The sequence below is a fragment of the Candidatus Karelsulcia muelleri genome (assembly GCF_028673255.1).
Taxonomy (GTDB): Bacteria; Bacteroidota; Bacteroidia; order Flavobacteriales; family Blattabacteriaceae; genus Karelsulcia; species Karelsulcia muelleri_D.
In genome coordinates this window covers 1-55,348 of record NZ_CP110504.1, presented here as the reverse complement: position 1 = coordinate 55,348, position 55,348 = coordinate 1, and the positions used below count along the sequence as shown (strand labels likewise).

General features: G+C 25.5%; 68 protein-coding genes and 6 tRNA genes (1 of these 74 cut by a window edge). 23 read left to right on the top strand and 51 right to left on the bottom strand.

The annotated features are described in order from the left end of the window. The 30 genes in view from rsmH to rpsL are tightly spaced (at most 37 nt apart) and all read right to left on the bottom strand, a layout consistent with a single transcriptional unit that may run on beyond the window. Positions 1-118, bottom strand: partial view of a 16S rRNA (cytosine(1402)-N(4))-methyltransferase RsmH gene (rsmH, locus tag ONB78_RS00370; RefSeq protein WP_274096052.1) — the beginning only. It extends 773 nt beyond the left edge of the window; only the first 118 of its 891 coding nucleotides appear in the window; it begins with the start codon at positions 116-118; the stop codon falls past the left edge of the window. A gap of 1 nt (position 119) precedes the next feature. Beyond that, positions 120-500 (bottom strand): 50S ribosomal protein L17, encoded by a 381-nt coding sequence (rplQ, locus tag ONB78_RS00365; RefSeq protein WP_337992636.1) that lies wholly within the window; start codon positions 498-500, stop codon positions 120-122. Next, positions 484-1,596: a DNA-directed RNA polymerase subunit alpha gene (locus tag ONB78_RS00360; protein ID WP_274096050.1), complete on the bottom strand. Its 1,113-nt coding sequence runs from the start codon at positions 1,594-1,596 to the stop codon at positions 484-486. The genes rplQ and ONB78_RS00360 overlap by 17 nt, the downstream gene beginning before the upstream one ends. A 5-nt stretch (positions 1,597-1,601) precedes the next feature. Then, the gene (gene rpsD, locus ONB78_RS00355) at positions 1,602-2,171 is read right to left on the bottom strand and encodes a 30S ribosomal protein S4 (protein ID WP_274096049.1); all 570 of its coding nucleotides are present in this window, start codon (positions 2,169-2,171) and stop codon (positions 1,602-1,604) included. Between the two features lie 15 nt (positions 2,172-2,186). Beyond that, positions 2,187-2,543, bottom strand: a complete 357-nt coding sequence (rpsK, locus tag ONB78_RS00350) for a 30S ribosomal protein S11 (protein ID WP_274096048.1) — start codon at positions 2,541-2,543, stop codon at positions 2,187-2,189. Between the two features lie 11 nt (positions 2,544-2,554). Continuing rightward, positions 2,555-2,938 (bottom strand): 30S ribosomal protein S13, encoded by a 384-nt coding sequence (gene rpsM, locus ONB78_RS00345; RefSeq protein ID WP_158380355.1) that lies wholly within the window; start codon positions 2,936-2,938, stop codon positions 2,555-2,557. 3 nt (positions 2,939-2,941) lie between these two features. Then, a complete protein-coding gene (gene rpmJ / locus ONB78_RS00340; protein ID WP_274096047.1) occupies positions 2,942-3,058 on the bottom strand; it encodes a 50S ribosomal protein L36 in 117 nt (38 codons plus the stop codon). A 4-nt stretch (positions 3,059-3,062) separates the two neighbouring features. Continuing rightward, entirely contained in the window at positions 3,063-3,278 is a 216-nt protein-coding gene (infA, locus tag ONB78_RS00335) for a translation initiation factor IF-1 (RefSeq protein WP_158380357.1), read from the bottom strand. A gap of 37 nt (positions 3,279-3,315) precedes the next feature. Further along, positions 3,316-3,768 carry a 50S ribosomal protein L15 gene (rplO, locus tag ONB78_RS00330; protein ID WP_274096046.1) on the bottom strand — a complete coding sequence of 151 codons (453 nt, stop codon included), beginning with the start codon at positions 3,766-3,768 and terminating at the stop codon, positions 3,316-3,318. A gap of 27 nt (positions 3,769-3,795) precedes the next feature. After that, positions 3,796-4,269, bottom strand: a complete 474-nt coding sequence (gene rpsE / locus ONB78_RS00325; RefSeq protein ID WP_274096045.1) for a 30S ribosomal protein S5 — start codon at positions 4,267-4,269, stop codon at positions 3,796-3,798. Between the two features lie 3 nt (positions 4,270-4,272). Next, positions 4,273-4,578 (bottom strand): 50S ribosomal protein L18, encoded by a 306-nt coding sequence (gene rplR, locus ONB78_RS00320; protein WP_186821683.1) that lies wholly within the window; start codon positions 4,576-4,578, stop codon positions 4,273-4,275. A 10-nt stretch (positions 4,579-4,588) separates the two neighbouring features. Beyond that, positions 4,589-5,137 (bottom strand): 50S ribosomal protein L6, encoded by a 549-nt coding sequence (gene rplF, locus ONB78_RS00315; protein WP_274096044.1) that lies wholly within the window; start codon positions 5,135-5,137, stop codon positions 4,589-4,591. Between the two features lie 20 nt (positions 5,138-5,157). Further along, the gene (rpsH, locus tag ONB78_RS00310; RefSeq protein WP_274096078.1) at positions 5,158-5,556 is read right to left on the bottom strand and encodes a 30S ribosomal protein S8; all 399 of its coding nucleotides are present in this window, start codon (positions 5,554-5,556) and stop codon (positions 5,158-5,160) included. A 16-nt stretch (positions 5,557-5,572) separates the two neighbouring features. After that, entirely contained in the window at positions 5,573-5,842 is a 270-nt protein-coding gene (rpsN, locus tag ONB78_RS00305; RefSeq protein ID WP_274096042.1) for a 30S ribosomal protein S14, read from the bottom strand. Positions 5,843-5,851: 9 nt separating this feature from the next. Next, the gene (rplE, locus tag ONB78_RS00300; protein ID WP_158380361.1) at positions 5,852-6,391 is read right to left on the bottom strand and encodes a 50S ribosomal protein L5; all 540 of its coding nucleotides are present in this window, start codon (positions 6,389-6,391) and stop codon (positions 5,852-5,854) included. Then, positions 6,388-6,726, bottom strand: coding sequence for a KOW motif-containing protein (locus ONB78_RS00295; RefSeq protein ID WP_274096041.1), 339 nt, complete (start codon positions 6,724-6,726; stop codon positions 6,388-6,390). Before ONB78_RS00295 ends, rplE begins: the two co-directional genes overlap by 4 nt. Before the next feature lie 11 nt (positions 6,727-6,737). Next, positions 6,738-7,106, bottom strand: coding sequence for a 50S ribosomal protein L14 (gene rplN / locus ONB78_RS00290; RefSeq protein WP_274096040.1), 369 nt, complete (start codon positions 7,104-7,106; stop codon positions 6,738-6,740). Then, positions 7,081-7,341 (bottom strand): 30S ribosomal protein S17, encoded by a 261-nt coding sequence (gene rpsQ, locus ONB78_RS00285; protein WP_274096039.1) that lies wholly within the window; start codon positions 7,339-7,341, stop codon positions 7,081-7,083. Before rpsQ ends, rplN begins: the two co-directional genes overlap by 26 nt. Then, positions 7,338-7,694, bottom strand: coding sequence for a 50S ribosomal protein L16 (gene rplP / locus ONB78_RS00280; RefSeq protein ID WP_274096077.1), 357 nt, complete (start codon positions 7,692-7,694; stop codon positions 7,338-7,340). The genes rpsQ and rplP overlap by 4 nt, the downstream gene beginning before the upstream one ends. After that, positions 7,691-8,398 (bottom strand): 30S ribosomal protein S3, encoded by a 708-nt coding sequence (gene rpsC / locus ONB78_RS00275; protein WP_274096038.1) that lies wholly within the window; start codon positions 8,396-8,398, stop codon positions 7,691-7,693. Before rpsC ends, rplP begins: the two co-directional genes overlap by 4 nt. A gap of 1 nt (position 8,399) precedes the next feature. Beyond that, entirely contained in the window at positions 8,400-8,735 is a 336-nt protein-coding gene (locus ONB78_RS00270; protein ID WP_274096037.1) for an uL22 family ribosomal protein, read from the bottom strand. Further along, on the bottom strand, positions 8,728-9,036 hold the full coding sequence (rpsS, locus tag ONB78_RS00265; RefSeq protein WP_274096036.1) for a 30S ribosomal protein S19: 309 nt from the start codon (positions 9,034-9,036) through the stop codon (positions 8,728-8,730). Before rpsS ends, ONB78_RS00270 begins: the two co-directional genes overlap by 8 nt. Positions 9,037-9,047: 11 nt before the next feature. Next, complete coding sequence (gene rplB / locus ONB78_RS00260) at positions 9,048-9,875, bottom strand: 50S ribosomal protein L2 (RefSeq protein WP_274096034.1); 828 nt, start codon at positions 9,873-9,875, stop codon at positions 9,048-9,050. 1 nt (position 9,876) lies between these two features. Continuing rightward, positions 9,877-10,194, bottom strand: a complete 318-nt coding sequence (rplW, locus tag ONB78_RS00255; RefSeq protein ID WP_158380370.1) for a 50S ribosomal protein L23 — start codon at positions 10,192-10,194, stop codon at positions 9,877-9,879. Positions 10,195-10,201: 7 nt separating this feature from the next. Continuing rightward, positions 10,202-10,849 carry a 50S ribosomal protein L4 gene (gene rplD, locus ONB78_RS00250; protein WP_274096033.1) on the bottom strand — a complete coding sequence of 216 codons (648 nt, stop codon included), beginning with the start codon at positions 10,847-10,849 and terminating at the stop codon, positions 10,202-10,204. Next, positions 10,827-11,474, bottom strand: coding sequence for a 50S ribosomal protein L3 (gene rplC, locus ONB78_RS00245; RefSeq protein ID WP_274096032.1), 648 nt, complete (start codon positions 11,472-11,474; stop codon positions 10,827-10,829). The genes rplD and rplC overlap by 23 nt, the downstream gene beginning before the upstream one ends. After that, positions 11,468-11,767: a 30S ribosomal protein S10 gene (rpsJ, locus tag ONB78_RS00240; protein WP_274096031.1), complete on the bottom strand. Its 300-nt coding sequence runs from the start codon at positions 11,765-11,767 to the stop codon at positions 11,468-11,470. The genes rplC and rpsJ overlap by 7 nt, the downstream gene beginning before the upstream one ends. Positions 11,768-11,773: 6 nt before the next feature. Further along, positions 11,774-13,858 (bottom strand): elongation factor G, encoded by a 2,085-nt coding sequence (gene fusA, locus ONB78_RS00235; RefSeq protein ID WP_274096030.1) that lies wholly within the window; start codon positions 13,856-13,858, stop codon positions 11,774-11,776. Between the two features lie 12 nt (positions 13,859-13,870). Continuing rightward, on the bottom strand, positions 13,871-14,356 hold the full coding sequence (gene rpsG, locus ONB78_RS00230; protein WP_274096028.1) for a 30S ribosomal protein S7: 486 nt from the start codon (positions 14,354-14,356) through the stop codon (positions 13,871-13,873). 2 nt (positions 14,357-14,358) lie between these two features. Then, the gene (gene rpsL / locus ONB78_RS00225) at positions 14,359-14,733 is read right to left on the bottom strand and encodes a 30S ribosomal protein S12 (RefSeq protein WP_274096027.1); all 375 of its coding nucleotides are present in this window, start codon (positions 14,731-14,733) and stop codon (positions 14,359-14,361) included. Between the two features lie 44 nt (positions 14,734-14,777). Here rpsL and tsaD point away from each other — a divergent pair, with 44 nt between their 5' ends. Next, entirely contained in the window at positions 14,778-15,776 is a 999-nt protein-coding gene (tsaD, locus tag ONB78_RS00220; RefSeq protein ID WP_274096026.1) for a tRNA (adenosine(37)-N6)-threonylcarbamoyltransferase complex transferase subunit TsaD, read from the top strand. A 26-nt stretch (positions 15,777-15,802) separates the two neighbouring features. Here tsaD and ONB78_RS00215 read toward each other — a convergent pair whose 3' ends face one another. Then, positions 15,803-16,054: a type B 50S ribosomal protein L31 gene (locus ONB78_RS00215; RefSeq protein WP_274096025.1), complete on the bottom strand. Its 252-nt coding sequence runs from the start codon at positions 16,052-16,054 to the stop codon at positions 15,803-15,805. Positions 16,055-16,128: 74 nt separating this feature from the next. Between ONB78_RS00215 and ONB78_RS00210 the strand changes: the two genes are divergently transcribed. The 4 genes from ONB78_RS00210 to ONB78_RS00195 are packed head-to-tail and all read left to right on the top strand — an operon-like array spanning position 16,129 to position 20,432. After that, positions 16,129-16,332 carry a 30S ribosomal protein S15 gene (locus tag ONB78_RS00210; protein WP_274096024.1) on the top strand — a complete coding sequence of 68 codons (204 nt, stop codon included), beginning with the start codon at positions 16,129-16,131 and terminating at the stop codon, positions 16,330-16,332. 9 nt (positions 16,333-16,341) lie between these two features. Then, a complete protein-coding gene (locus ONB78_RS00205) occupies positions 16,342-18,453 on the top strand; it encodes a polyribonucleotide nucleotidyltransferase (protein ID WP_274096022.1) in 2,112 nt (703 codons plus the stop codon). Next, positions 18,453-19,403, top strand: coding sequence for a sigma-70 family RNA polymerase sigma factor (locus ONB78_RS00200; RefSeq protein WP_420720524.1), 951 nt, complete (start codon positions 18,453-18,455; stop codon positions 19,401-19,403). The genes ONB78_RS00205 and ONB78_RS00200 overlap by 1 nt, the downstream gene beginning before the upstream one ends. Before the next feature lie 48 nt (positions 19,404-19,451). Further along, positions 19,452-20,432 carry a pyruvate dehydrogenase complex E1 component subunit beta gene (locus tag ONB78_RS00195; protein WP_274096020.1) on the top strand — a complete coding sequence of 327 codons (981 nt, stop codon included), beginning with the start codon at positions 19,452-19,454 and terminating at the stop codon, positions 20,430-20,432. Positions 20,433-20,481: 49 nt separating this feature from the next. On the opposite strand, the gene rpmF is transcribed toward ONB78_RS00195, so the two are convergent. Then, the gene (gene rpmF / locus ONB78_RS00190) at positions 20,482-20,661 is read right to left on the bottom strand and encodes a 50S ribosomal protein L32 (protein WP_158380382.1); all 180 of its coding nucleotides are present in this window, start codon (positions 20,659-20,661) and stop codon (positions 20,482-20,484) included. A gap of 35 nt (positions 20,662-20,696) precedes the next feature. Beyond that, positions 20,697-21,443, bottom strand: coding sequence for a PLP-dependent aminotransferase family protein (locus ONB78_RS00185; RefSeq protein ID WP_274096018.1), 747 nt, complete (start codon positions 21,441-21,443; stop codon positions 20,697-20,699). Positions 21,444-21,467: 24 nt separating this feature from the next. Here ONB78_RS00185 and ONB78_RS00180 point away from each other — a divergent pair, with 24 nt between their 5' ends. Beyond that, positions 21,468-22,052, top strand: coding sequence for an RsmG family class I SAM-dependent methyltransferase (locus ONB78_RS00180; RefSeq protein WP_274096016.1), 585 nt, complete (start codon positions 21,468-21,470; stop codon positions 22,050-22,052). On the opposite strand, the gene ONB78_RS00175 is transcribed toward ONB78_RS00180, so the two are convergent. Next, positions 22,034-22,104 (bottom strand) — tRNA-Gln (locus ONB78_RS00175). The genes ONB78_RS00180 and ONB78_RS00175 overlap by 19 nt on opposite strands. An 83-nt stretch (positions 22,105-22,187) precedes the next feature. Here ONB78_RS00175 and rpsP point away from each other — a divergent pair. From rpsP to rpsT, 3 genes are all read left to right on the top strand, one after another. Next, positions 22,188-22,481 carry a 30S ribosomal protein S16 gene (gene rpsP, locus ONB78_RS00170; RefSeq protein ID WP_158380384.1) on the top strand — a complete coding sequence of 98 codons (294 nt, stop codon included), beginning with the start codon at positions 22,188-22,190 and terminating at the stop codon, positions 22,479-22,481. A gap of 8 nt (positions 22,482-22,489) precedes the next feature. Beyond that, a tRNA-Glu gene (locus ONB78_RS00165) sits at positions 22,490-22,561 on the top strand. A gap of 14 nt (positions 22,562-22,575) precedes the next feature. After that, on the top strand, positions 22,576-22,824 hold the full coding sequence (gene rpsT, locus ONB78_RS00160) for a 30S ribosomal protein S20 (RefSeq protein ID WP_274096015.1): 249 nt from the start codon (positions 22,576-22,578) through the stop codon (positions 22,822-22,824). A gap of 27 nt (positions 22,825-22,851) precedes the next feature. Here rpsT and infB read toward each other — a convergent pair whose 3' ends face one another. From infB to sufB, 5 genes are read right to left on the bottom strand one after another with little or no spacing between them, the layout of a single operon-like run. After that, positions 22,852-24,531, bottom strand: a complete 1,680-nt coding sequence (gene infB, locus ONB78_RS00155; RefSeq protein WP_274096014.1) for a translation initiation factor IF-2 — start codon at positions 24,529-24,531, stop codon at positions 22,852-22,854. Then, positions 24,528-25,745 carry a SufS family cysteine desulfurase gene (locus ONB78_RS00150; RefSeq protein ID WP_274096013.1) on the bottom strand — a complete coding sequence of 406 codons (1,218 nt, stop codon included), beginning with the start codon at positions 25,743-25,745 and terminating at the stop codon, positions 24,528-24,530. Before ONB78_RS00150 ends, infB begins: the two co-directional genes overlap by 4 nt. Positions 25,746-25,764: 19 nt before the next feature. Continuing rightward, on the bottom strand, positions 25,765-27,075 hold the full coding sequence (locus ONB78_RS00145; protein ID WP_274096012.1) for a SufD family Fe-S cluster assembly protein: 1,311 nt from the start codon (positions 27,073-27,075) through the stop codon (positions 25,765-25,767). Continuing rightward, positions 27,072-27,818 carry a Fe-S cluster assembly ATPase SufC gene (gene sufC / locus ONB78_RS00140; RefSeq protein WP_274096011.1) on the bottom strand — a complete coding sequence of 249 codons (747 nt, stop codon included), beginning with the start codon at positions 27,816-27,818 and terminating at the stop codon, positions 27,072-27,074. The genes ONB78_RS00145 and sufC overlap by 4 nt, the downstream gene beginning before the upstream one ends. 27 nt (positions 27,819-27,845) lie before the next feature. Then, positions 27,846-29,270 carry a Fe-S cluster assembly protein SufB gene (gene sufB, locus ONB78_RS00135; RefSeq protein ID WP_274096010.1) on the bottom strand — a complete coding sequence of 475 codons (1,425 nt, stop codon included), beginning with the start codon at positions 29,268-29,270 and terminating at the stop codon, positions 27,846-27,848. Positions 29,271-29,321: 51 nt separating this feature from the next. Here sufB and miaB point away from each other — a divergent pair, with 51 nt between their 5' ends. The 3 genes from miaB (at position 29,322) to groL (ending at position 32,681) form a co-directional block, all read left to right on the top strand. Continuing rightward, the gene (miaB, locus tag ONB78_RS00130; RefSeq protein ID WP_274096008.1) at positions 29,322-30,641 is read left to right on the top strand and encodes a tRNA (N6-isopentenyl adenosine(37)-C2)-methylthiotransferase MiaB; all 1,320 of its coding nucleotides are present in this window, start codon (positions 29,322-29,324) and stop codon (positions 30,639-30,641) included. Between the two features lie 80 nt (positions 30,642-30,721). Beyond that, positions 30,722-30,994, top strand: coding sequence for a co-chaperone GroES (locus ONB78_RS00125; protein WP_274096007.1), 273 nt, complete (start codon positions 30,722-30,724; stop codon positions 30,992-30,994). 46 nt (positions 30,995-31,040) lie between these two features. Further along, the gene (gene groL / locus ONB78_RS00120) at positions 31,041-32,681 is read left to right on the top strand and encodes a chaperonin GroEL (RefSeq protein WP_274096006.1); all 1,641 of its coding nucleotides are present in this window, start codon (positions 31,041-31,043) and stop codon (positions 32,679-32,681) included. 78 nt (positions 32,682-32,759) lie between these two features. Here the strand turns inward: groL and ONB78_RS00115 are convergent, their stop codons facing one another. Continuing rightward, entirely contained in the window at positions 32,760-33,071 is a 312-nt protein-coding gene (locus ONB78_RS00115; protein WP_158380394.1) for a DUF3127 domain-containing protein, read from the bottom strand. A 156-nt stretch (positions 33,072-33,227) separates the two neighbouring features. Here ONB78_RS00115 and ONB78_RS00110 point away from each other — a divergent pair, with 156 nt between their 5' ends. Next, the gene (locus ONB78_RS00110) at positions 33,228-33,671 is read left to right on the top strand and encodes an SsrA-binding protein (RefSeq protein WP_274096005.1); all 444 of its coding nucleotides are present in this window, start codon (positions 33,228-33,230) and stop codon (positions 33,669-33,671) included. A gap of 4 nt (positions 33,672-33,675) precedes the next feature. Here the strand turns inward: ONB78_RS00110 and ONB78_RS00105 are convergent, their stop codons facing one another. Together ONB78_RS00105 and ONB78_RS00100 are read right to left on the bottom strand one after the other, a co-directional pair. Next, a complete protein-coding gene (locus ONB78_RS00105; RefSeq protein WP_274096004.1) occupies positions 33,676-34,980 on the bottom strand; it encodes an alanine--tRNA ligase-related protein in 1,305 nt (434 codons plus the stop codon). A gap of 19 nt (positions 34,981-34,999) precedes the next feature. After that, positions 35,000-35,073 (bottom strand) — tRNA-Met (locus tag ONB78_RS00100). 206 nt (positions 35,074-35,279) lie between these two features. On the opposite strand from ONB78_RS00100, the gene ONB78_RS00095 reads away from it, so the two are divergent. Continuing rightward, positions 35,280-35,353: transfer RNA gene (locus tag ONB78_RS00095), tRNA-Leu, on the top strand. Between the two features lie 26 nt (positions 35,354-35,379). Next, on the top strand, positions 35,380-36,771 hold the full coding sequence (lpdA, locus tag ONB78_RS00090) for a dihydrolipoyl dehydrogenase (RefSeq protein WP_274096003.1): 1,392 nt from the start codon (positions 35,380-35,382) through the stop codon (positions 36,769-36,771). Here the strand turns inward: lpdA and rpsU are convergent. Together rpsU and ONB78_RS00080 are read right to left on the bottom strand one after the other, a co-directional pair. After that, positions 36,768-36,962 (bottom strand): 30S ribosomal protein S21, encoded by a 195-nt coding sequence (gene rpsU, locus ONB78_RS00085; protein WP_274096002.1) that lies wholly within the window; start codon positions 36,960-36,962, stop codon positions 36,768-36,770. The genes lpdA and rpsU overlap by 4 nt on opposite strands. Positions 36,963-37,133: 171 nt before the next feature. Beyond that, positions 37,134-38,126 (bottom strand): PCRF domain-containing protein, encoded by a 993-nt coding sequence (locus ONB78_RS00080; RefSeq protein WP_420720523.1) that lies wholly within the window; start codon positions 38,124-38,126, stop codon positions 37,134-37,136. An 84-nt stretch (positions 38,127-38,210) separates the two neighbouring features. Here ONB78_RS00080 and ONB78_RS00075 point away from each other — a divergent pair, with 84 nt between their 5' ends. After that, positions 38,211-38,486, top strand: a complete 276-nt coding sequence (locus tag ONB78_RS00075) for a ribonuclease P protein component (RefSeq protein ID WP_274096001.1) — start codon at positions 38,211-38,213, stop codon at positions 38,484-38,486. 47 nt (positions 38,487-38,533) lie between these two features. Here the strand turns inward: ONB78_RS00075 and leuB are convergent, their stop codons facing one another. The 4 genes from leuB to ONB78_RS00055 are packed head-to-tail and all read right to left on the bottom strand — an operon-like array spanning position 38,534 to position 42,789. After that, complete coding sequence (leuB, locus tag ONB78_RS00070) at positions 38,534-39,616, bottom strand: 3-isopropylmalate dehydrogenase (protein WP_337992635.1); 1,083 nt, start codon at positions 39,614-39,616, stop codon at positions 38,534-38,536. 42 nt (positions 39,617-39,658) lie between these two features. Next, complete coding sequence (gene leuD / locus ONB78_RS00065; RefSeq protein WP_274096000.1) at positions 39,659-40,240, bottom strand: 3-isopropylmalate dehydratase small subunit; 582 nt, start codon at positions 40,238-40,240, stop codon at positions 39,659-39,661. Further along, a complete protein-coding gene (gene leuC, locus ONB78_RS00060) occupies positions 40,227-41,624 on the bottom strand; it encodes a 3-isopropylmalate dehydratase large subunit (protein WP_274095998.1) in 1,398 nt (465 codons plus the stop codon). Before leuC ends, leuD begins: the two co-directional genes overlap by 14 nt. Before the next feature lie 4 nt (positions 41,625-41,628). Next, positions 41,629-42,789: a 2-isopropylmalate synthase gene (locus ONB78_RS00055; protein WP_274095997.1), complete on the bottom strand. Its 1,161-nt coding sequence runs from the start codon at positions 42,787-42,789 to the stop codon at positions 41,629-41,631. 139 nt (positions 42,790-42,928) lie between these two features. Here ONB78_RS00055 and tyrS point away from each other — a divergent pair, with 139 nt between their 5' ends. From tyrS to rpmG, 6 genes are all read left to right on the top strand, one after another. Next, positions 42,929-44,191, top strand: a complete 1,263-nt coding sequence (gene tyrS / locus ONB78_RS00050; RefSeq protein ID WP_274095995.1) for a tyrosine--tRNA ligase — start codon at positions 42,929-42,931, stop codon at positions 44,189-44,191. 5 nt (positions 44,192-44,196) lie between these two features. Next, positions 44,197-46,908 carry a class I tRNA ligase family protein gene (locus ONB78_RS00045; RefSeq protein WP_274095994.1) on the top strand — a complete coding sequence of 904 codons (2,712 nt, stop codon included), beginning with the start codon at positions 44,197-44,199 and terminating at the stop codon, positions 46,906-46,908. Then, positions 46,908-46,982, top strand: a tRNA-Phe gene (locus tag ONB78_RS00040). Before ONB78_RS00045 ends, ONB78_RS00040 begins: the two co-directional genes overlap by 1 nt. A 380-nt stretch (positions 46,983-47,362) precedes the next feature. Next, on the top strand, positions 47,363-48,598 hold the full coding sequence (gene serS, locus ONB78_RS00035; protein WP_274095992.1) for a serine--tRNA ligase: 1,236 nt from the start codon (positions 47,363-47,365) through the stop codon (positions 48,596-48,598). A gap of 1 nt (position 48,599) precedes the next feature. Next, positions 48,600-48,842, top strand: a complete 243-nt coding sequence (gene rpmB, locus ONB78_RS00030) for a 50S ribosomal protein L28 (protein WP_274095990.1) — start codon at positions 48,600-48,602, stop codon at positions 48,840-48,842. Then, a complete protein-coding gene (rpmG, locus tag ONB78_RS00025; protein WP_274095988.1) occupies positions 48,826-49,017 on the top strand; it encodes a 50S ribosomal protein L33 in 192 nt (63 codons plus the stop codon). Before rpmB ends, rpmG begins: the two co-directional genes overlap by 17 nt. A 175-nt stretch (positions 49,018-49,192) precedes the next feature. On the opposite strand, the gene ONB78_RS00020 is transcribed toward rpmG, so the two are convergent. Further along, positions 49,193-49,266, bottom strand: a tRNA-His gene (locus tag ONB78_RS00020). A 140-nt stretch (positions 49,267-49,406) separates the two neighbouring features. Continuing rightward, on the bottom strand, positions 49,407-50,378 hold the full coding sequence (locus tag ONB78_RS00015; protein ID WP_274095986.1) for an RluA family pseudouridine synthase: 972 nt from the start codon (positions 50,376-50,378) through the stop codon (positions 49,407-49,409). 10 nt (positions 50,379-50,388) lie between these two features. Here ONB78_RS00015 and ONB78_RS00010 point away from each other — a divergent pair, with 10 nt between their 5' ends. Beyond that, complete coding sequence (locus ONB78_RS00010; protein WP_274095984.1) at positions 50,389-51,177, top strand: tRNA pseudouridine synthase A; 789 nt, start codon at positions 50,389-50,391, stop codon at positions 51,175-51,177. Here ONB78_RS00010 and rpoC read toward each other — a convergent pair. Then, the gene (rpoC, locus tag ONB78_RS00005; RefSeq protein WP_274095982.1) at positions 51,164-55,255 is read right to left on the bottom strand and encodes a DNA-directed RNA polymerase subunit beta'; all 4,092 of its coding nucleotides are present in this window, start codon (positions 55,253-55,255) and stop codon (positions 51,164-51,166) included. The genes ONB78_RS00010 and rpoC overlap by 14 nt on opposite strands. Between the last annotated feature and the right edge of the window lie 93 nt (positions 55,256-55,348).

The window sequence follows — 55,348 nt, the reverse complement described above, 5'->3', positions numbered from 1 at the left end:
AGATGCTCCTAGCATGTCCACCACTACCAAAAGTAGAATCTACATATATTCCATGAATATCATAAATAAGGTGTTCTATAACTTCAGATAATAAAACAGGTTTATGAAAATATTTCATATTAATTCATGATTTGAATTCTTTCAATAAACTCTACTAGCTCAATAATTGCAATTTCTGAAAAATCTCCTAACCTATTTCCAATTTTAATAATTCTTGTATATCCTCCATTACGTTTGATATTCTTTTTTGATATATTTTTTAAAAGTTCAAAAACAGCAGTTTTATCATTTAATTTTTTAAATACTATTCGCCTAGAATGAGTATTTTGTTTTTTACCTATAGTTATTATAGGTTCAATGAATTTTTTTAAATCTTTTGCTTTAGCCAAGGTAGTTGTAATTCTCTTATGTTTTATTAGTGAAATAGCAAGATTAGTCAACAGGGCTTTTCGATGAGATTTAGTTCTCCCTAAATTCTTAGTTTTATTTTTGTGTATCATTTTTCTTCATCATTTTTCTTAGTTTCAGAATATTTCTTAGCTTTACTATTTGTCTCATTTTTTCACGAAAATTTATTATTCTTTGTTTTTTATTATAAATTTTAATTTTATATTTTGATAAATCCATACCATAAGATAATCCTAATTTTTTCATTTTTTTATTCAATTCATCGAATGATTTCATACCAAAATTTCTTACTTTTAAGAAATCTGATGTCTTAAATTTTACTAAGTCAGCCCAAGTTCTAATTTTAGCAAATTTCAAACAATTTAATGTTCTAACTGAAAGATCGTTTACATTTTCTGATAATTTAGAATTTAAAACTTTTTGCATATATAAAACTTGTATTCTTTCTTTCGAATCTAAAGAATTTGTTGCTTTTTTTTTACCATTATTTTTACCATTAAAAAATAAAGTAAAATGTTGGATTAGGATACTAGAAGCTTTTTTAAAAGCATTTTGGGGAGTGATGGAACCATCAGTAATAATTTCTAGAATCAAACTATCATATTCATAGGAATTATGAACTTCACAATTTTCTACTTTGAATCTTACGTTTATTATTGGACTAAAAATAGTATCAATTGGAATTTTACCTCGTTTCTTCTGAAAGTACTTATTTTTTTCTACTGGAACATATCCAACTCCTTTTTTAATCCCTATAGTAATATTTAAATTAGTATCTAACTCTTTCTTCAAAATTAATAACTTTGGATTCAATACTTCAAAATAAGTAAGAGATCCACACAAATCTCCAGCAGTAATTTGTTCTTTTTTTGTTTTGAAAAATATTGTATAATGTTTTGGTATGTTGTTCGAACCCACACGTTTACTTTTTAATTTAAACCGTATTTTTTTTAAATTTAATATTATTTCAGTTATATTTTCTATTACTCCATCTACATAAGAGAATTCATGTTTTATACCATTAATCATTATATAATATATTGCATACCCTTCTAAATATGAAATTAAAACCCTTCTTAAAGCATTCCCTATAGTAATTCCAAATCCAGGACTTAAAGGTTTGATTAAAAATTTTCCTATATTATTAGAATTTTTTAATACTTTTATCTGGGCAGGTGAAATAATCATCTTTGTTATTTCGAATACAATTCTACCACTAAACGTTCCTTAATCTTTTCGGTAAGTTGGTCTCTCATAGGAATATATTTAAAAATTCCTGTAAGTTTGTTTAACTTAAGTTCTAACTTCAACCAAGACTTTGGTTTTTTCTTTGAGATTTGTTTTATTGTTTCATCTTTTAACTTTTCTTTAACCGAAATTCTATCACCAGGTTTTAATGTAAAAGATGGAATATTAACAATTTTTCCATTTACAAATATATGACGATGAGTGACTAACTGTCTTGCTCCTGGTCTAGTATTAGCAAAATTTAATCTATATACTACATTATCTAACCTTGATTCACATAGTTGTAAAAGTATTTCACCAGTGATCCCCTTTTTTTTATAAGCTTTTTCAAAGATTTTCCTAAATTGTTTTTCTAGTATTCCATAAATATATTTTATCTTTTGTTTTTCTAATAATTGAATAGAATAATTTGATTTATTAAAATTTATTATTTTTGGTTTCCCAGTGGGATATCTTTTGTTTTTTATTCCAAATTTTATCGATCTTTTATTTTTAGGACCAATATATCTCGCCATTTTGTTTATATATATTTATATTCTTCTTTTTTTTGGTGGTCTACAGCCATTATGGGGAATAGGAGTAATATCTTTTATTAGAATTACATTAAGATTACTTAAAGTCCTAATTGCTGAGTCACGGCCATATCCTGTACCTTTAACAATAATATTAATTTTTTTAATCCCCATTTTTTTCCCTTTTTCTACTATATCTTGGGCTGTTTTACTAGCTGCATACGGTGTATTTTTTTTTGCTCCTTTAAAGCCTTTTTGTCCAGCTGAAGCCCAGGCAAGTACGTCACCTTTTAAGTTAGACAAAGTTATAAGAATATTGTTAAAGGTAGAATTTATGTTTACGTTGCAAATAGAACCAGATAATTTATTTTTCATTTTTACTAATTTTATGATTTGTTAATAATTTTTTTTTTATTAGCTATTGTTTTTCTTTTCCCTTTTCTGGTCCTACAATTCGTTTTAGTCTTCTGTCCTCTCACTGTAAGACCAATTTTATGTCTGATACCTCTATAACATTTGAGATCAACTAATCTTTTAACATCTAATTTAATTTCAGTTTTCAACTCACCTTCAACTTTTAGGTTATTATTTATAAAGTTCCTAATCATATTTAATTCTAAATCTGACCACTTATTTACTTTTTTCTTTGGATTCAATTTTATCTGTTCAAATATTTTTTTAGCAATATTTTTTCCAATACCAAAAATATAAGTTATAGCTATAATTCCTATTTTATTTTCTGGTATATTTATTCCAGATATTCTAGCCATGTCTCATCTTTGTTTTTGTTTATATTTAGGGTTAACTTTATTTATAATTCTTAATTTTCCTTTTCTTTTAACAATTTTGCAATTTTGGCTTCTTCTTTTTAAAGATGCAACTTTTTTCATACCTTTAGTATCTATATATTATTCTTGCTTTAGTTAAATCATAATATGAAATATGCAATTTTACTTTATCGCCTGGTAAAATTTTAATATAATTCATTCTCAGTTTCCCTTTTATATATCCAGTTACTATCCTTTTGTCTTTTAATTGTACTTTGAATGTTGCATTTGGTAAAGCTTTTGTAACTATACCATTGTATTTCATATATTTTTCTTTCGTCATTTTATAGCAATGAGTTGCAAAGTTCTGATGTTAGAAATTATAATCTTTCAGTCTTTCCTCCAAGTTTTTGAATCTTTAAAGATGCTTTTTTACTAAACTTATGAGCCCAAATTTTTATTTTGTGAGTTAATTCACCTCGTCCTAATATTTTAAAACACTCTTTTTTTTTTAATAAACCAATTTGTCTCAATACATTCTTGTTTATTAAATTTATTGTTACCTTTCCCATATTTATTATATATTCTATATTGTCTAAATTAAATATTTTATATTTTTTGTTATTTATGTTTTTAAATCCCAATTTTGGAATACGTTTATGCAATGGCATTTGTCCACCTTCAAATCCTAGTTTAATAGAATTTCCAGAGCGTGATTTTGCCCCTTTATCACCTCTAGTAGAAGTTTTTCCTTTTCCAGAACCTTTTCCTCTTCCTAATCGTTTGCCTTTCTTATTTGATCCTATCCTAGGAGTTAACTGATTCAGAATCATGTAAAGTAAATTTTACTTTTACTTAATTTAACCTTCAAAAATATTTTTAATAGTAAGCCCTCTTTCTTTTGAGATAGTATATGCATTTCTAATTTTTGTTAAAGCTAATATTACTGCCCTAATGCAATTATTCGGGTTAGATGAACCATTCAATTTCGAGAAAATATTTTTGACGCCTACTAATTCTAAAACTATTCTAACAACCCCTCCTGCAATTATTCCAGTTCCTTCTGAAGCTGGCGAAAGAAATATATAAGTACTGCCATGCTTAGCTTTTTGTTCATGAGGAATAGTCCCTCCAGTTAATAATATTTGAACCAATCTTTTTTCTGCTTTTGCACCAGCTTTTCTGATTGCATTTTGTGGTTCTTTAGCTTTTCCAACCCCAAATCCTACTACCCCATTTTTATTTCCTTTAACTACTAAAGCTGTAAAACTGAAATATCTTCTTCCTTTGGTAACTTTACAGACTCGTTTTAATGTGACTAATTTCTCTTTCATCTTTTAAAATTTTAAACCAGTTTTTCTGAATCCCTCTGCCAAAGCTTTAACTCTCCCATGATAAAAATATCCATTTCTATCAAAAAAGAAATTATAAATACCGATTGTTTTTGCTTTTTCTCCTAAAATCATACCTATTTTCCTTGCAATTTTATTTTTAGGAATTTTAAAATTATATTTTTTTTTAGAAGAATCTGATAGTAAAGTATGATGATTAACATCATCTATTATTTGAACATAAATATGCTTATTACTTCTAAAGACTGAAATTCTCGGTCTTTTTAAGGTACCAATTTTTTTGGTTTTCATATCATTAATTTTATTTTACTGTCGTTTTTCCAGCTTTTTTCAGAATATATTCATTAATATAACGAATGCCTTTTCCTTTATAGGGATCAGGCTTTCTTAAAGATCTTATTTTTGCAGCAAATATCCCCAATAATTGTTTATCATATGACCTTAAAATAATCCTAGTATTTTTGTTATTTTCATTTTTTATTTCTACTTTTAATTCTTTGGGTAAATTCATGACTATATTATGAGAGTAGCCTAAGTGAAATTCTAATACTTTTTTTTCATTATCTAAAGCAACTTTATAACCCACTCCTTTCAATTCTAATTCTTTTTTAAAACCATATAATACACCTAGTATCATATTATTAATTAGCATTCGGTATAATCCATGTAGAGATTTATTATTCTCTATTCTTTGTATTGTTAGTTTGTTTTCTTCAATTTCTATTTTTAGTTCACCTATTATTTTCATAGAAATGGTTCCAAGAGGACCAGTTACAGAAATTACATTCTTTTTAAGTTTAATTAAAATATTTTTGGGGATAATAATCGTTCTGTTGCCAAGTCTAGACATGAATATTTTTTATTATTCATCTAATATACATAACAAATTATTTCACCACCTATTTTGTTTGTTCTAGCTAATTTATCAGTAATTATTCCTTTTGATGTTGATATAATAGCTATTCCCAAACCATTAATAACTCTAGGTAAATTTTTACTACTTGAATATTTTCTGAAACTTGGTTTACTTATTCTTTTAATATATTTAATTACCGATTGTTTTTTAGGATAAATATATTTTAACTCTACAAGTATGGATTTTTGGTTTTTCTTTATTTCTAAGTTATAATTTACTATAAAACCTTGTTCAAACAAAATTTGAATAATACTTGTTTTTATTTTCGAATATGGTATATAGATAGTATCTTTCTTAGCTATACAACCATTTCTAATTCTTGTTAAACAATCCGAAATTTGATCTGTAATCATCATTATTTCTTTGTTTTTACCAACTAGCTTTTCTTACTCCTGGAATTAAGCCTTGTGAGGCTAATCGTCTAAATTCTAATCGTGAGATACCAAATTTTCGAATATAACCTTTAGTTCTACCAGTGATATTACAAATATTGTGTAAACGAACTGGAGAAGCATTTTTAGGCAATTTCTGTAAATTTATATGATCTACTATATTCTTATAATAAGCTCTTTTTTTAGAATATTTCTCAACTAAAATTCTACGTTTTTTTTGTCTAGCTTTTATAGCTTCTTTAGACATAATTATATTTTATTTTTTAAAAGGAAGACCAAATAAATATAATAAATATTTTGCTTCTTTATCTTTTTTAGCAGTAGTTACAAAAGTAATATTCATTCCTATATTTTGTTTGAAATCTTTTTTTATTTCTGGAAATATAATTTGTTCCCGAATTCCTAAATTATAATTTCCTTTTCCATCAAAACTATTTTTATTTACTCCTTTGAAGTCACGAACTCTAGGTAATGCAATATTTATTAATCTATCTAAAAATTCATACATCCTATTTCTACGTAGAGTTACTTTTACGCTAATCGGGGTTCCTTTTCGTAGTTTAAATCCTGATTCATCACGTTTTGATTTGCAAAAAATTGCTTTCTGTCCAGATATTAAAGAAATATTTTCCATAGCATTATTTAAGGTATTTTTATCATATATATTTATACCTTGATTTATTACTATTTTCGTTAATTTTGGAATTTGCATTATACATTCATATATAAATTTTTTGTTTAATTTTAATTTAATATTTTCATTATATTTTATTTTCAATCTAGGTGAATAATTCATTGTTTATTTTTAATATTTTCTAACGACCTAATCTTTAAGAAATTCTTGAATTCTTCTCTCGAAAATAAATAATTTAATTCTTTATTCATTTTTATCATCTTTCTTAAGACATTGTTTAATATTTTAAATTTCTTAGCATTTAAAAAATTCTCCTTATTAAGAATAGGTCTATATATTACAAGTAAATTAGAGAAATCCATTTCAATTAGTCTATTGACTTCTTTGGTTAAAAGTTCTACTAACGCTCTATTTTTTATAATCTTTATAACTTGCCCTTTCTTTCCTTTATGATTACCACTTTTAAGTAAAATATTATCTTTCTTTTTAATTGTCATTTTTAATCTTATTATAAAACTTCTGATGCTAATGAAATTATTTTCATATATTCTTTTTCTCTTAATTCTCTTGCAACTGGACCAAATACTCTAGTTCCTATAAGTTCTCCACTTTTTGATAATAAAACACAGGCGTTCTCATCGAAACTTATATATGATCCATCCTTGCGTTTCACTTTATATTTTGTTCTAACCACTACTGCTTTTGTCACTTGTCCTTTCTTTATTTTAGATCCAGCAATTGAATTTTTAACTGTTACTACAATAGTATCTCCAATAGAGGCAGCTTTTTTTTTCGTGCCTCCTAATACACATATTAATAAAACTTTTTTCGCTCCAGAGTTATCTGCAACATTAAGAATTGATTCTTGTTGTAACATTTGTTTTAATTATTTTCAAGAAATTCCAACGTTTATTCTTACTTAATGGTCGTGTAAAAATTATTTCTACGGTATCACCTGTATTGGACTTATTTTGTTCATCGTGAACCAAATATTTTCTTGTATAATAAATATTCTTTTTATAAATCTTATGTTTCCTTTTTACTACTTCACCTACTACTCTGGTTTTATTCATTTTCTCACTTAATATTACTCCAAGTTTTTGTTTTCTCATAAACAAATTAATTTTGTTCTTATTGGCAATTTATTAGCAGCTAATCTTAAAGCTTCTTTTCCTATTTCAAAAGTTACTCCATCTATTTCTATTAAAATCCTACCAGGTTTTACCACAGCTACCCAATGGTCTATAGCACCTTTTCCTTTTCCCATTCTAACTTCTTGAGGCTTTTTTGTAATAGGCTTATTAGGAAATATATTTATCCACAATTTTCCTTGTCTTTTCATATATCGTGTAGCAACTATACGAGCTGCTTCTATTTGTCTATCTGAAAGCCAAGCTGTGTCTAAATTCTTAAGTCCAAATATACCAAAGTTAAGTTTTGTACCTTTTTTAGCATATCCTTTTATTCTTCCTTTTTGGCTTTAACATAAGTTAGTTTTATTTTTTTTTTAGGAATTCTATTTAATATATATAATTCTTTTTTACTATATACTACTCCTTTCATAATCCATACTTTAAGCCCTAGTTTTCCATAAGTAGTATGAGCTTCATAAGTTGCATAATCTATGTTAGCCCTAAAAGTAGAAAAAGGAATTCTTCCTTCTTTATAAAATTCAGTACGTGCCATTTCAGTTCCATTTAAACGACCCGAAATTTGGATTTTTATCCCTTCTACCTTTTTCCGTAATGCAGAATATATCGCAAACTTTATAGCTTTCTTATAAGATAGACGATTTTCAATTTGATTTGCAATGTTTTTTGCAATTAAGAGAGCATCTACTTCTGGTATCTTTACTTCTAGTATATTAATATTTATTTGTTTCTTATTAATTCCTTGTTTTAAAATTTTATTAATTCCTTGTTTTAATTTTTCTATTCCTAATTTTCCAATAATTATTGCAGGTCTTGAAGAATAAATGGTAATAAAAATTTTAGAATTTGTTCTTTCTATGTATATAGATGATAAAAAACCTTTGGCTAATCTAATATTTAGATAGTTTCGTATTTCTAAATCTTCTTTAAGCTGCTTAAAATTTTCACTATACCATCTGGATTTCCAGTAAGTTGATATTCCTAGCCTATTAGATATAGGATTAACCTTTTGTCCCATTTTATTTTTTAAGTATCAAAATCATTTTAAAAAATTGTTTTTTTATTTTATTAGCTCTACCTTGAGGTGCTGGCCTAATTTTTTGAAACATTATGCTTTTGTTAATTATAATATTTTTTAGATATACATTTTGTTTTTGTGATTCTATTTTATAAAAATTCTGCTTGTAGGCATTTAAAATTATCTTTTTTAAAAATATAGCTCCTTTATTTTGAAGATTTCCCAATAAATTTATTATGTATTCAATATTTTTAGATTTAAGTATATTAATTAATTTTATAAGCTTAATTTGGGAATAATTAATATTATTAGATTTATAATACAACTTTTTAAGCATTCCTTGGTTTTTTTTTTAAAGGCAAACTTTTTTGTATTTTTTTAGCTCCAGAATGACTACGAAAATTTCTAGTATGAGAAAATTCTCCTAATTTATGTCCTACCATATTTTCTGAAATATAAATTGTAATGAATTTTTTACCATTATGAACTGCAATTGAATTTCCTATAAACTCTGGAGTTATTGTTGAAGATCTTGACCAAGTCTTTATTATTTTCTTTGTTTTTAATCTATTGTTTATTACAATTTTTTTAATCAATTTGTAATTAACAAATGGCCCTTTTTTCAATGAACGTGGCATACTTATTCTTATTACTTATTTTTTCTTTTTCTTATAATATATTTATTGGTTTTTTTGTTTTTTTTACGGGTTTTAAATCCATGGGAAGGAATTCCATTTCTATTTCTAGGATGTCCTCCTGATGCTTTCCCTTCACCTCCTCCCATACCATGATCTACTGGATTCATAGCCACACATCTTGTTCTAGGTCTTTTTCCTAACCTACGATTTCTTCCAGCTTTTCCTGAAATTACTAATTTATGGTCTTGATTTGATACTGAACCAATAGTTGCCAGACAATTAGATAATACCATTCGTGTTTCACCTGATGGTAATTTCAAAGTACAATATTTTTCTTTCTTCGCAATTAATTGTGCATATGTTCCAGCACTACGAGCTAATTCAGCGCCGGCATTAGGATATAGTTCAATACAGCAAATAATACTTCCTAAAGGGATATTTTTTAAGAACATCGCATTTCCTATTTTTGGTTTCGTAATTTCATCAGATAATATTTTGTTTCCGACGGTAAGTCCTTTAATAGATAAAATATATTTTTTTTCACCATCTAGATAATGTAAAAGTGAAATAAAACAAGATCTATTTGGATCATATTCTATAGATTTAACTAGAGCAGGAATTCCCATTTTTTTTCTTTTAAAATCTATAATTCTATATTTTTTTTTATGTCCTCCTCCGATATATTTCATCGTAATTTTTCCAGTATTATTTCTTCCTCCTTTTTTCGAAAGCCCAAAAACAAGACTTTTTTCGGGTTTTTTTTTTGTTATTTCAGAAAATTTATTTAATATCTGAAACCTTTGACTTGGCGTAATGGGTTTTTTTATATTAATTGGCATATTAAAAATATTTTACTTGAAAAAAAGCCTTTTTAAATTTTTGTTTTTTTCCTGCAAAAGTTTTTTTTAATATTCTTTTATTAATCTTTTTTTTATAATAAATATTAGTATGTAACTTTGTTATATTTATTCTATAAACTCTATTTAAATATTTTGAAATATCTTTTTTATTAAAATAAATCGGAAATAAAAAAGTATAATAATTATTTGATATGTTACAATATATAGCTTTTTCAGTTATAATTGGTTTAATTTTTTTACTTAAGTTTTTCTTTATATATTCCTTGTAAAAAAAGAGTTTTTTTTTATTTTCACTCACCTTTTTTTTATTTCTTAGTTAACATATTTTCTAAATCTGTTACTGAATTTTCTTTAATTATCAAGTAATAAGCTTTGGCTATATCATAACTGTTTATTCCATTTCTTATATTTATAATTTTTACATGTTTCAAGTTTCTACAAGAAAAATATAGATTTTTATCGATTTTATTAGTAATAATTAAGATTTTTTTTTTAAAACTTTTTATTTTTATTAATATTTTTATTATTTTTTTAGTTGAAATATATTTTAAGAGAAAATCTTCAATAAGTTTAATTTTTTTATTTCTTAGTTTTTCAGAAAATAAAATTTTTCTAGCAATCTTTTTAATCTTTTTATTTAATTTTAAATTATACTTTCTTTTAACAGGACCAAAAATTCTACCACCGCCAACAAATAAAGGATTTTTTATATCTCCTTTTCTTGCATTCCCACTTCCTTTTTGGTTCTGAATTTTTTTATTACTTCCTTTAATCTGACTTCTTCCTTTAGTTTTATGACTTCCTTGTCTTTGAGCTGCTAAAAATCTTTTAATTTCTAAATAAATTATATGGTTTTTAGTTATTAGATTTATATTCTTTTCAAGCAAATTCTCATTAAATATTATTTTTCTTCCAGTTTTTAAACCATTTTTATTCAAAATTTCTAGTACCATTTTTAAAACAAGTTTTTTTTATTAATAAATAAGAATTTGTTGGACCTGGTATTGCCCCTTTTACTAGTACTAAATTTCTAGTAAGATATATTTTTAATATCTTTAAATTTTTTATTGTTATTCTTTTTCCACCCATTCTACCTGCCATTCTAGTACCCTTAAAAACTCTTGATGGATCAGAACCTGCACCAATAGAACCAGGTGCACGAGAACGATTATGTTGACCATGTGTTTTTTCGCCAACTCCGGAAAATCCATGACGTTTTACAACTCCTTGAAAGCCTTTCCCTTTAGCTATTCCTACTATGTCTACGTTATCATTTTCTTGAAATAAATCTACTTTTATTACATCTCCTGGAGCATTTAAAAAATTTCCTGCAAATTCAAATATTCTTTTCTTCGGAGATGAGTTAAATTTCTTAAAATGGCCTACTAAAGGTTTATTAGTATTTTTCTTTTTTTTTTCTTCATACCCTAGTTGAATAGAAGAATATCCATCTTGTTTTATACTCTTTTTTTGTAATACTGTACAAGGTCCAGCTTTTATTACTGTACAGGGTATACAGTAACCTAATTCGTTAAAATAACTAGTCATACATATCTTCTTGCCAATTAGCCCTAACATATTTTGGTTATTTCTAATTTCACACAACTAGGGATATAAATTTTTTTTAAAACATTGTATTTTACATTATATACAAAGAAAAATCTTTGATGGATGTACAATTTAAATTGTTCTCTGGATTTTTTATGCACATGTGGAGATCTTAATATTGTATATATTTTTTTTTTAGTTGGTAAATGAATTGGTCCATTTCCTTTTATATTGTTCTTTGAAATGTAATTCATTATTTGTATGACTGATATGTTTAATACAAACCCGTAAAATGCTTTTATTTTAATTTTATAATTCAACATATTTCTTTATTTATATATTATTTTTTTACAAACCATTTCAGGAGCTTTCTGATAATGAGAAAACATCATTATTGATGTGGCTCTTCCAGAAGATAAAGTACGTAAAGAAGTCACGTACCCAAACATTTCAGATAGTGGTATTATTGCCTTAATAAGTTTTAAATTTTTTCGCTTATCTTCCATTCCTTGAATTACACCTCTCCTACGATTAATATCACCAACAATAATACCAAGATATTTTTGATGAGTAAAAACTTCCACCTTCATAAAAGGTTCTAAAAGATATGGCTTCGCTTTTTTCGCTGCATTTTTAAACCCTATTTTACTAACTAATTCGAAAGATAATTGATCAGAATCTACTGTATGGTATGATCCATCAAGCAAAATAATTTTAGCTTTTTCTATTTCGTATCCTGCTAAAGGACCATTTTTTAAAGATTCTTTAAATCCCTTTTCTATTGAAGGAATAAATTCTGTTGGAATATTTCCTCCTTTCACTTTATTTACAAATTTTAAACCTTGGTATTCTTTTTTGATTGGTTCAATCTTAAATATAATATCTGCATATTTCCCTTTTCCACCAGTTTGTTTCTTATATATTTCTCTGTGAATAACCTTTTTGGTTAATATTTCTTTATATTCAACTTGTGGCTTACCTTTATTAACTTCAACGTTAAATTCTCTTTTCATTCTATCAATAATAATCTCTAAATGTAACTCACCCATTCCTGAAATTATTGTTTGTCCCGTGTTTTTATCATTACGAATTTGTACTGATGGATCTTCTACTATTAATTTTGAGAGCGCAAGACTCATTTTATCTATATCTGATTTGTATTTAGGCTCAATTGCTAACCCAATAACTGGATCTGGTAACCAGATCTTTTCTAAACAAATTGGATAATTCATATCACAGAGAGTATCTCCAGTTTGAATATTTTTAAGCCCTACTGCTGCACCAATATCACCAGTTTTAATGAAACTAATAGGATTTTGTTTATTAGCATGCATTTGATAAATTCTTGAAATTCTTTCTTTAGTATTGGTTCTACTGTTTAAAACATAAGATCCAGATTTTATTTTTCCTGAATATACTCGAAAAAAAGTCAATTTTCCAACAAAAGGATCAGAAGAAATTTTAAAAGCTAAAGCTGAAAAAGGTTTTTTACTCTTTGGAATAATATTTATTTTTTTTTTTTCATTAACACTATAACCGTATATCTTTTTACTTTCCAGTGGTGAGGGGAGAAATCTGCATATTGCATCCAAAATATATTGTACTCCTTTATTTTTGAAAGCTGAACCACAAATAACAGGAGTTATTTCCAGTTTTAATGTATGTTTTTTTATAGTATTTCTTATATCCTCTTCAGTTATTTTGTTTTTTGAATCAAAATATTTATCAAAAAGGTTACAATCATACTCAGCTAACCTTTCTATCATTTTTTTTCTATACTCTTCAGTCATTTTTATTAAATTCGAAGGAATAGGTATTTGTTTTAATGTTCTGCCAAAGTCAATTTCATTCCATATGAATGCTTTCTTAGAAATTATATCTACGATTCCTTGAAAACTTTCCTCTTTGCCAATGGGGATTTGTAATATCAAACAATTAGTTTCGAGTACTTTTTCTATTTGATCACAAACTTCAAAAAAACTAGCACCTTTACGATCCATTTTATTAATAAAACAAATTCTTGGAACTTTATATTTGTCAGCTTGTAACCAAATATTTTCTGATTGTGGTTCCACACCATCAACTGCACTAAATAAAATCACCAAGCCATCTAATATTCTTAACGATCTTTCAACTTCCACAGTAAAATCTACATGACCTGGTGTATCTATAATGTTAATTTTATATATTTTATCATTATTTTGCCATTCACAACGTGTAGCAGCTGAAGTTATGGTAATTCCTCGTTCTTGTTCTTGTTCCATCCAATCCATAGTAGCTGTACCTTCATGAACTTCTCCAAGTTTATGATTTATTCCAGTATAGAATAATATTCTTTCGGTCGTAGTAGTTTTACCAGCATCAATATGAGCTGCGAATCCAATATTTCTTGTATATTTTAACTTGCTTACCATTCAAATTTATTGTTAAAATTTAATATGTGAAAATGCTTTATTTGATTCAGCTAATTTATGAATATTCTCTTTTTTTTTTATTGCTCTTCCTTCTTTTTGGTAAGCTGCTAATGTTTCTACTGCTAATTTCTTATACATTGCTTTTTCTTTTCTTTCTTTAGAACTATTAATAAGTAACTTAATAGCTTTAGTTAATTGTAAGTTTTTTGGTATAATAATTGGGATATTTATTTTTGTCCCCCCTATTCGTCTACTTTTTATATCTATTTGTGGAGTAACATTTGCTAAAGCTTTATTCCAAATTGTTATGCCTTTTTTATTTTTATTATTATTCTTCTTATAGATCTTTTCTAATTCATCTATAAAATTAGAAAATATGCTATATGCTAATTTTTTTTTTCCATGTTTCATTAAATGATTAACAAATCTTGTAACTAATGGTTCTTTAAATTTTTTATCTGGTTCGTATATTCTTTGTTTTTTTTTTAATTTTCTCATAATTATTTACTTTTCTGTTTTGTTCCATATTTTGAACGGGATTTCTTTCTGTCTTTAACTCCTAAAGTATCCAAAGCTCCTCTAATGATATGATAACGTACCCCTGGTAAATCCTTTACTCGACCTCCCCTTATCAAAACTATTGAATGTTCTTGAAGATTATGTCCTTCACCAGGTATATAAGCGTTTACTTCTTTTCCATTGCTTATCCGTACCCTTGCTACTTTTCTCATCGCAGAATTAGGTTTTTTAGGAGTAGTTGTGTATACTCTAAGACATATGCCTCTGCGTTGTGGACAGTTATTTAAGGCTAAAGATTTACTTGTTTTTTTTATTTGTTTTCTACCCTTTTTTATTAATTGTTGAATTGTAGGCATAATAACACTTGCTTTTTTTTTAATTTATAACATTTTTAAAATACATGAAAAAAAAGAATTTAATTATTTTAGGTATAGATACATCTTGTGATGATACTTGTGCTGCCATTATAAAGAATAACACAGTGTTATCAAATATTGTAAGGACTCAACAAATTCATAAAAAATTTGGTGGAGTGGTACCTGAATTAGCATCCATTTTACATCTTAAGCATATAGTTTATGTAGTTAAGAATGCAATCTTAAAAGCCAAAATTACAACTAACGCTATTAATGCTATTGCGTTTACTAAATTCCCAGGCCTAATAGGTTCTTTATTAGTTGGCAGTGCTTTTGCAAAATCCTTAGCTATGTGTTGGAAAATTCCTTTAATTTCTGTAAATCATATTCAAGCCCATATTCTAGCTAATTTTCTGGAAGGAGTACATTCTACTAACCCTAATTTTCCCTTTATTTCTTTATCTATCAGTGGTGGACATACTAATATAATAAAAGTAAAAGATTTTTTAGAAATGAAAATTTTAGGAAGCTCTAACGATATTTCTTTAGGAAATCTATTTGATAATATTGCTAAAGTACTTGGATTTCAATACCCATGGGGTAGAATTATAGAGAAATATGCTCAATTAGGCAATTCTAAAAAATTTTGTTTTAATAAACCTAAAGTAAAAAATTTAAATTTTAGTTTTAGTGGTTTACAGACTAAGTTGTTATATTTTTTGAATAAGAAAATTAAAAACAATAGCGAGTTTGTTTCACAAAATATTAATGATATCTGTGCTTCTTTTCAAGATACTGTTTTTGAAATATTATTTGATAAATTAAATAAAACTGTTCAAAAAACTGGAATAAAAAATATAGTTTTTTCTGGAGGTATTTCATCAAATATTGGATTACAAAAATTTTTTAGCGAAAAATCTATAGAAAATAACTGGAAAACTTTTTTCCCAAAAAGTGAATTTTCAACTGATAATGCTGCTATGATTGCTCTAGTTGGTAAATTAAAATATGAACGTAATTTATTCGATAAGTTTTATGATTAAATTCAAATATTCTGCATTTTTTCTTTTTATCTTTGAACCACCTTATATCTAGAATGAAACTTTTCTATTCTACCAGCTTTATTCAGATATTTTAGTTTACCAATATAAGTTGGATGCGATAAGCTCGAAACATCCATTTTAAATAAAGGATAAACTTTATTTTTAATTTTTATAACATATTTAGTTTCTACTGTGGATTTACAAAATATTTGATTTTGGCTTGCTATATCTTGAAATACTACAACTCTATAATTTTTTGGATGTATTCCTTTTTTCATTTGACTTTTAAAAGTTTCAAATAATATATAGCGAATGAAATTTTTCTTTTCTGTTTATTTAAAACTTATATTGATTGAAAATATCAGAAATGTTCTTAAAAACAAATAATCTCAAATTAGATACTGGTTCAAATATAGCACAACTATTCTACTTAAATAAAAAGATAAAAAAAATGACGAATCATTTAAAACACAATAAACATGATTATAATACTTATAGATTTTTACTTAAAAAAGTTAGTAACAAAAAAAAACTTCTTAAATTATTGCTAAAATAAAGATCAAATATGAGAAAAAAATTAATAAAAGAAACCATATTTTTAAATGATGGAAAATATATAACTCTTGAAACTGGCCAATTAGCAAAACAAGCTGATGGCTCAATTCTAATAAGAATGGGAAATACAATTTTATTGGCTACAGTCGTCATTTCAAAAGAAGAAAAAGAAGGTGTAAATTTTATACCACTTACAATAGATTATAGAGAAAAATATTCTGCGATAGGGAAAATTCCGGGTGGATATCTTAAAAGAGAAGGCCGTCACACAGAAGAAGAAATAATGACGATGAGACTAATCGATCGTGTATTACGACCAATTTTTCCAAAAGACTTATACAAAGATATTCAAATCCTGATTTCTCTTTTATCTTATGATAAAAGGATATTACCAGATGTTTTAGCAGGCCTAGCAGCTTCTTCTGCATTATATATTTCTGAAATTCCTTTTAAAAAACCTGTTGCAATCGTAAGAATAATTAGAATAAATAATTCTTTTATATTAAATCCTGGAATAGAACAACTTAAAACATCCAATTTTGAGTTGATTATAGGTGGGTCGAACAGTTCAATTCTTATGATAGAAGGAGAAATGAAAGAAATATCTGAATTGGAACTTATAAAAGCTATAAAATATGCTCACAAACATATTAAATCTCAAATATCAGCCCAAAAAAGATTAAGAAAACAAATTAAAATTAAAACAAATAAAAGAATTAACTCAATACAAAATAAAAATATCTTTAATAAGAAAATTATTAAATTTCTAACAAAAAGAATAAAAAAAATTTTTCTTAATTCTTATAGTAAATCAAAAAGAAGCGAAAAATTAGAAAACTTATTAAAACAAGTTAAAAACAAAATGCATCAATGCAGTGAAAAAATAAGTTTAGAAAATGAAAATGAAATAAAAAATTCTTACAACGAATTAAAAAATAAAATTATTATTGACATAATGTTTAAAACAAACAAAAGGCTAGATGGCCGGAAATTTAATAAAATAAGAGATATTTGGTGTAAGGTTGATTTTTTACCTGTCGTTCATGGGTCAGCCTTATTTACCAGAGGTGAGACACAAGCTTTATCTACTCTTACTCTAGGGTCTTATTCAGATGTTAAGAAAATAGATTCTGTAATTGAGCAAGATAAACAAAAATTTTATTTACACTATAATTTTAACCCTTTTTCTACTGGAGAAATAAGACTAGTTAGAGGGATATCACGTAGAGAAATAGGACATGGTAATTTAGCTAAAAGAGCTTTAAAGAATATCATTCCAAATAATAATCCATATACTATAAGAATAGTAGCAGATGTATTAGAATCTAATGGTTCTTCTTCTATGGCAACTGTCTGCGCTAGTACTTTAGCATTGATGGATGCTGGAATACCTATTCTCAGACCTGTCGCAGGACTTTCTGTCGGCTTAATTCTCAAGAAATCAACTGGAGAAAAAATTGTGCTCTCAGATATATTAGGAGAAGAAGATTCTTTGGGAGATCTGGATTTTAAAATAGCAGGGACTAACCTAGGAATTACTGCATGTCAAATGGATGTTAAAGTTGAATGTTTGAATATTGAAATTTTAGCAAAAATACTTGTTAAGGCTAAAATTGGTAGATTATTTATTTTAAGAAAAATGTTAAAAACCATACCAAACCATAGACAATTTCTTAAACCTCATTCTCCAAAAATTTATGCTTTCACTATACCTAAATACTTTATAGGCTCTGTTATAGGTACTGGTGGAAAACAAATTCATGAAATTCAAAATGAAACTAATACAAGTATTTTTATCGAGGAAAAAAATAATTTAGGACGTATTGAAATAATTGGAAAAAAAAATGAAGAAATTAAAAAAGCAGGAATCTTAATAAAATCTAGTATTTTTTTTCCTAAAATTGGATACATATATAAGGCAAAAATTAAATCTATAAAAGATTTTTTGGTGTTTATTGAATTTTCTAAATGTATAGAAAGTATATTACATATTTATGAAATTAATTTCAAGAAATTTGATAGATTAGAATATTTTTTAAAAATTGGAGATATAATCTACGTAAAATATTTGGGAGTAGATAATAAAAATGGTAAAATGATCTTTTCAAATAAATACTTCTGATGTCTAAAGAAAAAAAAAAACCAATGACAAAAACAAATATTACCAAAATACAAAACAATAAATTATACCAAAATTTAGATGAAGAAACTCTTGAAAAATATTTAGATGAAATAGGAACAATTCAATTATTATCTAACAAAGAAGAAATAATTTTGGCTAGAAAAATTCGAAGGGGGTATCACGAAAAGGCAACTCCATATGAAAAAAAAATAGCGAAAAAATGTATTGATCTATTAATAAAATCAAACCTTCGTTTTGTTGTTTCTATAGCGAAAAAATATCAAAACCAAGGCTTGAGTTTTAGTGATTTAATCAATGAAGGAAATCTGGGATTAATAAAAGGAATATGTAGATTTGATGAACGAAAAGGATACAAATGCATTTCATATTGCGTTTGGTGGATTAGACAATCTATTTTACAAGCTATTTCTGAACAATCTCGTGTTATACGTTGCCCAACAAATAAAATAGCATTTTATAATAAAGTAAAGAAATTAATATTAAAATTAGAACAAAAATTAAAAAGAAAACCCACTATAAAAGAAATAAGCGAAACATTAAAATGTACAGAAAAAGAAGTAGATGAAGCAATACTAAACTCATATAAAATCCCATCTTTAGATGCTCCATTAAGTGAAGGAGAAGAAACAGTAAACTTGTATGAAGTTTTAACAAATGAAAATTGTGAAAATGCAGAAGAAAATTTAGAATTTTCTTCGCTTAAAGAAGAAATACAATCTGTTTTAAAAACTCTTCCTGAAAGAGAAGCTCAAATTATTAAACTTCATTTTGGTATCGGATGTTACCCTCATTCATTAGAAGAAATAGCAAAAATATTAAAATTAACTCGCGAAAGATGTAGACAAATAGAAATACATACTTTAAAAAGACTAAGACATACATCTAAAATTCGAAAATTAATTTATTTCTTATATTCAAACAATTTTTAAAGAAATAAATACTTATTAAGTTATATAACAAAATTACAATAGAAAACAATGAAAACAATAAGTTTTAGAGAAGCAATTAAAGAAGCTATGAGTGAAGAAATGAGAAGAGACAAAAGTATTTATTTAATTGGAGAAGAAGTTGGAGCATATAATGGAGCATATAAAGCCTCTAAAGGTATGTTATCAGAATTTGGAAAAAAAAGAGTGATAGATACTCCAATTTCAGAACTAGGTTTTTCAGGACTAGGAATAGGTTCTGCACTAAATGGGTGTCGTCCAATTATTGAATTTATGACTTTTAACTTTTCTTTAGTTGCAATAGATCAAATAATAAATAATGCTGCTAAAATACGCCAAATGAGTGGAGGACAATGGGAAATACCAATAGTATTTAGAGGGCCTACTGGGTTTGCCGGACAATTAGGTGCTACACATTCACAATCTTTAGAAAATTGGTATGCTCATTGTCCTGGATTAAAAGTAGTCGTTCCATCTAATGCATATGATGCAAAAGGGCTTTTAAAATCAGCTATTAAAGATAATGATGTAATCATTTTCTTAGAATCAGAAATAATGTATGGTGATCAAATGAATATTCCAAATAAAGAATATTATTTGCCTTTAGGTAAAGCTAGTATAAAAAGAACTGGTTCAGATATAACGCTGGTTTCTTTTGGGAAAATTTTAAAACTTGCTCTTAAAGCAAGTAAAGAACTAGAAAAAGCAAATATTAATCTTGAAATCATTGACTTAAAAACAATAAGACCATTGGATTATAAAACAATACTAAAATCAGTGAAAAAAACTAATAGATTAATTATTCTAGAAGAAGCTTGGCCATTTGGTTCTATTTCCTCTGAAATTACATATTTAGTACAAAAATATGCTTTTGATTACTTAGATGCTCCAATCAAAAGAATTACCTTAGAAGATACTCCTGCTCCTTATGCAAAAAACTTACTTAAAATATGGTACCCTAGTAAAGAAAAAATAATAACTTATGCTAAAAATTTACTATCAAAAAAATGATTAAATTTCTATTAATAAAATACTTTTCTTACTAGTAAGTTGCATTATGTCATTTCATTTGAAAGACTCGCCCTTTATAATAAATAGTTTTATCAATTAAAATTCCTCTATGATATACATGAATTTTTTTACTAATTTTCTCTTTATATAAGTTAAGAATCTTGATCTTTTGGCTATTTCTTCTTTTTAGTGTTTTAGATTTAGATTTTCTTTTCTTTGGATGTGCCATACAAAAGAACTTTATATTTTAATTATTATAAATGCTTATAAAATATTTTTTTTAGATGTTGCAAAAGCAGATCCTGACACAGTGGAAATAGAAACTTTAGTATTAAATTTCTTTTTAAAGAAATAAGTTGCACCATCAGGTACACCAAATTCCTTTAATAGTTTTATTAATAACTTTCTTTTTTCTCTAAATTTCTTAACAATCTTTTTTATAAAAGTTTTTGTACTAGTTTCTACAACTGATATAGCCGCTTTGTGAGCAATATAATTTTTACATTTAATTTTTACACAAGCTTTTGAGAACCATTCAGCATCACCCATATACCCTATGCTCAATCCAGTAAGAGAAAAAGATTTAGATAATAGAATACTTTTTACACTTAATGTTACTGTTTTCTCATCATATGAAAGTATTATTATGTTTTTCTTATTTTTCAAAATATTTACTATTACTTGTAATTCTTCTAAATAAGAAACATTATCAAAACCAGTTGTATTACATGGAGTTTTGAATAAAGCAATATTATAAGAAAGGATTATTGGTTTAGCATTACAAAATTTAACCATTGAACTTACCCAGTACTGAGCATGAAGAATTACTTCATCTATAGCTTTTGTAGCAGCTCTTAAAACAAAATTCTGAGTAGAAAAATCAGGTTCTCCAATACTTAAATTTCTAACATTATATCCTAATTGTTTTAATTTTTTAGCTTTTTCAGCCATTATTAATGTTTGAGATGATTTAACTTTTTTAATTATATTGGATAACAAGAAAGAATTCATAAATATTATTTAATTGTTTATAATATGCATGCATTTCTAAAACCCAAATTAAGTAAAATAAAAATAACAACAAATCAAATCTATAAATTAAGAGAGCTAAGTAACATGTATAAATATTGGAAAAATAAAATTAATATTATATCAAACAAATCTAGTACTGACTTTTTCATTAATCATTTATTATCTTCTATAAGTATTGCTAACATAGTAAAATTTATAAACAATACTTTAATTCTTGATGCAGGAACAGGAGGAGGATTACCAGGAATACCATTAGCAATATTGTTTGATCATTGTAAGTTTACTTTGATCGACTCAGTTTCGAAAAAAATAAAAATAATAAAAGATTTTATTAAATATTTAGAATTAACTAATGTAGAAGTTAAATGTACAAACGTAAAACAAATAAAACAAAAATTCAATGTTATAGTAACTCGTGGTTTATACAAAAAGTTGGTAAATTACCTGATACAAAAAAATATAATTATTTCAGAAAATAAACTTTTTAAAAATGTAATACTCTGTATTACAGGAACTAAAAAGAAACTAAAAAGATTTAGAGAATATAAATTATCCTTAAAAATAAATCTCAGATTCGTAGGGATTTGAACCCCAACTAACAGAACCAAAATCTGCTGTGCTACCATTACACCACGAATCTTTCAACATTAAATATAAATGTTTTTTACAATATAAATGTTTTTTTTTCTATATACTTTATTTCTATTCTTTAATAAAATTATTATGTCTCTCAGAATACGCCTACAAAGAAAAGGAAAAAAAAAACAACCTTTTTATTCCATTGTAATAGCTAATTCAAATTATCCTAGAGATGGTAAATTCATTGAACAAATAGGAATTTACAATCCTATTCCAAAACCATATATTGTTGAAGTCAATGTGGATAAAGCTATATATTGGTTAGAACAAGGGGCAAAACCAACTAATACTGTGAAATCTTTTTTAAATAGAAAAGGAGTTGGTTACAAAAAACATTTATTAAATGGGGTTAAAAAACTAATATTTGAGAATTGTTAATAATTACTGGCCCATTCGTCTAGTGGTTAGGACATCAGATTTTCATTCTGAAAAGAGGGGTTCAATTCCCCTATGAGCTATAATAAGAAAAATAATGGTTTCACAGAAATTTGAAAAACGTAAAAATTATAAGATTACAAAAACCAACAAATATTTTTTAAAATCCACCAAGACTGCGATGAAAAAGAATAAATCAGTAAAAGATAAAAAATTAGCACAACAAAAATATAGGTTGACCTCTTCATTAATAGATAAATTAGCAAAAAAAAAACTAATACATAAAAATAAAGCAAATAGATTAAAAAGAAAACTACAGAATGATATAAATTTACTGGAAAGTTAAATTATACTAAGGCGTAAGAAATATTAATTATATGATTCTATATGATTCTATAATATCTCCGATTTTAAGTTTCTTAAACTTTTTAATATTTATTCCACATTCAGACCCTTGTTTTACGATATTGACATCTTTTTTCAAATTTTTCAAAGAATTCAATTTTCCAACATAAATAATTTTATCATCTCTTTTTAATTTTATTGTGGAGTTTCTAACAATTTTCCCTTCTAAAACAAGACAACCTGCTACTATCCCAATTTTTCGTAGAGTAAAAAAATTTGTTACTTTTGCTCTACCGTAAATGAAATCTTTTATCTTTGAATTTTTGCTAGTTATAAAGAATTCATTTATCTTGTTCTCAAGTTTATATATTAGATTATATGATTTAATTACTATATTATTCTTAGTAGCTAATTTTGTTGCTTCGTCAGAAATTTTAACTTTAAAACCAACTATCATAGCTTTGTAAGTATATGCTAGTAAAACATCCGATTCATTAATATTCCCTATTCTTTTAGAAATTAAATTTACTTTGTTATTATTTTCTAAAGATTCAGTAATAGCTTCTATAGATCCGTTTAAGTCTGCCTTAATTATTAAGTTTAGTTGTTCTTGTTGTTCTTGCTCTTCCAGCTTATGGAATGAAATTTTTTCTTGTTCAGCTAATATTAATGGTTCTTGCTCTTTTTTAAATTTGTTAAAAATATTTTTAAATTCTTGTTCTGTTTTATAAGAATTAAATATCTCTCCAGATGCTGGAGCTCCATTAAGACCAAAAATTAATACTGGTCGTGAAGGGAGAACATATTTCAGTTGATTCCCTCTTTCATCTATGATTTTAATTACTTTACCAAAAATTTTTCCAACTAATATATAATCTCCTACAAATAAAATTCCATCTTTAATAATTATGGTAGCTGTGTATCCATTTTCTTTATTTAAAGAAGATTCTATGATTGAACCTACAGCAAAATTCTCTTTAGAGTATTTTAAATTTAATAATTCAGCTTCTAAAATTATTTTTTCTATTAGTTTGTCTATTCCAATGCCATATTTTGCAGATATTTCTTGTGACTGATAAGCCCCACCCCATTCTTCAACTAAAATATTTCTTTCTGCTAATTTTCTCATGATTTTCTCTGGATCTGAAGTATTAGTATCTATTTTATTAAAAGCAAATATAATTGGTATGCCAACAGCTTGTGCATTATTTATTGCTTCATTAGTATGTGGCATAATGTCTTCATCAGTTGCTATTACTATTATTGCGATATCAGTTATTTGAGTACCCCTATATCTCATCGCCATAAAAGCTTCATGTCCTGGAGTATCGATAAATGTTAAACTATTCTTTTTATTAATATTTACTTTATACACACCTATATTTTGAGTAATCCCACCATATTCTTCATAATTTACTTGGCTTCTTTTTATGTAATCTAATAAAGAAGTTTTTCCATGATCAACGTGACCTAAAAGAATAATAACTGGATCTCTTGATTTAGTGCGTATTCCTTTCTCTATCAATTCTACTTCATATCCAAACTCTGAAGCAACTAAAGTCAATAATTCATAATCTAATCGTTGAGAACAAGATACTTTAATCCCTAATGAACTACAACGAGTTCTTAGTTTTTCTTTTGGTACGTTAAGTATTAATTCTAATTCTTTTAAATTTATTAACTTTAAAAGTTTAATTTTTTTTGTCATCTTAAAATATCTAAACATTTGATTAAGTATTTATAAAATATATCAATTTCTTCAATAGTATTGTACATGGCAAAACTTATACGAATAGTACCATTAATTTTTAAGTACTCCATGATTGGTTGAGCACAATGTGTTCCAGTTCTAACAGCTATTCCATAATTATTTAATAATTTTCCCAAGTCAAAGGAATGTATATTTTCTATATTAAAAGATAAAATTTTTGTAAGTTTAGAATTATTGTAATAAATTTTCATACCATTAATATTACTTAAAATTTTAATAGCATATTTTAGTAGTTTGGTTTCATAACTATTTATTTTTATAATAGAATAATTTACTAGAAGTTGTAAAGCTTTATTAGTTCCAATAATCCCTGCAATGTTTGGTGTACCAGCTTCTAGCTTAAAAGGAAGACCAGAAAATCTAGTTTTTTTGAAATTTACTTTTTCAATCATTCCACCACCACACTTATAAGGAGGAAACTTATCAAGGACTTTTTTTTTACCATATAAAATACCTAGACCAGTCGGTCCATACATTTTATGTATTGAAAACACATAAAAGTCACAATCTAAATTTTGCACATCAATAGTGATATGGGATATTGCTTGTGAACCATCAATTAAAACTAAAGAATTATGCTTATGAGCCGTTTTAATAATTTTATTAATAGGATTAAGAATACCAAACGTATTAGTAACATGACTAATAGAAATCAATTTGGTTTTTTTTGTCATTAATTTCTTAAAAACTCTAATATTTAATTCTCCTTCTGAGTTCACTGGAATTACTTTTAAATTTGCCTTATTATTTTGACTTAAAACTTGCCAAGGAATTATATTTGAATGATGTTCAGAATGTGAGATAATAATATCATCTGATTTTTTAATAAACTTTGAAATACAAAATGCTATTAAATTTATACTTTCAGTAGTTCCAGTCGTAAAAATTATTTCTTCTCTGTATTTCGCATTAATAAAATATTTAAGCTGCTTTCTACTTAGTTCTAAATAATTATTCGTAAAGTTGTCTAAAAAATGAACACTTCTGTTAACATTAGAATTAAAATTACAATAATACTTTTTTATTGTATTTATTACTTGAACAGGTTTTTGAGTAGTTGCAGCATTATCAAAATATATGCTATTAGTTTCGTTTGTTTTTAAAATTGGAAATTGATTACGAATTTGTTTTATTTCTTCATAAGAAAACATTAAAATTAACTTTTAAACATTAAATTTTAATAAAGTCAAATTTAAGATTATCTTTTAAGTAAGCTATAATCTTATTTTTTAAAATATTTAAATTTACTAATTTTATTAGCTCGTTTGCAAAAATCAAAATAGCCAATTTTATAGCTTTTGTTTTAACTATTCCTCTAGTACGAAAGAAAAAGATACTTCTTTTATCGAGTTTCCCAATATTTGTACCATGTTCACATTTTACTTTACTTGAGTAAGTTTTAAATTCTTGTCGAGATAAAACTTTAGACGAATTAGATAATAATAAATTGCTATTTGTTTGTTTTGAATTAATATTATATAAGTTGTCATTAATTTTAATTTTGCTTTTAAAAATACCATAAGAGTTTTTGCTAAAAATCCCTTTATAATTTTGGTAACTAACAGAATTCGACGTTTCATATTGAATAACGACATTATTATATAATTTTCTTATGTTATTACTTTTATTAAAAAAAGAAAGGCCATGAAAAAATGATTTAGTATCTTGTCCAAGTTTCAAACAATTAATATTATTAATGATATGTCTTATATTTGAGGAAAAAGTAAATACTTTACATACACTATTATCCCTTTGGTTAATAAAAGTATTATCTATTAAATAAGTTTTTCGTAAATCATTTTCTAACTTAAAAATCTCTATTTTGCTGTGATCATTTGAAAAAATTTCTGTAAACAAATTGCTAAAAATATATTTCTTGCTTGTTGAAATATGTCTTTCAATAATTTTGACAGTGGAATTTTTTCCAACTACGATAATATTCTTCAAATTAATTATAGCAGATATTTTAGTGGAATAAATATTTATTATTTCTATTGGAATATTTAAATTAGTATTTTTTGGAATCTTTAAAAAAAATCCATCAGGAGTTAAAGAAATATTTAGAGCAATGAAAGTGTTATTAAAAAAAAAATTATCTTTATTAAAAAGAGTCTTACAAAAGTATTTAATATTTTTGTTTTGTGGGGTTGATAAAAAATTCTTTAATGAAGAAAATTTAATGTTATTTTTTAATTTACATAAATTAGATAATTTTGATGAAAAAAAACCATTGATAAAATAAAGAGAAATAAATTTCTTATTAAAAGATAGTTCTTTAATTCTATAATCTTCGACCTCATTCTTTGTTTTGGGGATATCAAAGTCATAATTTAAAACAGAATTAAAACAAGTTTTCTTTAATTCGGTAAAACCGATTTTATGTAAAAAACCAATTGACTTCTTAATAATGCTTTCAATATATTTATTCTTGTTTTGTTTTTGTTTTTTTAATAACAAAAAAATTTTTTCCTTTAAAGTCATAAATAATTCTTGAAACCTTCATAACCATACTTTTCTATTTTTCGAGCTAAATTTTTAGAACCAGATTTAATAATTTTGCCTTTATATAAAATATGTATTTTATCAGGTATTATTAATTTTAAAATTCGATTATAATGAGTAATAATTAAAATTGAAGATTTTTTCTTTTTCAATTTCAAAATCCCAGTAGCAATAATTTTAAGAGCATCCAAATCTAAGCCAGAATCAATTTCGTCTAAAATAGCCAATTTAGGTTCTATCATACCCATTTGAAAAATTTCACAACGCTTTTTTTCTCCACCAGAAAAGCCCAAATTAATAGATCGTGATAAAAAAGCTTTATTAAAACCAATTATTTGAGAAACGTTTTCAACTTGTTTTATAAAATCTTTATAAGAAATTTCTTTCAAATTTTTACTTTTTCTAATCTCATTTATTGAATATTTGATAAAATTTATAAGAGATATTCCAGGGATTTCTATTGGATCTTGAAAAGATAAAAAAATACCTCTGTGTGCAATTTCTTCAGGAGATAAGTAAGTTATATTTTGTTTTTCAAATAAAATTCTCCCTTTGGTAATAGAAATTTCTTTTTTACCAGCTATAATAGAAGACAAAGAACTTTTACCAGAACCATTAGGTCCCATAAGTACATGAACTTCATTATAATTAATATTTAAATTAATATTATTTAAAATAATTTTATTATTTATTGAAGCGGATAGATCTACAATTTTTAACATGATTTAACATGAATTTATGTAAAACACTTAGCCAATAGAATTTTCTAGAGTTAAATCTAATAACTTTCTGGCTTCTAATGCAAACTCTAAAGGCAATTTATTAATTATTTCTCTGCTATATCCATTAACTATTAACTGCAAAGCTTTTTCCTTTAGGATTCCACGTTGATTGCAATAAAATATTTTAGACCTTTCAATCAAAGAAATTATAGCTTCATGTTCCACTTTAGATGAAGAATTTTCTACTTGTATATCTGGTATACTAGATGTTTTACATTGATGACCAAATAATAGAGAATCACATTGAGTATAATTTCTAGAATTAAAAGCATCTTTTAAAATATTCACTAAACCTCTATAAGAGTTTTTAGAATTTCCAGTAGAAATCGCTTTAGAAATTATAATACTTTTTGAATTTTCTCCAATATGAATCATTTTAGTACCAGTATCAGATTGTTGAAAATTTTTGGTAATTGCTATTGAAAAAAAATTTCCTTTTGAATTTTTTCCTTTTAAGATACAAGATGGATATTTCCAAGTTATGGAAGAGCCATTTTCTATTTGAGTCCATGAAATTTTTGATTTCTTTTCACAGATACCTCTTTTGGTAACAAAATTAAATATTCCACCCAGTCCTTTTTTATTCCCAGGAAACCAATTCTGAACAGTAGAATATTTTATTTCTGCACCGTCCATTGCAATTAATTCCACAACAGCAGCATGTAACTGATTTTCTTTTCTTTGAGGAGCAGTACAACCTTCTAAATAACTCACATAAGAATTTTTATCTGCTATTAAAAGTGTTCTTTCAAACTGTCCTGTACCTGATTCATTAATTCTAAAATAAGTAGATAACTCAATCGGACAACGTATATTTTTAGGAACATAACAAAAAGAGCCATCAGAAAAAACTGAAGAATTTAAAGTAGAAAAAAAATTATCATTTATCGGAATTGCTTTACTAAGATATTTTTTCACTAATTTAGGATAGTGTATTATTGCTTTACTAATAGAACAAAAGATTATGCCTTTTTCAAATAATAATTTTTTAAAAGAAGTAGTTACAGCAACAGAATCAATGATTATTTCAATAATTTTTTTTGAAATATTATTTTTATTATCGATTGGTAATTTTAATTTATTTAAAGTTTTTCTTATTTCAGGATCAATTTTAAGATTCTTATAATTTTTTGGAGCTGAATAATATATGAAATTCTGTAAATCAATTTTTTTATATTTTACATTTCCCCATTTAGGAATGGACATTTTTTTTAATAATTTAAAAGCTCTTATTCTAAAATTTACTAACCACTTAGGTTCTTTATTTTTTTTTGAAATTTCCAAAATAGTATTTTTGTTAAGTCCTTTTGAAATCTTCTCAGATTCAATTTTCGAATGGAATCCATATTTATATCCACTTCTAAAATTGGATAAAAGAATTTTATTCTTCAATTTGTTTAATATAAAATTTTTCTAGTAAATGATATGAACAAATTACTTGTTATGAAATTCTATATAGAAACTTATGGCTGTCAAATGAATATCTATGATAGTGAAATAATATGTTCAATTCTGTTAAAATCAGGTTTTATTAAAACTTCTACTTTAAAAAAGGCAGATATAATCTTATTAAACACCTGTGCAATACGCGAAAAGCCAGAAAAAAAAATATTTAATCGTTTGATGAAAATAAGATGTTTAAAACAAACAAACAACCAAATAAAAATTGGACTTTTAGGTTGTTTAGCTACACATTATAACAAACAAACACTTGAAAAATTAAATTTTATAGATTTAATAGTTGGTCCAGATTCTTATAAAAAAATCCCAAAAATGATAAAAAACTTAAAAAAAGAACAAAATAAAAAAGAAATTGATGTAAGCTTAGCAAATCAAGAAAAATATACCAAGATAATTCCTATCGGAGTAAGAACCAGTATATCAGCTTTTATCTCAATAATGAGAGGATGTGATAATATGTGTACTTTTTGTATCGTCCCTTTTTCCAGAGGTAGAGAAAAAAGCAGGAATCCTAACAGCATATTAAAAGAGTGCAAAATACTCTATAAAAAAGGTTATAAAGAAATAATCCTTTTAGGACAAAATGTAGATTCATATTTTTTTAAACAAATTAAATTTTTCAACCTCTTAGAATTAATAGCCATTACAGTACCCTTAATGAGAATTCGTTTCTTAACATCTTATCCTTCTAATATATCAAAAAATCTTTTAGAAGTTGTTAAGAAGCATTCCAATATATGTAAGCATTTTCATATACCACTGCAATCAGGTAGTACCAGAATTTTATCGCTAATGAGGAGAAAATATACTGTTGAAGAATTTTTATTAATTATTAAAATGATTAAACAAATTATTCCTGATTGTTCTATTTCTAGTGATCTAATGACAGGATTTTGCACTGAAACTCAAGAAGATCACAGAGAGACAATAAGAATTATGAATATAATCAAATTTAATTTTTCATATATGTTTAAATATTCTTCTAGACAAGGTACTTATGCATATAGAAAATTAAAAGATGATGTACCAAATATTTTAAAAATAAGAAGATTAAATGAAATTCTAATGCTACAAAAATCACATTCATTTTACCGATTAAAAGAAAATATTGGGAAGATACAAAACGTTTTGATAGAAGGAATCTCAAAAAAGGATGACAACTATTATTATGGTAGAAATTATAAGAATGATATTATAGTTTTTCCTAAAAATAAAAGCAATATTGGTTCTTATAATAGAGTTCAAATTCTAAATTCTACTTTTACAACACTGATAGGTGAGATAATATTATCTGAGATATAATAAAAACAAATAGTTTTATAATATTATTATTCTAATAATTAAAAAAAAGATAGAACTTAGTAAAGAAAAATTCAAACAAAATGGAAAATATAATACCTATTTCAGAAAGAGTATTAATAAAACCATTGAAAGCAGAAAAGAAAACTAAATCAGGAATAATTATTCCAGAAAATGCTAAAGAAAAGCCCCAAGAAGGAATTATACTATCAGTAGGAAAAGAGGTAAAACACACTATACTAAAAGTTGGAGAAAAAGTATTATTTAAAAAATATTCAGGTACTAAAATTAATTATAAGAAAAAAAAATACTTAATTATCCATACAACTGATATTTTAGCAATAATAAAAGAATAAAATAAAGTTTGAATATATTTAACTTAACATAATTTATTCATTTAAAATGGCAAAAGAAATAAATTTTGATTCTGTAGCAAGAAATAAATTAAAAAAAGGTGTTGACACACTTGCAAATGCAGTAAAAGTAACATTAGGTCCAAAAGGACGAAATGTAATTTTACAAAAATCTTTTGGGAATCCTCAAATCACTAAAGATGGTGTTACCGTAGCAAAAGAAATAGAATTAGAAGATGCAATAGAAAACTTAGGAGCACAAATGCTAAAAGAAGTAGCTTCTAAAACCAACGAAATAGCTGGTGATGGAACAACTACTGCAACTGTATTAGCTCAAGCAATGGTAAGAGAAGGTTTAAAGAATGTAGCAGCAGGAGCTAATCCAATTGATTTAAAAAGAGGAATAGAAAAAGCAGTAGAACAAGTAGTTTTAAATTTAAAAAACCAATCAAAAGAAGTTGGAGAGAACAAACAAAAAATTCAACAAATAGCCTCAATTTCAGCTAATAATGACGAAGAAATTGGTAAATTAATAGCTCTAGCTTTTGAAAAAGTAGGGAAAGAAGGAGTTCTAACAGTAGAAGAAGCCAAAGGAATTGATACTAATGTTGATATTGTGGAAGGGATGCAATTTGATAGAGGATTTCAATCTCCTTATTTTGTAACAAATATGGAAAAAATGATAACAGAACTTGAAAAGCCTTATATTTTACTAGCAGATAAGAAAATTTCCACAATGAAAGAGGTAATACCAGTATTAGAAAAAATTTCTAAAACTAATAACTCATTAGTGCTTATTACAGATGAAGTAGAAGGTGAAGCTTTAACTACATTAGTAATTAATAAAATTAGAGGAACCTTAAAGGTTGTTGCAGTTAAAGCACCAGGATTTGGTGAAAGAAAAAAAGCAATTTTGGAAGATATAGCTATATTAACTGGAGGTACTGTTTTTTCTGATGAAACTGGGAATCAGTTAGAAAAAATTAGAATTAAACATCTAGGAAAAGCAGATAAAATTACTGTAGATAAGGATACCACTACAATAGTTAATGGCCAAGGAAATAAAAACAATATAAAAATTCGCATAAATCAAATAAAATCACAAATAGAGGCTTCTCCTTCTGATTATGATAAGGATAAACTTAAAGAAAGATTAGCAAAATTAGCAGGGGGAGTAGCAGTACTATATGTTGGTGCAGCAACAGAAGTAGAAATGAAAGAAAAAAAAGATAGAGTAGAAGATGCTCTACATGCAACTAGAGCAGCAGTAGAAGAAGGAATCGTAGCTGGTGGTGGTGTTGCCTTAGTTAGAGCAATTAAATCATTAAGTGAAGTAAAAGGAGAAAATATTGATCAAAATACTGGAATCAAAATAGTTGAGCGTTCTTTACAAGAACCTTTACGACAAATAGTAGCTAATTCAGGGGAAGAAGGTTCAGTGATTGTTGCTAAAGTAGCTGAAGCAAAAAATGATTATGGGTACGACGCAAAATTAGGAGAATTTGGATTTCTTATTAAAAAAGGAATAATTGATCCTACTAAAGTAACTAGAGTAGCTTTAGAAAATGCTGCTTCAGTCTCTGGAATGTTATTAACTACAGAATGTGTAATAACAGAAATAAAAAAAGAAGCAAATAATGTACCTAATATTCCAGATAATACGGGAGCAAATATAGGAGGAATGATGTAATTATAACTATAATATAAAAAAAATTTAAATACAATTTAAAATTACTAAAACACTAGTAAGATAGAAATCAGAAATTACCTAAAAAGGTAGTTCATCAAATTCATTCGTTTCTGTATCTGTAATGTTTTCTATCTTCCAACCTTGAATATAATTGAAAAATATTGTTTTCCCTGTTTTAGTAGTCCATTTTTTTCCTTTTAAATTAATAAATATCTTGATTTTATCATCTTTTTTCAATGAATTTAATAATTTAGTTTTCTCAAGAATAAATTCTATTCTTAAAATTTGAGGATATTGTTCTTCTGTTTTAATAAGGATTTCTCTTTTTTTGAAATTTTTTTTAAATACTTGCAAATCGAATATTTCTTTTACTGTACCTATTATCTCCATAATAAGGATGTTTTATTTTATTCTAACAACTAAGATTATAACAACTTTTGGTATTCGAACTAATAAGATATCTAAAAATACTTTAGTATATATTTAGTATATAAAATATACCTTTTTTGTAAAGGTAGTAAAAAAATATTTCTAAAAAATAAATATATGCTGAGAAAAAATGTTAAGATAAAAAATAAAAATGCTTTATATAATTTTTTTTTGCTCGAAAAATATATAGCAGGATTAAAATTACTAGGACACGAAGTAAAATCTATTAAAAAGAATAATGCTAATTTAAATAATAGTTTTTGCAAAGTTTTAAACACAGAAATTTTTCTTTTAAATTTATATCTAAATAAAATATCAAGTACAAATTCAACATCGAGAAATATCTTGCTTCTTTTAAAAAAAAAAGAAATTCTAAAGATTTCAGAAGCTGTTAAAAAATTTTCGTTAAACATTATCCCTGAAAATATTTTTATTAATAAAAAAGGATTAATAAAATTAGTAATCCATTTAGCAAAAAGTAAAAAGAAATATGATAAAAGGGAACTTATGAAAAAAAAAGAAGTTGAAATATTCTCTAAAATATTAGAAAAGGTAAATTGAAATCTTATAAACTATCATAAGAAAAAACTTTTATTTTGTTCTTATTAGTAATTAGTTTCGAAATTTCAATAGGTAGTCCATAAGTATCGTAAAGCCAGTATATTATTTTTCCAGCGATAATATTGCATTTTTTTGCTCTTAATTCTTCTATTATTTTCTCTAATTTATAACTTCCTAAATTAATAGTTTTTAAAAATAATTTCTCTTCCCTTAAAATAATAGTACTAATATCATATTTTAAGCTAGTGTTTGATTTATTTAAATATGAACTTTTAATATAACCAAGTATTGGATTAACTAATTTAAATAAAAAAGGCTTGTTAATTTTTAAAGTAAGATAATAGGTTACTATTATTCTTCTTAAGATTTTTCGAATGACATAACCATATTTTTTATTCGAAGGAATTATCCCATCATATATTGCAAAAACTACTGATCTCATATGATCTGCTATTATTCTAATGGCAATATCTATTTTGTCTGTTACTCCATAGATTTGATCAGTCTTTTGGGCTATAGACTTTATTAAATAAGTAAATATATCTGTGTCATAAGTAGATTTTTTATTTTGCAAAATCATACACAATCTTTCAAAGCCCATTCCAGTATCAATATGAAAATTAGGTAATTTAACCAATGTACCATCTGATTTTCTAAAAAATTGAATAAAAACTATATTCCACAATTCTATAACTAAAGGGTGTTTTTTATTTACCAAGTTTTTCCCGGGTATTTGCAATTTTTCTTTTTCATTTCTAAGATCAACATGTATTTCAGTACAAGTACCACAAGGCCCAGTTTTTCCCATTTCCCAAAAATTATGTTTTTTATCAAAGAATAAAATTTTACTATCATCTATTTTGTTCTTCCAATATTGAAAAGATTCACTGTCAAAAGAAAGTTTATCTTCTTTATTACCTTTAAAAATTGTAACATAAATATTTGACTTATCCATTTTATAAACTTCTGTTAATAATTCCCATGCCCAATTAATAGATTCTTTTTTAAAATAATCACCAAATGACCAGTTTCCTAACATTTCAAACATGGTATGATGATAAGTATCCTTTCCCACTTCAAATAAGTCATTATGTTTACCAGTAATCCTAAGGCATTTTTGAAAATTTGCTATTCTAGAATATTGTGATTTTTTTTGTCCTAGAAAAAAAGCTTGAAAAATATTCATACCAGCATTTGTAAACATCAAGCTAGAATCTTTTTTAGCCACTAGTGAAGCTGAATTCAGAATTTTATGTTTTTTTCTTTTGAAAAAGGATAAAAATATTTTCCTAATTTGTTTATGATTCATTTAGTTGCTTTAGTTTTTATAGCGTGAGAGGGTTTTGAACCCTCTACCTTCGAGTTATGAATCCGATGCTCTGACCAATTGAGCTACCACGCCAATATCTTCTTTAAAGATTTTTTTACCTTTGTGCCAATCAACAAGCTTTGTGTACTATATTCTCGGTATATTATTCATTATAACATAATTCTTTTCTTATAAGATTGTTTCTCATTTTAAAATTATTATTAAATAATGCTCTTACTGTAATTTATAAACCAGAAATATTTTGTTCCTTTTATTTTTCATTTACTTATTTCATTTCAGCTTACGTGGTGGAAGAGGTATACACACTACTTTGAGTGAGTAGTTTATGCTGGTTCAAATCCAGTCGTGAGCATTTTTTGCTTTTAAAATTGATATTTTATGCATTTTGATTTAATAGTTATTGGAAGTGGTCCAGCCGGATATGTTGCTGCAATAAGGGCAGCCCAATTAGGGTTAAAAACTGCACTAGTGGAAAAAAACGAATTAGGAGGAGTATGTTTGAATTGGGGATGCATTCCGACAAAGTCTTTATTGCAAAGTGCTAATTTATTAGAAATTTTTAAAAACTCTAACAAATATGGAATCAATGCTAAAAAAGTTGAATTCAACTTGGAAAATATTTTATCTAGAAGTAGGAATATAGTTGATGACCTCCAACAAGGTCTAGCATTTTTAATGAAAAAAAATGAAATACAATTAATATATGGTACTGCTAAAATATTAGAAGAAAAGACAATTATTGTAAAGTCTAAAAACAACCAAAAAAAATATAAATTTTCTAATTTAGTTATAGCTACTGGTGCACAACCTAAACAATTAGATTTTCCTAAAATACCAAATTTCTTAAATTATAAAGGTGCCATGTCAATAAGAGAAATCCCCAAGAATATTTTAATTATTGGTTCAGGTGCTATTGGCTTAGAATTTGCTTATTTTTATAATGCTATTGGATCAAAGGTAATCATAGTAGAAAAAAATTCACAAATTTTACCTAATGCAGATAGAGAAATCTCACTAGAAATTAGCAAAAATTTTAAAAATAAAGGAATAAAGCTCTTAACTAATTCAAGAATAAAAGAAATCAAATACTTAAACTCAAAAAAAAACCAAATAGAAATAGAGTATTTTAAGAATAAAGATTATATAAAAGTAAATGTAGATTACATTATTTCTGCAATTGGTGTAGCTCCAGATACCAAGAATTTAGGATTAGAAAATGTAGGAATAAAATTGACTAAAAATGGACATATTCAAGTTAATGAATATTATGAAACTAATATAAAAAATTTTTATGCTATAGGTGATGTAATACCTGTAGGCTCATTAGCCCATGTGGCTTTTCATGAGGCCAAAATTTGTGTAGAACAAATAATGGGATTAAATCCTAAAAAATTAAACTACAACAATATACCTATGTGTATTTATACTACTCCTGAAATAGCATTTGTAGGATACTCTGAGAACGAAGCTTTAGAACAAGGCTTTGAAATTCAAGTGGGTAAGTTTCCTTTTTCTGCTTTAGGTAAGGCAAAAATTAATGGAGAAACAGAAGGGTTTATTAAAGTCATCTTTGATAAAAAATATGGTGAATGGTTAGGATGTCATATGATCGGAAAAGGGGTTACAGAACTCATTACAGAAGTAATAATCGCAAGAAACTTGGAAGCTACACATATTGATGTATTAGAAAGTACTCATCCTCATCCTTCAATTAATGAATCTATAGTTGAGGCTATTGAAAATGCTTATGGTAAAAGTATACATTTTTAATCTATAGAATACTTAAGAAACTGTTTATATCTTGCTTTTATGAAATTATTTCTTTGCTTTTGTGAAGGTTTGATATATTCTTGGTGCTTTTTTACTTCTTTTATTAAATCTGAGCTCTCAATTTTTTGTCTATACATTTTTAATACTTTATCTATATCTTCACCTTCTTGATATTTCAAAATCAATTTCATTGAGTATTATAAATTTTAAACATAAATTAACGTTAACTTTTATTTTTAACAAAATTTACTTTTAAAGTAATTATATTACTATTCATTTTCTAACATTAGCTTAATGTTCTCTATATTGTGAACGAGTTGTTATATTTAACATTAACACTAAATACTTGTTTAAAAAACTATTTAGGTTGTTTCATAATTCGTCCTAATATCTTTAACTAACTTATAAGGATGCATAATATAATTTCTTATTTGTGCACCCCATTGCGAGTTCTTTTTTTCTAGATTTTCTGTTTGTTTTTTTTGTTCTAGATAATATAATTTCTCTTTTAGTAAACGTAATGCTTTCATTTTGTTACTGTATTGAGACCTAGTTTCCATATTTACTATAATTATATTACTGGGTTTATGAATCAGTCTTACACCAGTTTCTACTTTATTAACATTTTGCCCTCCAGATCCCTTGGATCTAAAAGTTTCCCATTTTATGTCAGCTTCCTTAATATATATTTTAATTTCTTTTCTTCTTAAAGGATAAATATATACTGATGCAAAGGTAGTGTGTCTTTTAAATTTTTTGTTATAGGGAGATAACCTTACTAATCTATGTATTCCATTTTCACCTTTTAAGTATCCAAAAGCATACCTTCCTTTAATTTTAAAAGTAATTGTTTTAAACCCTCCTAACTCTCCTTGTAAAACATAAATATTTTTAATTTCAAAATTCTTTTTTTCTGCCCACATACTATACATCCTGTGTAATAAAAATACCCAATCACAACTTTCATTACCACCAGGCCCAGCGGATATTTGGAGAATTGCTCCTAATCTATCTTCTTTTTTGAATAAAAAATTTTCCAATTCCAAATGAAATAATTTGCTTTCAATAGCTTTAATGATTTTTTTAATTTCAAATTCTGTTTCTGTTTTTTCTCCTGCTTTTAAAAATTCCAATAATACTCTTGCTTCATCTACCAAATAATTTATTTTATTCAAGTCTTTAATACACTTGTTATATTTTTTTATATCTTTACTTGAAGCACTATATATTCTTTTCTCTACGATTAACATTTTGCTTTTTACATGGCTTAACACATGGCTTAACACATTACTTAACACATTACTCAGTAATTTAATCCTTTTTTTAAAATTCTTTAACTCATTCTCATAAATCATAAAATTTTTACTTCTTTTTAATGATTTATAAAAATAATATGTAAGTATAGAATAAATATAAAGAAAAAATTAATTTTCTCGCTAATGAATAATTTATATCAAATATTTAGGAAAGTAAAACAAATAGAAAATAATTTGTTGAATGTAGCATATATAGAAAAAGAATATAATGAGAAATATAGAAAGAAAGTAAAAGTAGCTTTATTCGTATCAAAAAAACAAATTATAAAATCTTTTAAAAGAAATAGAATAAAAAGATTAATGAGAATGTCTTATCAATTGAATAAAAAAATAATTACATTAAAAAAACAAAAAAGATATTATCTTCTCTTCAGATATATAAAAAAAAAAATGTTTTGAACATGTAATAAGAAAAATTTTTGGGTATTAAATTACGTATTATTTCTTTATCTTATTCTTCTTTTTCTTTTATTCAAAATTGAACTAAATAAAAAATCTCCTACTGCACTAGTTGTGCAAGGGTTTTTAGTATTTATATCTTTAGTAGTAATTCCTAAATTTATTGATTCAGTTACTGCCCGATTGATCAAAAAACTTTCTTTTTGAAAACCAAAATTTTCTAACATTAAAGAAACCGAAATGATAGATCCTAGTGGATTAGCAATATTTTTTCCTTTTGCTTGCGTAAATGAACCATGTACTGGTTCATATAATGAATAATGATTTCCAAAAGAAACAGAAGGCAATAACCCTAATGACCCAACTAGAACACTAGCTTCATCAGATAAAATATCACCAAACATGTTATCAGTTAGTAAAATATCAAACTGTCTAGGTTGTAAAACTATTTGCATACTTGCGTTATCAATAAAAATATAATCTACTTTAATATCTTGGTTTTCTTGAGCTATTTCTTTTACTGTTTCTCGCCATAATCTAGAAGTTTCTAATACATTTGCTTTATCTACTAACGTAATTTTTTTTTTGCGTTTTCTAGCAGTTTCAAATGCTTTCATAGCTATTTTTTTAATTATATGTTTATTATAAGTACATATATCATATGCTTCATATTTTGATCTCCATTTGTTTCCAAAATATATTCCACTTGTTAATTCTCTAAAAATAACAAAATTTACGTTTTTTATAACTGCTTGTTTAATTGGAGCAACTTTTAAGAGTTTATTATATGTTTTGATCGGTCTCATATTACAATATAAGCATAATTTTTTTCTTAATTCTAAAAGGCCTTGTTCAGGTCTAATATTTCTTGTAGGGTCATTATCATATAATGGATCACCTACTGCTCCTAATAAGATAGTATCAGAACTTTTACAAAGATTTATCGTTTCTTTAGTAATTGGTAATCCTTTTTTTTTAATTGACTCGGCCCCTATCAAACCCTTATAAATAAGAAATTTATGTCCAAATTTTAAACTTATTGCTTTTAATACTTTTAATGATTGAACCAAAATTTCTGGTCCTATTCCATCTCCTGGTAGGATTGCAATTTTCATTACCATAATTTTCATTTATGCTTCGTAATTAATTAATAATATAATATTAATAAGAACTTAATAAAATAGTTGTTTTTCAAATTTACTTATTTTATGTTTTAAATTCATTAAAAAATCTATATCATCATATCCTTTAAGAAAACATTTTTTTTTATAAGTATTTATTTCAAATTTTTGTTTTTTATTTTTAAACTCTACATATTCTTCTTTTAAATTTATTTTCAAGTTACTATTAGGTGCCTTTAAGATATTCTTCAAAATATAATTCACAATATCTTGTTTCAGTTCTATCAGTAATAACCCATTATTTAACGCATTTTGTTTAAATATATCAGCAAAATAATTTGAAATTATTACTTTAATTCCATAATCCATAATTGCCCATACTGCATGCTCGCGACTTGACCCACACCCAAAATTTTTTCCTGTGATTAAAATTTCTCCAGTATATTTTGGATTATTTAATATAAAGTTGGTTGGCTTTCCATTTTTATAGTACCGCCAGTCTCTAAAGAAATTTTTTCCTATATTTAATCTAGATGAAATTTTCAAAAATCTAGCTGGAATAATTTGATCAGTATCAATATTATCTATGTCTAAAGGTAGACATCTACTAATTAGGGTCTTAAATTTCTCCATATTTTTTAAGATATTTTTTAATACTTACTAGTTTACCTTTTAAAGCAGTAATAGCAGCGACTAAAGGACTTGTTAATAACGTACGTGCCCCTTTGCCTTGACGTCCTTCAAAATTACGATTTGAGGTCGAAACACAATATTCTCCATAAGGTATTTTATCTTCATTCATCCCTAAGCAAGCAGAACAGCCAGGTTGACGTAAATCAAAACCCGACTCTTTTAAGGTAATATCTATTTTTTCTTTAATTAATTGTCTAAATACTTGTGTTGATCCTGGGACTATCATAGCATGTACATTTTTAGCAACTTTTTTTCCTTTTACTATTTTTGATACTAACCTAAGATCATCAAGTCTAGAATTTGTACAACTGCCAATAAAAACATAATTAATCGTTTTTCCTAATAAATATTCTCCTGGTTGAAAACCCATATATTTTAAAGACTTATTAAAGTAATTTTCAGATTTTTTTGGGATACAATCATCTATTTTTATACACATATTTGGTGACGTTCCATATGTTATCATCGGTTCTATCTTAGAGACATCAAATTCATATTCTTTATCAAAATGAGCATTTTTATCTGTTTTCAAAGTTTTCCAAAATAACTTAGCTGCTATGAACTTTTCTCTTTTCGGACTGAATGCTCTATCTTTTATATAATTATAAGTAGTTTTGTCTGGTGCTATTATTCCTCCTCTTGCACCCATTTCAATACTCATATTACAAATAGTCATTCTGCCATCCATCTTCATTTCATCAATTACTGTCCCTGAGTATTCAACAAAGTATCCAGTTGCTCCTCCAGTACCTACTTTCGATATTATATATAAGATTATATCTTTTGGTGTCACTCCTAATTTTAATTTACCTTTTATAAGAATTCGCATTTTTTTAGGTTTCTTAAGCAATAAGCATTGAGAAGCCATTACCATAGCTACTTGACTAGTCCCAATTCCAAATGCAATACAACCTAAAGCACCATGGGTAGAAGTATGACTATCCCCACACACTAGAGTCATTCCGGGTAAAGTAATTCCTAATTCTGGTCCAATTACATGGACTATTCCTTGATATTTATGTCCTAAACCAAAAAATTTAATTCCGTTCTTTATGCAATTTTTTCTAAGTAAATTTATTTGTAACCTAGATAAAGCATTTTTAATTGGTAAATGTTGATTTTTAGTAGGAACATTATGATCTGCAGTAGCTATAATTTTTTCAGGCCTGAATATTTTAATTTTTCTTTTTTCTAATGTTTCAAAAGCTTGTGGACTAGTTACTTCATGAATAAATTGTTTATCTAAATAGATAATATCTATTTTTTTATTTATTGTATCTATAATATGGGAATTCCATATTTTATCAAAAATTGTCAGTGCCATATTCTTATATACTGTTTATAATTTCTTTTAAGTCTTCATCAGAAATTTCTTTTTTTTTATCCGCATATTCTAAAAATATTGGATAGATTGTGTCAATTTTCTTTGTTTTCAATGCATAGCCTAATTTTTTATATCTATATATTAACGCTGATCGTCCACTACGAGCAGTTAAAACTATTGACGAGTTGTTCTCTGAGTTGTTATATCCCACTTCTTTTGGATTTATAATTTCATATGTTTCACTATTCTTTATCATTCCATCCTGATGAATCCCAGATGAATGAGAAAACGCATTGTTTCCTATTATCGCTTTATTTTGGGGTACAACCATTCCAGTATATTGAGAGACCAAGTTACTAATCGGATATAACATTTTTGTATTAATATTAGTAAAACAATTTAATTCTTTCTTTTTTTTTAATATCATTACTATTTCTTCTAATGGTGTATTACCTGCTCTTTCACCAATACCATTTATAGTGCATTCTACTTGTCGTGCACCTTGTTTGATCCCTTCTATTGAATTTGCAGTTGCTAATCCAAAATCATCATGACAATGAGTTGATAGTGTTACATGGTCTATATTTGGTACATTCTCTAGTAAAAATTTTATTTTTTTACCATATTCTTCTGGTAAACAATATCCAGTAGTATCTGGTAAATTAATTACTGTTGCTCCTGCTTTGATAACTTTTTCACAAACTTTTGCTAAAAACAAATTGTCGGTTCTTCCAGCATCTTCTGCATAGAATTCAATATCTTCTACAAATTTTTTTGCATACTTTACTGATTCATATGCAATGTTTAATATCTTTTCTTCTGTGCTCTTAAATTTATTTTTTATATGAGACTCAGAAGTGCCTATTCCAGTATGAATTCTAGGACGTTTAGCATATTTTAATGCTTGTGCAGCTATTTCTATATCTTTTTTTTTTGCTCTGGTTAGGCAACATATTATAGTATTTGAAATATTTTTTGAAATTTCTTTCACAGATTTAAAATCGCCTGGACTAGAAATTGGAAAACCTGCTTCTATTATATCTACTCCTAATAGTTCTAGATTTTTAGCTATTATAATTTTTTCTTTTTCGTTTAGTTTGCAACCTGGTACTTGTTCTCCATCTCTTAAGGTCGTATCAAAAATTCTTATTTGTTTCTGTTGCATACCATCAATTTCAACTTTTCAAAATAAGTAATTCTGTACTTTTTGGTATCTTTTTTGTGTATATTATTTTTTGAATAATTTTTTCTGCTTATTGTTTCATTCTTCAAATATACAATACTATGTTAACTAGTCTGTTCTTATGCGCAAAATTATTCCAGAAATTAAATGGAGAGGTTTAATTATTAATACTACTAATGGGATTTCAGATATTTTTAAAAGAAAGGTTAGCCTTTATTCTGGGTTTGATCCCACTTCTTCTTCTTTGCATATTGGTAATTTAATTTCTATTATTCTTTCTATTCATTTTAAAAATTATGGACATAATGTTTTTTTTTTGCTTGGTACTAGTACTAGTTTAATTGGGGATCCATCTGGTAAAAAAGGAGAACGTAGTTTAATGAAAAAGCATGACATTTTTTTATATTCTAGAAAAATTAGAAAACAATTATTTAAATTCTCAAAACAATTTAAAATACCAATTCTGAATAATAATTGGAATAAAAAACTAAAGTTTCTTGAATTTTCTAGAAATATTGGAAAATGCTTTGATATTAATTATATGTTAAATAAAGATTCAGTTAAAAAAAGACGACTAAGTCTCTCTTTTACTGAATTTACCTATCAACTTTTACAAGCTTATGATTTTTATTATTTATACAAAAATCAAAAATGTGTTTTACAAATAGGAGGCTCAGATCAATGGGGGAATATTACTTGTGGAATTGAGTTAATTAAAAAAAAACAAAAAACTAAAGTACATGGTTTGACTCATAACCTCCTTACTAAATCCGATGGAACCAAATTTGGTAAAACTGAAAATGGAGATAATATTTGGCTTGACCCCAAATTAACTTCACCTTATAAGTTTTATCAATTTTGGATGAATATTTCAGATGTACAAGCTAAAAAATTAATAAAAATTTTTACTTTTTATAATAAAAGATCTATTTATAAAATAATTACTTTACACGATAGAGCTCCATTTTTAAGGATCTTACAAAGAAAAATAGCTAAAGCTACTACTATTTTAGTACATAGTAAAAAAACTTTTACAGATATTTATAATATAAACCAAATTTTATTTAATCAGAAGAGAAAAAATATGAACACTTTTTTAAGAAAAAAAGATTTCTTACTATTTCAAAAATATCTTCCTTGTAAAAAAATTCTATTAAATTCCACAACCTTTAATTTTAAGATTTTGGACCTTTTAATTCTTGATAACTTTATTTGTAAATCAAAAACGGAAGTTTTAAGAAAAATTAAATTTAATTCACTCCTTTTAAACATGAATACTTTCTTTAGTGATTATGTCATCACTAAAAAAGATTTGATTTATAATCATTTTATTCTCATAAAAAAAGGAAAGAAAAATTTTTACATTTTATATTTTCAATATTAAGTATAATGAAGTATAACTTTAAAAAAATAGAAACTAAATGGCAAGAAATTTGGAAAAAAAATAAAATCTATCTTACTAAAAACATTTTAGATAAAAAAAAATTTTATGTTTTAGATATGTTTCCATATCCTTCAGGATATGGTTTACATGTTGGTCACATATTGGGTTATACAGCTTCTGATGTCTTTTCACGTTTCAAAAAAAGTCTTGGTTATAATGTTTTACATCCTATTGGATTTGATTCTTTTGGATTACCTACAGAACAATTTGCTATTAAGACTGGGCAATCTCCTAAACAAATTACTAAATTAAACATCAAAAAATATAGTAAACAATTATTAAAATTAGGGCTTTCTTATGATTGGAACAGAACTATTTCTACTCATAAAAAAGAATATTTTAAATGGACACAATGGATTTTTCTTAAACTTTTTAATTCATGGTATGATAAAAAAAAGGAAAAGGCTAAAGATATTAAGAAATTAATTAAAATCTTTAATAAGAATGGTAACTTGAACGTTCTTGCTTATTCCAGATTTAGTAAAAAATTTAATTCATTTCAATGGAAAAAATTGAATTGTTCAGATCAAGAAAGAATTTTACAAAACTATCGTTTAGCTTTTATTTCTAAAAGTTCAGTCAATTGGTGTCCAAAGTTAGGTTCTGTGCTTGCAAATGAAGAAATTGAAAACAAGCTTAGTAAAATTGGTTGTTATCCCGTTTGTAAAAAAAAAATGTTTCAATGGAGTCTTAGAATCAAGGCTTACTTAGTAAGACTCTTAAAAGACTTAAAACTCATAAAGGGTACTAAGAAACTAAAATCTATTCAAAAAAATTGGATTTGTGAAACTAAGGGTATAAATATAGTTTTCTTTTTATATAAAGAGAATAACATAATCAATAAAAGAGCAAAATTTGAAATTTTCACTACTAAACCATATTTATTGTTTGGTATTTCTTTCTTTTGTTTCCCTTTTGGTAGTTCTTTAATTAAAAAATATACTCAGTTTGGTAGAAATTATAAAAAGAGAATATTCAAAAATAGAATAGTCATTTTTTCTGGATTATATGCCGTGAACAATTTAAATACAAATAAGATTCCTATATTTATAAGCAATTTTGTCAAAGATAAGTTTAATAAAAAAATTATACATTGTATACCTTATGTAAACTTTGAAAGTTATTTCTTGGCTAAAAAAATTAACTTAAATATTACAAGAATTATAAACAAAAATAAATTTCACAAAATTTGTATAAATTCTAAGTTTTTAACTGGTCTGGATATTAAAATTGCAAATTTATTAATTATTAAATTTCTGATTACAAAAAAAATAGGATTTCTTTGTAGAAAATACAAAATTAATAATGCTATTTTTTCTAGACAGCGTTCTTGGGGAGAACCTATACCAATTTATTTTAAAAATAAAATTCCTATTCCAATTTATGAGAAATACCTGCCTTTATCCTTACCTAATGTTAAAAACAAAAGAAAAGATTTTGCTTTTGCATGGAATAAAAAGAAAAAGCAAATTGTATATACTTCTTTAATAGATGATAAAAATATTTTCAAACTCGAAATTTGTACTATGCCTAGTTGGGCTGCTTCAAATTTCTATTTTTTAAGATATATGGATCCTAATAATTTTGAATTCTTAGTCGATAAAAAAATAGAAAATTATTGGAGAAATGTTGATCTATATATTGGAGGTATTGAGCATGCTACCGGACACTTAATATACTCTAGATTTATATACAAATTCTTATATGATCGTGGTTTTGTCAGTTCTAAAGAACCTTTTAGAAAGATTTTAAATCAAGGTATGATTTTAGCAAAATCTGCTATAATATTTAAAAAAAAGAACAAATTATTCTCTTATTTCTTAGTTAAAGACAATATAAAGAAATTTCAAAAAATTTATATTGATGTAAATTTACTTAAAAACAAGAACGAAGTTAATATTAAAAAACTCAGAAATTGGATGCCTGAATTCAGGACTGCTAAATTTATTTCTGAAAATAATAAATTTTTTTGCTATCGTTTAGTTGAAAAAATGTCTAAATCTAAATTTAATGTTATAAATCCTGATTACATTTGCAAAGAATATGGAGCTGATACTCTGCGTTTATATGAAATGTTTCTTGGTCCACTAGACAAAGCAAAAATTTGGAATTTAATATCTATTAAAGGTGTTCACATGTTTTTAAAAAATTTTTGGAATCTATTTCATTATAAAAATAAATTTCGAATTGATGAAAGTAAATCTTCTTATAAAGAACAAAGTCTTTTGAATGTTTCAATTACTAAAATTAAGAAAAGTTTAGAGTCACATCATTTTAATATTCCTATAAGTGAATTTATGATTTTATTGAATAAGCTAAAAGAAATGAAATGTAATAAACGGGACATTTTAGAACCTTTTACTATATTAATTAGTTTTTATGCTCCGCATATCTCAGAAGAAATTTGGGAAAAATTAGGTAATAATAAATCTATATTTTTTGCTACTTTTCCTAAAATGAATGAAAATTTATTCTTAAAAAAATATCTTCTTTATCCTATTACTTTAAATGGTAAATTCAAATTCAAAATTAAGACGGATATTTCAGTTAATACTAGTAAACTTATTACTCGTATTTTTCACTCTTTGTTAATGGCTCAACCCATTAACAAGTTGTTTCTTGTTCAAAACAAAATTCTTAATTTTGTTACTAAGTAGGTATCTTAGCTCAGTTTGGTAGAGCAACGGACTGAAAATCCGTGTTTGCCTCGGTTCAATTCCGAGAGGTACCATCTTTTACGAAAGATGTTTATAATACAAATTTATTAAAGCAATAAAATTCTTTTATTTATGTGTTTTTTAGTCTCTGTAATTGTATGTAATCTACCCTTTAGCTATGACTTCTAATATTCTTTATATACAATTCATGGCATAGCAACTGTTATCTTTACCATAACTAGGACTCATTTGATTCATTTATTAAGAATAAATTTAAATGTTAATATTTTAATTGCTCATACTTATTAGCTCTTTGTGCTGGTGTTACTTTTCTTGAGAGTCTTAGATGCTATATATTTACTAACTCCTACTTTAGAGAATTTATTGAAGCGGATATATCTACAATATTAGAAAACTACAGAATAAGTTTAAAATTTAAGTTATAATTTAAGTTATGTTTACTACTTCTTTCATCAAAAAATATAAAAAGAAAGTTATTTTGGGGTTAATAAAACGCAACTTTAGTAAGTTAAATATTATCGATTATCTTTTGAAATTAGAAAAAGAAAAATTTAATAAAATAGTTCTTAAAAAATATTTCATTGCTAAACTTAAAAAAATCTCTTTCTCTATTCGTTATACGATTAATAATAGCTTGCTTCTAAAAAAAGCTACTCGATATAAAAAAAAAATGAAAATTTTAGATGCTATCTTAAGCGTTTTATCTAAAAAAATTTTTAATCTTTTAATACAAATTCCTAATCTACTTTATAAGAAAGTTCCTTTAACCAAGGATATTTTACTTTATCAAAATTTTAAATTAGCTTATAAAAATAAATTACTAACACATTGGGAATTAGGAAAAAAGTTTCATCTTTTTAATTTCGCTTCTCATATTTCTGGTAGTGGATTTAACATTTATATTGATAAAGGGGCTAAGTTACAAAGATCATTAATTCAATATTGTTTAGATAAAAATATTAATGCTGGATATATGGAATATGTTTTACCTTTTTTAGTAAATAAAAATTCTATTTTTGGTACTGGCCAATTCCCTGATAAAAAAAAGCAAATGTATTTTTTAGAAAAAGATAAATTATATTTAATTCCTACTGCTGAAATCCCTTTAATCAATGTTTTTAGACGTTCTCTTTTTAATATTAATGATTTACCTTGTAAAGCTACCTCTTTTACTTCTTGTTTTAGAAGAGAAGCTGGATCATATGGACTAAAAGTGAAAGGGTTAAATAGATTACATCAGTTTGATAAAGTTGAAATTATAGAAATTACTTCTGATACTGACTCTTATAAATCTTTTAATCACATGGTTAGACATGTTAAAAATCTTTTATCTTCTTTCAATATTCCTTTTCGTATTATTAATATTTCTTCTAAGTATTTAGGGGTTACTTCTGCTTTGACTTATGATTTTGAAGTGTTTTCTCCTGGACAAAATAAATGGTTGGAAGTTAGCTCTGTTTCTAATTGTACAAATTTTCAATCTCATCGAATGGGTATTAAATTCATTAATAATGATGGAAAAAAATATTTTTGTCATACTTTAAATGGAAGCTCTTTAGCTATTCCTCGATTGTTTGCTGCATTAATCGAAAATTATCAATTTAGCGAATATATTCAAATTCCTAAAGTTTTAATTAACTACTTTCTGGATAATAAAATTCTGTTATAATATGTCTAAATTTTGTCAAATAACTGGTAAAAAAAATGTATTTGGTAAAAAAATTTCACATTCTAATAAAAAAAGCAGTAGAATTTTTAAAACTAATATTTTGCGAAAACGTATTTTTCTTATTAATAAAAATAAATGGATTAATATTTTTCTTTCTAAGAAAGGGTTAAAAATACTTTATAAAAATGGTCTTTCTTTCAAGATTCTTTATAAGAACATCTCACACTATGAGAAACAAAGCTAAATTAAAGAGAATTCAAATTATATTAGAATGTCTAGAACAACAAAAAAGCAAAATTGTAAGCCATGGTATATCTAGATATTTTACTACTAAAAACAGAATTAATACTTCTCGTAAATTGAAGTTACGTAAATTCAATCCATTTTTAAATAGGGTTACTCTTCATAAAGAAATCTAAATCTTAATATGAAGAATCATAAGAATAAAATTACTAGATTAATTCTTTGTTACTATAAGAATGATAGATATTGCTTTCGTGATATATTTATTCATTCTGATCAAATCTCTTCGTTTTTAAATCATTAATACTATCTTTCTTCTCTTCTAATGAATGATATAGTATTACCAGTCTGGGTAAACGATCGGAATTGAACCGACACACTTTAGAACCACAATCTAATGCTCTAACCAATTGAGCTACGTTTACCATAAGATTCTTTACTAATAAGTAAGATAATTAATATAAGATTCTTTACTAAGTAGTTTCTGTCTTTTGAAAATTAATTTTCATCTAAATTAGCTAAAATTCATAATTCTTTCTAGCATTAGCTATATTTTTTAATGAATTTAAAACATAATTTTTATTAACATGTATATCTCAAATGGAATTATTGAAGTAAATTGAAGGTACTTTAGAAATATTGGATGAATTAGTTCTAGTGATTTAGCATGTAGTGCAAGAAATTTAGAATCTTGTATTATCCTAGAAATTATTTTTTTTTTGTATGATGCTATTTTCTCGTAGTATATTTTATCTATACTATATTTTTTCTCGTTGAATATAGTATATCCTAATTCTTTTAAATGAACTCTTATTTGATGGGTTCTTCCAGAAGAAATTATACATTTTAATACTGTAAGATCTCTTAATCTTTCTATTACTTTAAAAGTTGAAAAACATACTTTCTTTCTTGATTTCCCTTTCTTTCTTGATATTACTATTTTTGATATTTTGTTTATTTGCTCTTCTTTTATTATTCCATTAACTACTGCTATATATTTTTTTTTGATCCAATTTAATGAAAATTGTTTTGATAAATTTTGTACTATTTTTTCATCGGTCGCTACCATTATTAAACCACTAGTTTCTTTATCTATCCTATTAGCTATATAAGGCTTTTTTAATTGTATTCTTGTTTCAGCTTTGTTTTCTAACAAATATTTTATACCATTTAGCAATGTTCCTTCTTGATTTCTAGTTCCAGGATGAACTACTAAATTAAATTGTTTATTAATTATTAATAAATATTCATCTTCGTAAAGAATACTAAGATTTAATCTTTCGCATTTTAATATCGCTTCTTTTTTATTTAGATAAAGTGTAAAAATTTCGATTCTATCTTTTGATTTTAATAAATGTTTTTTATTTTTAATTTGTTTTTTATTTATATATACATTTCCTAGTATTATTATTTTCTGTATTATGTTTCTTGTATACCTTTTTGGTAATTTATCTATTAAGTAATTATCTAATCTTGCAGCAACATCTTGTTTTTTAAAAATAAATTTATAATACTTTCGAATAATTCTCTTATGCATTGTTTTTCTTATGAGATATTTCTTAGAACTTTCATATAATGGTAAGTATTTTAGTGGATGGCAAATACAGAAATCCAAACATAAAAAGCAAATTTCTATCCAAGATACTCTCGCAAAGTGCATAGCTTTGATCTTAAGAAAGAACATTTCTATTCTAGGTGCAAGTCGTACAGATACTGGCGTCAACGCAATACAAATGTTTGCACATTTTGATTCTGTTAAGGTATTAAAAACAAAAAAATTTGTAAATAAAATTAATATACTATTGCCTAATTATATAGTAATTCGAAATATTCTTCAAGTTAAAACTAATGCTAGTGCAAGATATGATGTTATCAGTAGGCATTACCAATACAGGATAAATCTTTGTAGAGGACCTTTTAGTTATAATTATTTAAAATTTCCATTTCGAAAAATAAATTATGGTATAATGAACAAAGCTGGTTTTATTTTAAAAAATCTTGATGATTTCAGTCCTTTTGGTAAAAAAATTTCACCCAATTCTTTGAATTTATGTAAATTATATTATTTTACTTGGAGCATTCGTAATAGAGTTTTATATATTGATCTTATAGCAAATAGATTCTTACGAAACATGGTAAGACGAATAATTGGGACATTTTTGTATTTAGGAATTGGAAAAATTAACATGTTGGAATTTTGCTCTTTTATAAACAAACAGAAAAAAATACTTTCTTGTCCTTCAGTTCCTGCAAAAGGACTTTATTTAGTTAGAGTTCGTTATCCTAAAAGCATATTTCTTGAATCCTGCAAAAGGACTTTATTTAAGCCTGTTTGAAACCTGTTCCTGCTGGAATTTTATTTCCCAAAATTACATTTTCTTTTAGACCTTTTAAATTATCTTTTTGTCTTCTTAGTGCTGATTCACTTAATATTTTTGTAGTTTCTTGGAATGATGCAGCTGATAAAAATGATTGATTTTGTAAAGCTGATTTAGTAATACCTAGTAATATTGTGAGTCCAATTGCTGGTCTTGGTTCTCTTGTTTTAATTTCTTCTTTATTTTTTATTCTTTTTAGTTTTTTTTTGGTTATTTTATCTCCTACTAATAAGCCTACTTTAGGATTTGCATTAAATGTTATTATTTTAAACGTTCTTATTTTTTTATTTTCTGAATAGAAAATTTCTTTATCTACTATATTTCCTTCTAATAATTTTGTATCTCCTGAATTTATGATTTTAATTTTTTTCAGCATTTGTCGTATTATTATTTCAAAATGTTTATCATCTATCTTAACTCCTTCTAATCTATAGACTTCTTGTATTTCATTAATTAAATATTTTTGTAATGCATATATTCCTTTTATTGTTAATATTTCATTTATTGCTATTTCTCCTTCTGATAATTTATTTCCAGCTTTAATATTCTCGTTGTCATTAACTAATATTTTTTTTTCTATATTTATATTATATCTTTTTTTTCTGCCTTTTTTAGTTTTAATAAAAATTTCTTGTTTTTTTCTTTTTCTTCTGCCATACTTTACTCTCCCTTTTACTTCTGATATAATCGCTGAATTGAAGGGTTTTCTTGTTTCTAATAATTCTGAGACCCTTGGTAAGCCTCCTGTTATATCTGTCGAGTTTAAAAATCTTCTTGGTATTTTGGCTATTAGTTGCCCTGCTTTCGTTTCTTCTAAGTTTTTTACTAATACTTGTGAACCTGTTGGTAAAGGATATTTTTTTAATTTTATTTTTTGTTTTTCTTTAATTATTAAACAAATATATGGTATGCAGTAATCGTGTAGATTATTTTTAACTATTTTTACTTCTTGAAATGAACTATTACCTGTTTTTCTTTTTTTTATGAAATTTCTGTATTCATAGAAATTTTTCAAGATCACTTTAGATTTTATTTCTGATATTATCGGATAATAATGGTGATACCATTTATAAATTAAATCACCTTTTTTCAGAGTTTGGTTATTTTTTATAAATATTTTACTACCATAAGGAATGTTTATATTTAATATTATTTTCGAATTTAAAATATAAATTTTAATATTAGCTTTTTTAGAAATCACTATACTGTAGTTTTTTTTTTTTATTGCTTTGAGGTTTTGGTATTTTAGTTTTCCATTATAATTAGAAAATAATTTATTGCTTTCTGCTACATTTCCTGCAGTTCCTCCTATATGAAAAGTACGTAGAGTTAATTGTGTACCTGGTTCTCCAATAGATTGCGCTGCTAATATCCCTACAGCATCACCTTTTTGAGCTAGTCGCCCCGTTGATAAATTTATACCATAGCATTTGATACATATTCCTTTTTTCGCTTTACAAGTTATAGGTGAACGAACTTTAATTTGTTTTATATTACTTTCTTTAATTAATTTAGCTCTTTTTTCATCTATTAATTCATATTTTTTAAGAATAATTCTTTTTCTATTTTTATCATAAATGTTTTGTAACGATATTCTGCCTAATACTCTTTCATCTATACTCTCTATTATTTGATTTTTTATTATTAATTGTGTAACATATATACCTACTAATGTTTTACAATCTGTTTTTGTTATTACAACATCTTGAGCTACATCAACTAATCGCCTAGTTAAATAGCCAGCATCAGCAGTTTTTAATGCAGTATCTGCTAATCCCTTTCTTGCCCCGTGAGTAGATATAAAATATTCATAATTAGATAAACCTTCTAGAAAATTTGAATAGATTGGATTTTCAATTATATTTTTTGATTCTATATTTTTTTGAGGTTTTGCCATTAATCCTCTCATACCTGAAATTTGTCTTATTTGTTCTATTGAACTTCTAGCACCTGAATTAAGCATCATGTAAATCGGATTTAAACCTTTTTGACTTTTTTTTAAATAAGTTATTATTTTCTTGGTTAATTTATTATTTATTTTACTCCAAAATTTTATTTTTGTATGGTATTTTATTTCATTGTCTTCGTTTTTATTTTTAATATTTATTTGTTTCTTTTTTTTTAATGCTTTTTCTAGTATTTTTTTTTTTATATCTGGAATTGTTAGGTCTTCTAAGTTTAATGAAAAACCAGCATTGAATGAAGTTTCAAAACCTATTTCTTTAATATTATCAAGAAATTTTATCGTTTTGTAACTATTTGTTTTGAAAAATATTTGTTTTATTATTTTTGATAATGATGTTTTCGTTAAAATTCTATTATAATAACCTACTCCTTTAGGGAGTAGGAGGTTGAATAATACTTTACCTGCTGTAGTTGAAACTAATTTTTTCTTCATCATTACCAATATCTTAGTATTTATATCTATTATATTATTGTTATAAGCTATTTGTACTTCTTTCGTATTTGAAAATTTTCTTAGTTTGTGTTCTTTGGTCTTCATTTCCTTACTTAAGTAATACAAACCTAACAGCATATCTTGTGATGGGACTAATATTGGATTTCCATTTGCCGGATTTAATATATTTTGTGTAGGTAACATAAGGCATTTTGCCTCTAAAATAGCTTCCTTTGATAATGGTATATGGACAGCCATTTGATCTCCATCAAAGTCAGCATTAAAGCCAGCACATACCAATGGATGTAATTCTATAGCTTTTTCTTCAGTTATTTTAGGATAAAAACATTGAATACCTAATTTGTGTAAAGTTGGTGCTCTATTTAGTAAGATCGGATATTTGTATATTAAATGATTTAATAACTTCCATATTAACTTTTTTTTTTTGCTAATTATCTTTTTTGCTTCTTTTAAATTTATGGTTTTTCCATTTTCTAATATTTTGTTTAGTATATATGGTCTAAATAATTCTATTAACATCTTTCTAGGTAACCCACACTCATATAATTTTAATTTTGGGCCAGATATAATTACTGATCTTGCTGAATAATCAACTCGTTTTCCCAATAAATTAAACCTGAATCTTCCTAGTTTTCCTTTTAAACCATCTGATAATGATTTAATCACTCTATTATTTTCACTTTTTATCGGTATTATTTTTTTTGAGTTATCAAACAAGGAATCTACTGACTCTTGTAATAAACGTCTTTCGTTACGTATTATTATTTGTGGAACTCTAATATTTTGAAATTTTTTTAACCTATTATTTCTTATAATTATTTTTCTGTAGAATTCATTTAAGTCTGAAGTAGCATATTTTCCATTCTCAAGCTGAACTAACGGTCGTATTTCTGGAGGAATAACTGGTAGAATATTTAAAACTATATTCTTATACGTTTCTTTACCATCGATTATTTCGCTTATGGTTTTTAATCTATAATTTAGATAGTCTTTTTTAAAGTTTGATTTTAATATTTTTTTTTCTTCCCTTAAATCTTTTTCTAAAATTTGTAGATTTAGTTTTTTCAAAATTTGTTCAAATGCTTTAGCTCCTGTTTTTAGAATTGGTTTATTTATTGGCTTTTTTCTTTTTATTAATTTTTTTATTTTTTTATAAAGTCGTAAGCTAATCAGCTCAAAGTTTTTTATAAAGAATAATTGTTTTTCAAAATCACCTTTATCAAGTAGTATATATTTTTCTGAATAAATTATTTTTTCTACGTCTTCTGCTTGCAGTTTTAGTAAAGTAGCTAATTTGTTAGGAAAACATCTAAAAAACCAAATATGAATTATTGGTGATGCAAGAGTTATATGGCCGAATCTTTTCCTACGAGCATTTTGGTTTGTTATTTTTACACCACAAGTATTGCAAACTACTCCATTATAACGTTTATTTTTATATTTTCCACAATAACATTCATAGTTTTTAGTAGGACCAAAGATTCTTTCACAAAATAAACCATCTGGTTCAGGCCTATAAGTTCTATAGTTTATTGTTTCAGCTTTTACTACTTCACCTGAAGATTCATTCAAAATTTCTTCGGGTGATGATATTGATATTGAAACTTGTTTAATCATAAACAACATCTTGAGTAAACTTTATTCCTAAGTAAAACATATTCTTTTATTTATTTTACTTCTTCATAATCAACATCTTGTACTTGCGAATCA

Excerpts from the sequence above, each read along its gene's own strand:
- rplQ (WP_337992636.1), bottom strand. The coding sequence starts at position 500 with ATGATACACAAAAATAAAACTAAGAATTTAGGGAGAACTAAATCTCAT.
- ONB78_RS00360 (WP_274096050.1), bottom strand. The coding sequence starts at position 1,596 with ATGATTATTTCACCTGCCCAGATAAAAGTATTAAAAAATTCTAATAAT.
- rpsD (WP_274096049.1), bottom strand. The coding sequence starts at position 2,171 with ATGGCGAGATATATTGGTCCTAAAAATAAAAGATCGATAAAATTTGGA.
- rpsK (WP_274096048.1), bottom strand. The coding sequence starts at position 2,543 with ATGAAAAATAAATTATCTGGTTCTATTTGCAACGTAAACATAAATTCT.
- rpsM (WP_158380355.1), bottom strand. The coding sequence starts at position 2,938 with ATGGCTAGAATATCTGGAATAAATATACCAGAAAATAAAATAGGAATT.
- rpmJ (WP_274096047.1), bottom strand. The coding sequence starts at position 3,058 with ATGAAAAAAGTTGCATCTTTAAAAAGAAGAAGCCAAAATTGCAAAATT.
- infA (WP_158380357.1), bottom strand. The coding sequence starts at position 3,278 with ATGACGAAAGAAAAATATATGAAATACAATGGTATAGTTACAAAAGCT.
- rplO (WP_274096046.1), bottom strand. The coding sequence starts at position 3,768 with ATGATTCTGAATCAGTTAACTCCTAGGATAGGATCAAATAAGAAAGGC.
- rpsE (WP_274096045.1), bottom strand. The coding sequence starts at position 4,269 with ATGAAAGAGAAATTAGTCACATTAAAACGAGTCTGTAAAGTTACCAAA.
- rplR (WP_186821683.1), bottom strand. The coding sequence starts at position 4,578 with ATGAAAACCAAAAAAATTGGTACCTTAAAAAGACCGAGAATTTCAGTC.
- rplF (WP_274096044.1), bottom strand. The coding sequence starts at position 5,137 with ATGTCTAGACTTGGCAACAGAACGATTATTATCCCCAAAAATATTTTA.
- rpsH (WP_274096078.1), bottom strand. The coding sequence starts at position 5,556 with ATGATTACAGATCAAATTTCGGATTGTTTAACAAGAATTAGAAATGGT.
- rpsN (WP_274096042.1), bottom strand. The coding sequence starts at position 5,842 with ATGTCTAAAGAAGCTATAAAAGCTAGACAAAAAAAACGTAGAATTTTA.
- rplE (WP_158380361.1), bottom strand. The coding sequence starts at position 6,391 with ATGAATTATTCACCTAGATTGAAAATAAAATATAATGAAAATATTAAA.
- ONB78_RS00295 (WP_274096041.1), bottom strand. The coding sequence starts at position 6,726 with ATGACAATTAAAAAGAAAGATAATATTTTACTTAAAAGTGGTAATCAT.
- rplN (WP_274096040.1), bottom strand. The coding sequence starts at position 7,106 with ATGTTACAACAAGAATCAATTCTTAATGTTGCAGATAACTCTGGAGCG.
- rpsQ (WP_274096039.1), bottom strand. The coding sequence starts at position 7,341 with ATGAGAAAACAAAAACTTGGAGTAATATTAAGTGAGAAAATGAATAAA.
- rpsC (WP_274096038.1), bottom strand. The coding sequence starts at position 8,398 with ATGGGACAAAAGGTTAATCCTATATCTAATAGGCTAGGAATATCAACT.
- ONB78_RS00270 (WP_274096037.1), bottom strand. The coding sequence starts at position 8,735 with ATGCTTAAAAAGTTGTATTATAAATCTAATAATATTAATTATTCCCAA.
- rpsS (WP_274096036.1), bottom strand. The coding sequence starts at position 9,036 with ATGCCACGTTCATTGAAAAAAGGGCCATTTGTTAATTACAAATTGATT.
- rplB (WP_274096034.1), bottom strand. The coding sequence starts at position 9,875 with ATGCCAATTAATATAAAAAAACCCATTACGCCAAGTCAAAGGTTTCAG.
- rplD (WP_274096033.1), bottom strand. The coding sequence starts at position 10,849 with ATGGTACTAGAAATTTTGAATAAAAATGGTTTAAAAACTGGAAGAAAA.
- rplC (WP_274096032.1), bottom strand. The coding sequence starts at position 11,474 with ATGTTAGGGCTAATTGGCAAGAAGATATGTATGACTAGTTATTTTAAC.
- rpsJ (WP_274096031.1), bottom strand. The coding sequence starts at position 11,767 with ATGTTGAATTATAAAATTAAAATAAAAGCATTTTACGGGTTTGTATTA.
- fusA (WP_274096030.1), bottom strand. The coding sequence starts at position 13,858 with ATGGTAAGCAAGTTAAAATATACAAGAAATATTGGATTCGCAGCTCAT.
- rpsG (WP_274096028.1), bottom strand. The coding sequence starts at position 14,356 with ATGAGAAAATTAAAAAAAAAACAAAGAATATACGAACCAGATAAAAAA.
- rpsL (WP_274096027.1), bottom strand. The coding sequence starts at position 14,733 with ATGCCTACAATTCAACAATTAATAAAAAAGGGTAGAAAACAAATAAAA.
- tsaD (WP_274096026.1), top strand. The coding sequence starts at position 14,778 with ATGAAAAAAAAGAATTTAATTATTTTAGGTATAGATACATCTTGTGAT.
- ONB78_RS00215 (WP_274096025.1), bottom strand. The coding sequence starts at position 16,054 with ATGAAAAAAGGAATACATCCAAAAAATTATAGAGTTGTAGTATTTCAA.
- ONB78_RS00205 (WP_274096022.1), top strand. The coding sequence starts at position 16,342 with ATGAGAAAAAAATTAATAAAAGAAACCATATTTTTAAATGATGGAAAA.
- ONB78_RS00200 (WP_420720524.1), top strand. The coding sequence starts at position 18,453 with ATGTCTAAAGAAAAAAAAAAACCAATGACAAAAACAAATATTACCAAA.
- ONB78_RS00195 (WP_274096020.1), top strand. The coding sequence starts at position 19,452 with ATGAAAACAATAAGTTTTAGAGAAGCAATTAAAGAAGCTATGAGTGAA.
- rpmF (WP_158380382.1), bottom strand. The coding sequence starts at position 20,661 with ATGGCACATCCAAAGAAAAGAAAATCTAAATCTAAAACACTAAAAAGA.
- ONB78_RS00185 (WP_274096018.1), bottom strand. The coding sequence starts at position 21,443 with ATGAATTCTTTCTTGTTATCCAATATAATTAAAAAAGTTAAATCATCT.
- ONB78_RS00180 (WP_274096016.1), top strand. The coding sequence starts at position 21,468 with ATGCATGCATTTCTAAAACCCAAATTAAGTAAAATAAAAATAACAACA.
- rpsP (WP_158380384.1), top strand. The coding sequence starts at position 22,188 with ATGTCTCTCAGAATACGCCTACAAAGAAAAGGAAAAAAAAAACAACCT.
- rpsT (WP_274096015.1), top strand. The coding sequence starts at position 22,576 with ATGGTTTCACAGAAATTTGAAAAACGTAAAAATTATAAGATTACAAAA.
- infB (WP_274096014.1), bottom strand. The coding sequence starts at position 24,531 with ATGACAAAAAAAATTAAACTTTTAAAGTTAATAAATTTAAAAGAATTA.
- ONB78_RS00150 (WP_274096013.1), bottom strand. The coding sequence starts at position 25,745 with ATGTTTTCTTATGAAGAAATAAAACAAATTCGTAATCAATTTCCAATT.
- ONB78_RS00145 (WP_274096012.1), bottom strand. The coding sequence starts at position 27,075 with ATGACTTTAAAGGAAAAAATTTTTTTGTTATTAAAAAAACAAAAACAA.
- sufC (WP_274096011.1), bottom strand. The coding sequence starts at position 27,818 with ATGTTAAAAATTGTAGATCTATCCGCTTCAATAAATAATAAAATTATT.
- miaB (WP_274096008.1), top strand. The coding sequence starts at position 29,322 with ATGAAATTCTATATAGAAACTTATGGCTGTCAAATGAATATCTATGAT.
- ONB78_RS00125 (WP_274096007.1), top strand. The coding sequence starts at position 30,722 with ATGGAAAATATAATACCTATTTCAGAAAGAGTATTAATAAAACCATTG.
- groL (WP_274096006.1), top strand. The coding sequence starts at position 31,041 with ATGGCAAAAGAAATAAATTTTGATTCTGTAGCAAGAAATAAATTAAAA.
- ONB78_RS00115 (WP_158380394.1), bottom strand. The coding sequence starts at position 33,071 with ATGGAGATAATAGGTACAGTAAAAGAAATATTCGATTTGCAAGTATTT.
- ONB78_RS00110 (WP_274096005.1), top strand. The coding sequence starts at position 33,228 with ATGCTGAGAAAAAATGTTAAGATAAAAAATAAAAATGCTTTATATAAT.
- ONB78_RS00105 (WP_274096004.1), bottom strand. The coding sequence starts at position 34,980 with ATGAATCATAAACAAATTAGGAAAATATTTTTATCCTTTTTCAAAAGA.
- lpdA (WP_274096003.1), top strand. The coding sequence starts at position 35,380 with ATGCATTTTGATTTAATAGTTATTGGAAGTGGTCCAGCCGGATATGTT.
- rpsU (WP_274096002.1), bottom strand. The coding sequence starts at position 36,962 with ATGAAATTGATTTTGAAATATCAAGAAGGTGAAGATATAGATAAAGTA.
- ONB78_RS00080 (WP_420720523.1), bottom strand. The coding sequence starts at position 38,126 with ATGATTTATGAGAATGAGTTAAAGAATTTTAAAAAAAGGATTAAATTA.
- ONB78_RS00075 (WP_274096001.1), top strand. The coding sequence starts at position 38,211 with ATGAATAATTTATATCAAATATTTAGGAAAGTAAAACAAATAGAAAAT.
- leuB (WP_337992635.1), bottom strand. The coding sequence starts at position 39,616 with ATGAAAATTATGGTAATGAAAATTGCAATCCTACCAGGAGATGGAATA.
- leuD (WP_274096000.1), bottom strand. The coding sequence starts at position 40,240 with ATGGAGAAATTTAAGACCCTAATTAGTAGATGTCTACCTTTAGACATA.
- leuC (WP_274095998.1), bottom strand. The coding sequence starts at position 41,624 with ATGGCACTGACAATTTTTGATAAAATATGGAATTCCCATATTATAGAT.
- ONB78_RS00055 (WP_274095997.1), bottom strand. The coding sequence starts at position 42,789 with ATGCAACAGAAACAAATAAGAATTTTTGATACGACCTTAAGAGATGGA.
- tyrS (WP_274095995.1), top strand. The coding sequence starts at position 42,929 with ATGCGCAAAATTATTCCAGAAATTAAATGGAGAGGTTTAATTATTAAT.
- ONB78_RS00045 (WP_274095994.1), top strand. The coding sequence starts at position 44,197 with ATGAAGTATAACTTTAAAAAAATAGAAACTAAATGGCAAGAAATTTGG.
- serS (WP_274095992.1), top strand. The coding sequence starts at position 47,363 with ATGTTTACTACTTCTTTCATCAAAAAATATAAAAAGAAAGTTATTTTG.
- rpmB (WP_274095990.1), top strand. The coding sequence starts at position 48,600 with ATGTCTAAATTTTGTCAAATAACTGGTAAAAAAAATGTATTTGGTAAA.
- rpmG (WP_274095988.1), top strand. The coding sequence starts at position 48,826 with ATGAGAAACAAAGCTAAATTAAAGAGAATTCAAATTATATTAGAATGT.
- ONB78_RS00015 (WP_274095986.1), bottom strand. The coding sequence starts at position 50,378 with ATGCATAAGAGAATTATTCGAAAGTATTATAAATTTATTTTTAAAAAA.
- ONB78_RS00010 (WP_274095984.1), top strand. The coding sequence starts at position 50,389 with ATGAGATATTTCTTAGAACTTTCATATAATGGTAAGTATTTTAGTGGA.
- rpoC (WP_274095982.1), bottom strand. The coding sequence starts at position 55,255 with ATGATTAAACAAGTTTCAATATCAATATCATCACCCGAAGAAATTTTG.